Origin of the sequence: Actinoplanes utahensis, from assembly GCF_016862455.1 — a bacterium.
Lineage (GTDB): Bacteria > Actinomycetota > Actinomycetes > Mycobacteriales > Micromonosporaceae > Actinoplanes > Actinoplanes utahensis.
The window spans coordinates 1-56,730 of record NZ_BOMZ01000115.1 but is presented as its reverse complement, the minus strand read 5'-3'; the positions used below and the strand labels follow the sequence as shown (position 1 = coordinate 56,730).

Here is a 56,730-nt window from a genome sequence, read left to right as displayed (position 1 = left end):
CGGGTGCAGCGGCAGGGTGCGGCGGCCTTCGGCGGTGATCACGTCGACGGCGTCCCACGCGGCGCTGAGCAGCGGATCCAGAAAGGTGCCGGGGGTACCCCAGAACGCCCACGTCCGGTCCTGGCCGCGCTTGTGCACGGGGTCGACGACCGCCACCCGTACACCGGAAGGGGCCAGGGCGGCGAGCACCAGCGAGGCGGCGCCGCCACCTCCGACCAGGGCCAGGTCCACGTCGATCACCGGGCAAGCTTGCCACCGGGGCCCGGGCGATATGATCCGGGACCGCTCAACCATGGGGTGATCACCATGCCGAACTCGCCACGCTACGTGCTGTTTCCCGGGCGTCACCATCTGCTGACCCGTTTCCAGGCGGATTACCTGCACGGGCTGGCCGCCGGCAGCGGGGCCACGATCGTGTGGGCAGTGACGTCGGCGAACCATGACAACACCCGGCGCAATCCGGTGCCGTACCACCGCCGGGAGGCCGCGATCGAGCGGTTCAGCCTGCTCAGCGGGCTGCGGTCGCTGGTGGTGCCGGTGTTCGACGCCGCGCCCACCGACGCGTTCGCCGAGGTCACCCTGAAGAGCATCGCCGTCGCCACCGGGATCGATCTGACCCCGGCCGACACCGTGGTGGCGTGTTCGACGCCCGAGGTGGCGAAGCTGTACGAGCGGATCGGCTTCCCGATCGCGCAGGCCGAGGCGGATCCGCTGTTGCGTACCGTGCCGGAACGGCCGTGGGACGTGCTGCTGCGGCTGGCCGCCGGTGACGAGTCGTGGCGCAAGCTGGCCCACCCGGCGACCATCGACGTGTTCGAGCGGTACCGGCTGGCCGACACGGTCCGGACCGTGGTCAACGATCCCCTGGTCGGTGACGAGGGCGGCCTGACCGCGACCCGCGACTACCGGACGTACGTGGAGGCGTTCGCCGACGCCGCCGACCGCAAGTGGCAGGCGGTCCGCCGGCATGTGCGGCCGGGCCGGATCGTGGACATCGGCTGCGGCGCCGGCGCGGTCCTGGAACTGGCCGACCGGGAGCCGGGCCTGCACGAGAGCGACCTGATCGGCGTCGAGGTGGCCCGGCACCTGTTCTCCGAGTGTGTGCACAAGAAGGCCCAGGGCGTCTTCCGTAACGCGAACGTGTACTTCTACCAGCGCAACGTCCTCGGTGGCGCGATCTTCGCGGACCGGTCGGTGGACACCACGCTCACGTTCGCGCTGACGCACGAGATCTGGTCGTACGGCAGCCGGCGCGAGTCCCTGCTGCAGTTCGCCCGGCGGATCTTCGACCACACCGCGCCCGGCGGGGTGTGGATCAACAGTGACGTGTGCGGTCCCGACGACCGCCGCCGCGAGGTAATTCTGCGGCTCGAGGCCGGCGACGGCGAGAACCCCGCCGGCCCGCGGCACGATCTGGCCGGTCTCGACTCCGGTGAGATCCGGCGGTACGTGGCGAGCCTGTCCACCCGGGCCCGCCTGGACCAGTTCGCGGCCGATTTCGCGTTCCCGTTCGCTTTCGAGGATCTGGGCGACGGCGCGGTGCGGCTGGAACTGGGGGCGGCGATGGACTTCCTGACCCGCAAGGACTACGTCGACAACTGGCTGTCGGAGACGAAGGAGCAGTTCTGCGGCCTGTCCTTCGCCGAGTGGGCGGACCTGCTGGCCGAGGTGGGTTTCGAGCTGGACCCGGCGTCGGCGCCGATCCGCAACGACTGGATCGTCGACAACCGGATCGCCCCGGTCGCCTCGCTCACCGGCGCCGACGGCGCCGCGCTGGACTGGCCGACCACTCACCTGCTGGTGGTGGCCCGCCGCCCGCACAACAGCTGACCCGGGCCGGGGTCACCACTCGGCGATCAGCTGCACGGCGACGGCGCCGAGGAGGACGGCGGACAGCACCAGATAGACGATCGCGGTACGCGGTAGGCCACGGGACCGGGCGACCGCGGCGATCCCGAGCGGGGCGAAGACGAAGAACGCCGGGGCCACCACGGACAGCGGCGTGAAGAGGCGCCCGAAGACGCCGGAGCCGCTGCTGCCGTCGTCGAGGGCCGCCGACAGCGCCATCAGCCACAGGAACCCGAGGCAGGCGGTGCCCACCAGCCAGCCCGCGGTCAGCGCGACGACGATGATCGGCCCGGAGGTGCGCGGCCCCGGCGCCGGCGTGTTCGTCATGGCCGAACCATAGACGGGGATCTCACGGGCCGCCGGTCAGGATCCGGGTCATCTGCCCGGTGGTGGGCGGTGGGGCGGGCAGCGGGTGGGCCGTGGCCGGGCGCAGGCCGTCGAGCAGGAACGCGACGGCCCGCTTCCAGACGCCGGAGCCGGCGCTGGCGCGGGCGATCGGGGCCTGCGCGGCGAGGAACAGGACCAGGTCCTCGCCGGTGAAGTCGGGACGCAGCACACCGGCCCGCTGGGCGCGCTCGATGACGGCGGCCGCGGCGGCGAACGTGCGGTCGCAGACGCCCATCAACCGGCTGGCGTCCGGGAACCGGCGGGTCAGCACGTCGCCGAGCGCCGGGTCGACGGCCTGCAGCTCGCACACCCGGTACACATAACCGGCGAAGCCCGACCACGGATCGTCGCAGGCCAGGGCGGTGCGGGCGGCCTCGTCGAGGCGGGCGGCGGCGAGGTCGGCGACCACCTCGTCGATCAGCGCCTCGCGGCTGCCGAACAGGTTGTAGAGGGTGCCGTGGCTGACGCCGGCCCGGCGGGCGATCTCCTTGAGCGGCACCTGGAGGCCGCGTTCGCCGAACAGCTCGGCGGCGGCTTCGCGCAGCTTCGTCGCGTTGCGCTGGGCGTCGGCCCGCATTCCCGCCCTTCCCGTCGAGGTCCGGTGATCATGGTCGCAGCCTTCCGGCGGGCGGCAAGTTGACCCTGCGGTCAACTTGGCTGCTACCGTTCCATCATGCCTGAGGTGATCGAGGACCCCACGGAGCAGCCGGAACCGGCCACGCCCGATGCGGAGCCCGCTCAACCCGTACCCCCGCTGATTCTCATCGGCGCGGAAGACGCGCCGACCTGCACCGACGGAGTCTGCCTGTGACCACCGACATCCGCATCGACGTGTGGTCCGACGTCGTCTGCCCGTGGTGCTACATCGGCAAGCGGCGGCTGGAGACGGCCCTGTCGACGTTCGAGCACACCGGCCGCGTGTCCGTGCGCTGGCACAGCTTCCAGCTCGACCCGACCATCCCGGCCGGGCATCGCGAGCCGGTGCAGCAGATGCTCGCCAAGAAGGTCGGCGCGCCGGCCGCGCAGGTGCGGGCGATGACCGCTCAGGTCACCGACCTGGCCCGGGCCGAAGGACTCAGCTACGACCTGGACCGGGCGGTCTCGGTGAACACCCGGGACGCGCACCGGCTGGCCCACCTGGCCGCCGGGCACGGCCTCGGCACCGAGATGCACGAGCGGCTGCTGAAGGCGCACCTGTGCGACGCCGAGATCGTCGACGACCCGGACACCCTCGTCCGGCTGGGCGCCGAGGTCGGCGTGCCCGCCGAGGAGACCGCGGAGATGCTGCGCGGCACGAAGTACGCCGCCGAGGTGGACGCCGACATCCGCGACGCCCGCCGGATCGGCGTCAACGGCGTCCCGTTCTTCGTGATCAACCAGCAGTACGGCCTGTCCGGCGCCCAGGCGCCGGAGACCATCCTGAGCGCCCTGCGCAAGGTGGTGTGAGTCTGGGAAGACCGGGAGATTCCTCCGCACGGCTCACCTCTGTGGACCGCGCGGCGAGGTGCGCGGCCGATCATCGGAGAGGCACCGCCGATCAAGGGTCGCCCGTTGGGCTGAGGGGACGGACGGCGGCCGGGCCCAGCGGGCCCGGCCGCTCGCTGTCCGGCCGGCCGGATCATTCCTCCTCGGGGGTGAGGACGACCTCTGCGGAGCCGGACTGGCCGTCGGCGTCGGTGTACTCGGCGACGAAGACGGCGGTCAGGTTGTCCGCCCCGGCGTGGCCGGGGTCGACGAACGTGGTGATCGAGCCGGTGCAGCCCGCCGTCGTGGACAGCGGGTGGCCGTGCTCGTTGTGGCCCAGGATGTACGACACCTGGACGTTGGCGCAGTTCACCGGCTGATCGTCGACCACCGCGACCTCGAAGGTGACGGTGTCGCCGAACTCGAACGGCTGATCCGCGGTCGGCGTCACGAACGTGACCGTGGGCGCGACCGGGCCGACGTGCAGCAGGAACTCGGCGGACGCGGACCGGCCGGTGGCGTCGGTGACCTTCAGGGTGGCCCGGTAGTCGCCGTTGGCCGTGTACGTGTACGACGGGTTCGCCGCCCGCGAGTCCACGTCGCCGTCGGCGTCGAAGTCCCACGCGTACCGGATCGCGTCACCGTCCGGGTCGACGGTGCCGGCGCTGGAGAAGTTCACCGTGAACGGCGCCGAGCCGACCGTCGGCGAAGCACTGATCTTGACGATCGGGCTCTTGTTGTCCGGCGCGTAGTCGATCCGGGCCAGCTGCGCCTCCGGGTTCTCGGCGAAGAAGCCGTCGCCGTATTCCAGGACGTAGAGCGCGCCGTCCGGCCCGAACTCCAGGTCCATCGGGTTGTCGAAGACGATCGACGGCAGCACCGGCTCGATCGCGGTCACCTGGTGTCGGCGGTCCAGGGTGAACGCCTTGACGTAGTCGCGGGTCCACTCGTAGAACAGCGGCTTGCCGTCGAAGTCGGCCGGCCAGGCGAACGGTGAGCGGTTGCGCCGGTCGTACCGATACGCCGGTCCGCCCATCGGGCCGATGTCGCCGATGCCGAGTTCCGGGAACTGGGCGCTGGGCCCGTACGTGTAGACGACTTCGGCCTTCTCGACCGGCGGGAGGGTCCGCAGTCCGGTGTTGTTGGGTGACTCGTTGACCGGCCGCGCGCAGTCGAACGGCTGCCCGGAGGTCCCGGTGGCGAAGTCGTAGTCGACGTACGGCATGTCGGGCGCCACACAGTACGGCCACCCGTAGTTCGCGGGCTTGTCGATGGCCATCCAGCGCCCGTGCCCGGCCGGTCCGCGTTGCGGGTTCGGCTGCCGGGCGTCGGGTGAGTAGTCGGCCAGGTAGATGACGCCGGTCCGCTCGTCGACGTCGAACCGGAACGGGTTGCGCAGGCCCATCGCGTAGATCTCGGGACGGGTCTTGGCCGTACCCGGCCGGAAGAGGTTCCCGCGCGGGATCGTGTAGGTGCCGTTCGGCCGTACCGTGATCCGCAGGAGTTTGCCGCGCAGGTCGTTGGTGTTGGCGGAGCTGCGCTGGGCGTCGAACGCCGGGTTGCGGTTCGGGCGCTCGTCGATCGGGACGTACCCGGTGGAGGCGAACGGGTTGGTGTCGTCGCCGGTGGACAGGTACAGGTTGCCCTGCCGGTCGAAATCGATCTTCCCGCCGACGTGGCAGCAGATGCCCCGGTCCACCGGGACCTGGAGGATCCTCTGCTCGCTGCGCAGGTCCAGGGTGTTGCCGCGCAGCTTGAACCGGGACAGTTGCAGGTGGCCCTTGAACGGCGCGAAGTCGGCGGCGGTGCCGGTCTCCGGCGCGTTGCCCTCGTTGACCGCCGGGGTGGCCGGGTCGTCGGCCGGGGTGTTCAGGACCGGGGAGTAGTAGACGTACACCCAGTTGTTGCGCTTGAAATCGGGGTCGACCGCGATGCCCTGCACGCCCTCCTCGTCGTGCAGGTAGACCGGGATCGTGGCGGCGAGGACGTTGCGGCCGGTCCGGGGCTCGTGGATGCGGACCTGGCCCTTGCGGGCGGTGTGCAGGACCCGGTTGTCGGGCAGGACGGCCAGGGCCATCGGCTCGCCCGGGTAGTCGTCGAGGGTGACCTTCTGGAAGTCGGAGTCCGGTGGCGCGGCGGCCTGGACCGGGCTGCTCATGGTCACGACCAGGGCGGTGGCGAGGGAGGCGGCGGTCAGCAGTCGTCGCATGTCAGTACCTCAGCCCGGTCAGATACTGGTATCCCACGCGGGCGGTGTCGAGCGCCTGCTCCGGGGTGCGCGGCGGGCTGCCGGCGTCGTCACGTTCCACGATGTACTCGATGAGGCCGGCCTCCGGGGCACGGCGGAAGATCCGCTTGAAGTCGATCAGGCCGTCGCCGGGGTCGGCGAAACTACTGCTCACCGCCATGTCCTTGACGTGCACCTGCCGGATCCGGCGGCGGTTGCGCTCGATCAGGTCGACGGGGTCGGCGGCGCCGCGCCACGCCCAGTACAGGTCCACCTCGAGGTGCACCAGGCGCGGGTCGGTCTCCCCGGTGAGGATGTCGAAGCCGGTGCGGTCGCCGCCGTCCTGGCGCAGGAACTCGTTGTGGTGGTTGTGGTAGCCGAAGCTGAGCCCGGCCCGGCGGGCCAGCTCGCCGGCCTTGTTCAAGTCGGCGGCGAAGGCCCGGTAGACCGCCCCCTCGCGGATCGGCCCGTTCGGGCCGGTGCCGAAGTACGGGTGGACGATGAACCTGTTGCCGACGATCGCCGCGTCCTCGAGGGCGCGCTTCCAGGTCTCGGCATTCCACGGCTGTGGGATGCTCGCGTGCCCCGAGGTGGCCCGCAGGCCGGCGTTGTCGAGGGCGGCGCGGAACTGGGCGGCGGTCCGGCCGACGAACCCGGCGTGCTCGACGCGGGTGTAGCCGATCTCGGCGAGTTCGGCGAGGCTGCCCTCGAGGTCGACGGCGAGCTGGGTGCGCAGCGTGTAGAGCTGCACGCTGATCTGGTCGCGGGGCACCCGGTGCGGGTTGCTGCCGCCGGCCGCGGCGGGCGAGGCCAGAGCGGGCGCGCCGACGGCGGCGGCTCCCGCCGCGGCGGCGCCGAGCAGATTGCGGCGGCTCAAGGACGGTCGGGTCGATGATTCGTGCATGGATCCGCCTCCGGTTTCGGCAGTGAACACGGATGCCCATGACGCTATACAACATTCACACTTATCACTAGGCAGCCGTTTTCGTGGCCGCCGGCAAAATGGCATGCCGCTGGGCCGGGTGCGGAACACCCGGCCCGGAAAGGCGTTTTACTGATTGGTGGAGAAAGCGGCGTCGAATGCCGCCGAAGGAGCATCGAAAGCCAGTCTGCGAACGAATTGAAGAGCCTCCGGGGCACCGACCAGGCGGTCCATTCCGGCGTCCTCCCATTCGATCGAGATCGGCCCGTCGTAGCCGATCGCGTTCAGCGCCCGGAAGCAGTCCTCCCAGGGCACGTCACCGTGCCCGGTGGAGACGAAGTCCCAGCCCCGACGCAGGTCCGCCCACGGCAGATGGGAGCTGAGCCGCCCCCGCCTGCCGTCGGTCGTGCGGACCTTCGCATCCTTGCAGTCGACGTGATAGATCCGGTCCGCGAAGTCGAGGATGAAATTGACCGGATCGAGGTCCTGCCAGACGAAATGAGACGGATCCCAGTTGAGGCCGAAAGCGGCACGATGACCGATCGCCTCGAGGGCCCGGCGGGTGGTCCAGTAGTCGTACGCGATCTCGCTCGGATGCACCTCGTGGGCGAACCGGACGCCGACCTCGTCGAAGACGTCCAGAATGGGATTCCAGCGGTCGGCGAAATCGGCGTACCCCCGTTCGATCATCGACGGTGGAACCGGCGGGAACATGGCCAGGGTGTGCCAGATCGACGACCCGGTGAAACCGACGACGGTACGCACCCCGAGTCTCGCCGCGGCCCGGGCGGTGTCCTTGATCTCCTCGGCGGCCCGGCGGCGCACCCCTTCCGGTTCGCCGTCGCCCCAGATCCGCGCGGGCAGGATGTCCTGGTGCCGTTCGTCGATCGGATGGTCGCAGACCGCCTGGCCGACCAGGTGGTTGGAGATCGCGTACACCTTCAGGTTGTGTTTGGCCAGGATCTCGCGCTTGCGGTCGATGTAGCCGTCGTCGCTGAGCGCCTTGTCGACCTCGAAGTGGTCGCCCCAGCAGGCGATCTCCAGGCCGTCGTAGCCCCAGCCCGAGGCGAGCCGGCACACCTCGTCGAACGGCAGGTCGGCCCACTGGCCGGTGAAGAGCGTGATCGGTCGCGACATGTTCTCAACTTCCTCGCAGATGTTCCCGGACGTGACGCGGGATTCCGGTGCCGCGGCGAGCGGCGGAGCGGCGCGAGGGTGTCGGTCTCGGGCACTCGACACACTCGTGACGCGGTGGGCGGCGCGAGGGACCGCCCGGCATGACGACGCGGCGGCGTGGCAGCGGTGAGGTGGTGCCGGGTGGGTTTGCGCCTCCCACCCGGACGCCGTTCGCGTCCGCGTTCGTCGGGTCCACTCTAGGCCGCAACCCGGGACGGCGGAAGGTCCACCGGCCCGGGAGAGGCGTTCGTCAGGGCAGGGTCCACTGCTGGTTGGCGGCGCCCAGGCAGTCCCAGATGTGGATCTGCTGCCCGTCGTTCGACCTGGCCTCGGAGACGTCCAGGCAGCGACCGGACTGCGGGTTGCGCACGGTCCGGTCGGGTTGCGCGGCCCAGTTCTGCGCCGCACTGCCGTTGCAGGTCCACAGTTGCGCCTTGGTGCCGTTGGCGGTGGCGCCACCGGCCACGTCCAGGCACTTGCCGGACGCCGGGTTGCGCAGCGTCTGCCCGCTGACCTGCCAGGTCTGCGCGCCCGAGCCGTTGCACGTCCACAGTTGGATCTTGGTGCCGTCGGCGCTGCCGCCGTTGGCGACGTCCAGGCACTTACCGGCGAAGCCCGTCACCCGGCCCGTGCCGCCGCCGCCACCGGAGACGCCGAGGGTGAAGTCGTCGACGTCGAAAAGGCCGGTGCCGGAGCCGGTGAACGTCAGGTAGAGGTTGTGAGTGCCGGACGGCACGTTCGCCAGCGTGCCGCTGACGTCGGCGAAGGTGCTCCAGCCGCCGGTGTTGGGCACCGCCACCGAGCCGAGCAGGGGGCCGGTCGGTGACCCGGTGCGGAGCCCGATCGCGCCGCCCGCGCCGCCGGAGACGACCCGGGCCTCGACCGAGGTAACGCCGGTGAGGTCGACGCCGTTGTAGGCCGCCCAGTCACCCGGATCGACGTAGCCGAGGGTCTGGCCGTTGTTGGCGCCCGCCTTGGTGAACGCCTGCACCCCACTGGCGGAGCTGAACGACTCGGCCTGCACGGTACGGGCGCCGCCGCCGCCGAGATCCTTGATCCGGATGTTGCGGAACGACACGTCGTCGCCGTCGCCGTGGTTCTGCAGGCCGATGTGGCCGTCGAGGTCGCGGGCCGGATCGGTGTTGGTGAAGTCGTTGATCTTCACGCCGTTCAGGAGGATCTGCAGCCGCTGGCCCTCGACGAGCAGCTCGTAGGTGTTCCACTCCCCCGGCGGGTTGAGCGCCGCGTCCCGGGCGGCGGCGTTCGCGCCCTGGAAGCTGTAGACGGCGCCGGTGGTCCGGTCCGCGGCGTCGGTGGCGTCGATCTGGATCTCGTAGCCGTTGTTCACCGCCGACCAGGGGTCGCTCGACGGCGGGAAGCCGATGAACACCCCCGAGTTGTCGTCGCCGGCCATCCGCCAGTCGAGTTTCAGGGAGTAGTTCGTGTAGGACTTCGCCGAGTACCAGAGCATGCCGAGCCCGCCCACCGAGGTGAGCGTGGCGTCGGTGTTGGTGAAGCTGCCCGGCCCGGCCTGCGACCAGCCGGCGGTGGAGCCGTGGTACAGCGGGGTGTAACCGGTCTCCGGGCGGCAGTCGGCCTTGGCGCGGCCGGCGGCGTAGCGGATCCCGCCGAGCAGGTGCGTGCGGAACGCGGTGTCGGCGTACGACGCCTGGGTGTGCCCGCCGCCGGTGTAGAACGACCGGCCCCCGTCGAGGGTCTTGCACCAGGCGTGCGGGTGGTCGGCGCCCATCGTGCCGCCCGAGTACGAGCTCTCGTCGAGGGTCGCGAGCACGTGCGCGGTGCTGCGGGCGTTGGTGCGATAGTCGTACCACTCGTCGGTGCGGGTCCAGGTCTGCGGCAGGTGGGCGGTCGCCGCGTGGGCCCGGTCCTCGACCTTGACGTTCGCCTGCTGGATCGCCGGGTGCGAGGCGAACCAGGCGCCGACGAGCCGGCCGTAGAAGGGCCAGTCGTACTCGGTGTCGGCGGCCGCGTGCACACCGGCGTAGCCGCCACCACCGCGGATGTACGACTCGAAAGCGGTCTGCTGGCCGGCGTCGAGCACGTCGCCGGTGGTGTTGAGGAAGACCACCGCCTCGTACTGGGCGAGGTTGGCGCCGGTGAAGGCGGTGGCGTCCTCGGTGGCGGTCACGGTGAAGTTGTTCGCCGCGCCCAGGTCCCGGATCGCCTGGACGCCGGCGCCGATGGAGTCGTGGCGGAAACCCGCCGTCTTGGAGAAGACGAGCACGTCGTAGGCGGGGTCGGCGGCCGCCGCGGAGGTGGCGGGCGCGGTGCAGGCCAGGGTGGTCAGCACGACGGTGGCCGCGCCGAGCAGGGTACGGAGACGTCTTCGCACGGGGAATCCCCTCAGCTGGTCAGGACAGGGTCCACAGTTGGTTGGCGGCGCCGGTGCAGTCCCAGATGTGGATCTGCCGGCCGTCGTCGGGTTTGACCTCGGAGACGTCCAGGCATCGGCCGGACTGCGGGTTGCGCACCGTCCGGTCGCTCTGGGCCGCCCAGTTCTGCGCCGCGGTGCCGTTGCACGTCCACAGTTGCGCCTTGGTGCCGTTGACGGTGGCGCCACCGGCCACGTCCAGGCACTTGCCCGACGCCGGGTTGCGCCACACCTGCCCGCTGATCTGCCACGTCTGCGCGGCCGAGCCGTTGCAGGTCCACAGCTGGATCTTGGTGCCGTCGGCGGTCCCGGCCCCGTTGACGTCCAGGCACTTGCCGGCCAGCCCGACGACCCGGCCCACGGGCGCGGCGGCGGTGGTGAAGGTGAACGAGTCGACGTCGAACAGGGCGCCGGTGCCGACGCCTGCGAACGTCAGGTAGAGGCTGGTGGTGCCGGCCGGCGGGCTGGTGATCGCACCGGTGACGTGGGTGAACGTCTCCCAGCCGCCGGTCACCGGCACCGTGGCCGAGCCGAGCACCGTGCCGGTGGCCGAGCCGGCGCGGATCTGCAGGGTGCCGCCGGACCCGTTGGAGGACACCCGGGCGGTGAACGAGGTCACGTCGTTCAGCCGGTAGGTGCCGAACGAGATCCAGTCGCCGTCGTTGATGTCGCCGACGGTGCGGCCGCCCTCGGCCGGTGTCTTGGTGAAGGTGCTGACGCCGGAGGAGGTGGTGAAGTGCTCGGCCTGGCGGTGCCGCGGTTGCAGGGTGTGCTGGGTGTGGGTGGTCAGGCCACCGGCGTCGGTGTACCCGGCGTCGAACACCGCGAAGATGTTGGCCGCCGCGTCGTGCTCGCCGTCGACCGGGATGGTCAGCGTGCCGGTGCAGCCGGTGGTCGAGGTGATCTGGTGGCCGTGCTGGTCGTGGCCGAGCACGTAGGTCATCTTGACCTTGGAGCAGTCGATCGACGGGTCCTCCGGGTCGGTGACCGTCACCGTGTACGGCACGGTGTCGCCGAAGGAGAACAGCTGCCCGTCGCCGGGGGTCACGATGGTCACCGCAGGCGCCGTGTTGCCGACGCCGACCTGCACGTTGTCGCTGCCGGTCGCGCCCTGCGGGTCGGTCACGGTGAGCGTCACGTTGTACGTGCCGTTGCTGGTGTAGGTCTTGGTGGGGTTGGCGGCGGTGGAGGTGGTGCCGTCACCGAAGTTCCAGGAGTAGGAAAGCGCGCCGCCCTCCGGGTCGCTGGATCCGGCGGACGAGAACGCGACGGTCAGCGGCGCCTGCCCGGACACCTTGTCCGCGGTGGCGTTGGCGGTCGGGCTCCGGTTGCCGCCGCCCACGAAGTCGTAGCGGTACAGCGCCGAGTTCTCGTCGCCGTTGAAGTAGCCGGTGCCGTAGTCGAGCACGTACAGCGAGCCGTCCGGGCCGAAGGCCATGTCCATGACCTGCTTGCCGTTCCACGGGAACGTGGTGATCTCCCCTGCCGTGCCGTCGGCGCCGACGTGGATCGGCTTGATCCAGCCACGGCCGAGCTCACCGGCGAAGAAATGGCCCTCGAACGACTGCGGGAACTTGGTCGCCGACGTCGACGAGGCGTTGTAGCGGTAGACCGGCCCGGCCATCGGCGACTCGGAGCCGCCGCCGAACTCCGGCGGGCTGCCGGCGTCACCGGCGTACCGGATCCAGGCGGGTTTGGCCGGGGGCAGCCTGCTCTGGCCGGTGTTGCGGAACGAGTTGTTCACCGGGCCGCCCGCGCAGTCGTACTTGGCTCCCGCGGTGTTGGTGGCGAAGTTCCATTCGGCGTACGTCTCGGTGGCGGTGTTCGTTCCGGTGCAGTACGGCCAGCCGTAGTTGCCCGGCCCGGTGACCCGGTCGAACTCGACCTGCCCGCTGGGGCCGCGGCCGGAGGTGACGCCGGCGTCCGGCCCGTAGTCGCCGACGTATACGACGCCGGTGGCCTTGTCGACGCTCATCCGGAACGGGTTGCGGAAGCCCATGGCGTAGATCTCGGGCCGGGTGCCGGCGGTGCCGGGGGCGAACAGGTTCCCGGCCGGGACGGTGTACGTGCCGTTGGCGTCGACCTTGATCCGCAGGATCTTGCCGCGCAGGTCGTTGGTGTTGCCGGCGGTGCGCTGCGCGTCGAAGGCCGGGTTGCGGTCGGTGCGCTCGTCGAGCGGCGAGTACCCGTCGGACTGGAACGGGTTGCTGTCGTCGCCGGTGGAGAGGTAGAGGTTGCCGGCGGCGTCGAAGTCGATGTCGCCGCCGACGTGGCAGCAGAGTCCGCGGTCGGCGGGGACGTCGAGGACCTTGGTCTCGGCGGAGAGCTTCCAGTCGCTGGTGAGGGTGAACCGGGACAGCCGGTTGACGCCCTGCCAGGCGGACCAGTCGCTGCCGGCGCTGGGCGCGTCGCCGCCCGGGGTGGTCAGCGGCGGCGCGTAGTAGAGGTAGATGTGCCGGTTGGCCGCGAACCCGGGGTCGACGCCGACGCCCTGCAGCCCCTCCTCGTCGTGCGAGTAGACGGGGACCGTGCCGACGACGGCGGTGTTGCCGGAGCTGTCGGTGCGGCGCAGCGTGCCGTTGCGGGCGGTGTGCAGCACGGACCGGTCCGGCAGCACGGCGAGGGTCATCGGCTCGCCGACCTCGGGCTCGCCCTTGGCCAGGGTGACCTGCTGGAAGTCGGCGGCGTTGATCGGGTGGGCCCGGGCGGGGCCGGGGAATCCGGCGGCGGCCACGGTGGTCAGCAGGAGGACGGCCGCGGCGGCTGGTCGCCACCGCGGCAGGGTGCGGGATGGCATGGGGGTACGACCTCTCCGGGGTTTACCTCGGCGTAACAATCGAAACAGTAAGGACTTCATACAGAACTGTCTATACTTCCGACTGTCCGATATCGACTTTTGTCGATGAGAGCGGAAAGCTCAGCTCTGCCGGTTGACCGCCCCGTCCGCCAGGAACATCAACTGGGCGGACACCTCCGCCGGCACCGGCGCCGCCGCCAGCGCGGCCACCGCCGTGCTCAGGCGTTTCTCGATCAACCGCTCGGTACGCTCCAGCGCGCCGGTGTCGACGATGATCCGGCGCAGCTCGGCCGCGCCGTCCGCGTCCAGCCCCGGGCTGCCGAGCAGCTCCTTGATCCGCGTCGCCTGCTCCCGGGTGGCCCGGTCCCGGGCGTACGCCATCATCACCGTGCGCTTGCCCTCCCGCAGGTCGTCGAGCACCGACTTGCCGGTCACCGCCGGATCGCCGAACACGCCCAGCACGTCGTCACGCAACTGGAAGGCATCACCCAGCGGGTCACCGAAGGACGCGAACGCGGCCAGCATGTCGTCGTCGGCGCCGGCGAGCGCCGCGCCGATCTGCAACGGGCGGGTCACCGTGTACCGCGCCGACTTCATCCGGATCACGGTCAGCGCCCCCGCCGCGGTGCCCTCGCCCACCCCGGAGACCAGGTCGAGGTACTGGCCGGCGATCACCTCGGTGCGCATGCCGCAGAACACCGCGTAACCCCGGTGCACCTGCTCCCGGGACAGGCCGCAGTCCTGGAACATCTGATCCGCCCAGACCGCACAGAGGTCCCCGCCGAGCAGTGCGGTGTTGAACCCGTACCGGGCCGCGTCGCCGCGCCACGACGAGAGGGTGTGCCGGTCGGTGAACAGCTGATGCACCGACGGCTCGCCCCGGCGGCGCTCGCTGCCGTCCATGATGTCGTCGTGGATCAGCGCGAAGGCGTGGAACAGCTCCAGCGCCGCCGCCGCGGTGACGATCGCGTCGGTGTCCGCGCCGCCCGCGCCGCGCCAGCCCCAGTAGCAGAACATCGGGCGCAGCCGTTTGCCGCCGGACAGCACGAACCGGCTCAGCGTGTTCAGCAGCCCGCGCGGCGCGCCGTCCGGCCAGTCCGGGCCCTGCTGCCGCAGGAACTCCGCCAGCCGGGCGTCGAACCGGGCCCGCAACTCGGAGTCGTCCAGCGCCCGCGCGGCCGACTGCGTCACGACGCGCCCTCCACCAGGCCGGCCAGCTCCAGCAGCAGTGCCTTCACCTCGGTCGCGGCGATGTCGTCCCGCCCGGCCGCCGGATCCGAGCACAGCAGCACCGGGCCGTCGTCCGGATGGTCCGGAAGCCTGCCGTGCGAGCCGCGGACCGCCCGGGCGCCGGCGTCCAGGCCGACCACGCTCATCAGGTAGCGCATGCCGAGCTTCTTGCGGGCGAGTGCGATCCCCGCGCGCCGCTTCGCCGCCGCCGGGGCGGACGGGTCGAAGAACAGCTCGGCCGGGTCGTACCCCGGCTTGCGGTGGATCTCCACGAGCCGGGCGAAGTCGGGCGCCCGCGCGTCGTCGAGCCAGTAGTAGTAGGTGAACCAGGCGTCCGGCTCGGCCACCAGCACCAGCTCCCCGGCACGCGGATGGTCCAGGCCGTGCGAACGCTTGCCGTCGGCGTCGAGCACCCCGGCGACTCCCGGCAGCCCGGCCAGCACCTTCGCGACCCGTGGCAGGTCCCCCGGGTTCTTGACGTAGACATGCGCGATCTGGTGGTCGGCGACGGCGAACGCCCGTGACGTCCACGGATCCAGGTACTCCATGCCGTCCTGGGTGTGCACCCGCAGCAGGCCGTCGGCGCGCAGCGCGCGGTTCACGTCGACCGGGCGCCGGGCTTCGGTGATGCCGTACTCCGACAGCGCCACCACCGTCGCGCCGCGTCCGGCAGCCGCCCGCAACAGCGGGTCGAGGACGGTGTCCAGCTCGGCGGCAGCGGCCGCGGCGCGGGGATCCGACGGGCCGAAACGCTGCAGGTCGTAGTCGAGATGCGGGACGTAGACCAGGGTCAGGTCGGGGTCGTGGGCCGCCATCACCCGCTGCGCGGCCGCGCAGATCCACCGCGACGAGGCCATCCCGGCGCCCGGCCCCCAGTAGGAGAACAGCGGGAACGTGCCGAGCGCGGCGGTCAGCTCGTCGTGCAGCTCCGGCGGGTCGGTGTAGCAGTCCGGCTCCTTACGGCCGTCGGCCCGGTAGATCGGCCGCGGCGTGACGGTCCAGTCGACGTCCGCGCCCATCGCGTACCACCAGCAGATGTTCGCCACCGTGTAGCCGGGCTGCCGCCGGCGGGCCGCCTCCCAGACCTTCTCCCCGCCGACCAGCGCGTGGTGCTGACGCCACAGCAGCACCTCGCCCAGGTCCCGGAAGTACCAGCCGTTGCCGACGATCCCGTGCCCGGCCGGGGTCTCGCCGGTCAGCAGGGTCGCCTGCACCGAGCAGGTGACGGCGGGCAGCACCGGATCGAGCCGGGCCTGGAAACCGCTCTCCGCCACGGCGCGCAGCCGCGGCATGTGCGCGAGCAGCCGCGGCGTCAGCCCGACCACGTCGAGAACCACCAGCTTGGTCACGACCGTGCCTCCGCCACCCGGCTCAGCAGGTCACGGGTCCACGCCAGCTCGCCGGCGATGCCGTCGGCCAGCTCCGCCGGGCCGGCCGGGCGCCGGTCCGCGGGCAGCACGTCCCAGGTGTACGTCTCCACGTCGAGGTGGTCGCACCACGGCTCGTCCGCGCTCATCAGATCGCGCAGCACCCCCTCGATCACCGCGGTGGTGCTCGACAACGGCGGCGCCGGAGCGACGTGCAGCGGCACGTGGAAGTGCACCCGCCACGGCCCCGGAAGGTCGCCGGCCAGGGCGAGGTCCAGGTCGTCGGCCGACGGTCCGGCCGCCGAGCGGGTCTGGTGCAGGAAACGCGGTTCGGCGTACTGCCGCAGCACCGGCTCGGCGGCGACCGGATCGGCGACCTCCAGTGCGGCGCTGACCTGGACCTTCACCACCGGAAGCCCGGCGTCGGCGAGGGGGCGGAGGGCGTCCGCCGGCTCCTCCCACGCGCACGCCAGGTGTGCCAGGTCGAGGCAGACGCCGAGCCGGTCGGTGTCCACCGCGGACAGCAGCTCCGCGGCCTGTCCGGTGGTCTCCACGATGCAGCCGGGCTCCGGTTCGAAGCCGACCCGTATCGTGCGGCCGGTCCGTCCCTCGATCTCGCCCAGGCCGCTCGCGAGCCGGTCCAGCATCCGGGCCGCGGCCTCCCGCTGGTCCGGGCGCCACGGGTCGCGCCAGGCCAGCGGCAGCGTCGAGATCGACCCGCGGGCCGCGTCGTCGGGCAGCAGGTCCACCAGCACCCGGGCCAGGTCGAGGGTGTACCGCAGCCGGTCCGGAGTGGTCCAGTCCGGGTGGTAGACGTCGTATTTGACCACCGGCGCCTGGAACGCCCGGTACGGGAAGCCGTTGAGGGTCACCACCTCCAGCCCGCGCGCGTCCAGCTCGGCCCGCAGCCGCCGCCGGGCCGTGCGGTCGGCGGCCAGCGCCGCGGCGGCCGGCGCGGCGAGCCAGAGTCCCAGGCCGAGCAGGTCGGCGCCGAGCCGCTCCCGGATCGGCAGCGCGTACACGTCCAGCTGCGCCAGGATGCCGGGCAGGTCCTCGGCCGGGTGCACGTTGGTGCAGTAGCTCAGGTGCAGGGGCTGCCCACCGCTGTGCCGTACCCGCATCAGCTGCCACCTCGCAGGATGGAACTGCCCTCGAAGGTCGCCTCGCCGGCGGCCGTCTCGGACAGGTCGAGCCGCCCCGACTGGCCGTAGAACTCCACCGGATTGCGCCACAGCACCCGGTCCACGTCGTCGTCGCTGAACCCGGCGGCGAGCATCGCCTCCCCGGTGCGCAGGGTCAGCAGCGGATCGGAGCGTCCCCAGTCGGCGGCCGAGTTGACGAGCATCCGCTCCAGGCCCCGCTCCCGCAGGATCTCGACCATCCGCGACGGCGACATCTTCGTGTCCGGATAGATGGAGAAGCCCATCCAGCAGCCCGCGTCCTGCACCGCCCCGACCGTCACCTCGTTGAGGTGGTCGACGACGACCCGGCCCGGCCCGATCCCCGACGCACGAACCACCGCGAGGGTACGCTCCACGCCGCGCGCCTTGTCCCGGTGCGGCGTGTGCACCAGCGCCGGCAGCTCGTGATCGACGGCCAGCTCCAGCTGGGCGGCGAAGACCTCGTCCTCCTCCGGAGTCATCGCGTCGTAGCCGATCTCGCCGACCGCCACCACCGAGTCCTTGTCCAGGTAGCGCGGCACCAGTTTCAGCGCCTCCCGGCAGCGCGGATCGTTCGCCTCCTTCGGGTTGAGCGCGATGGTGGCGTGGTGCCGGATCCCGAACTGGGCGGCCCGGAACGGCTCCCAGCCGACGAGCGAGTCGAAATAGTCGGCGAACGAACCGGCGCCGGTACGCGGCTGCCCGAGCCAGAACGCCGGCTCGACGACGGCCCGCACACCGGCGGCGGCCATCCGCTCATAGTCGTCGGTGGTGCGGGACGTCATGTGGATGTGCGGGTCGAAGATGCGCATCGAACCTCCAGAGATCCTCAAGTGGACTGGCGCAGCAGGGCGAGGGCGTCGTCGGGAAACCGCCGGCCGGCAGCCTCCCGCTCGTCGCGCAAGCCCTCCGCCATCGCCGCCAGCTCGGCGTCCGCACGCCCGGCCAGCCCGTGCACCACGGCCAGCGGGATGCCCATGAAGACGCACTTCAGGACGGCCTGCCGCCAGGCGGCCTGATCCAGGTGCACCGCGTACGGGCCGAGCGCCGCGGCGACCAGCCGGGTGTCGTTGGTGCGGACGGCGTCGTGCAGCAACGGCGCCGCCGCGTCGCCGATCGGCAGCAGGGGCAGCGCTTTCAGGACGGCCAGCTTCTCCGCGGCGTCGCCGTGCCGGTACAGATCGTCGACGTGCCGGGCCAGGTCGCCGGCGGGCAGGGCGCCCAGCAGCAGGACGCGGGCCGCCTGGTCGGCGGTCCAGCCCGGCGCGCCGGGCAACGGGGCTCGCCCGCAGTGCCGTCCGGCGGCCGCGAACAACCGGATGATGCTCGCCGGATCGGCGCTGACGCGTGCCACGCCGTCGTCGAGCCAGCCGACACCGGGCGACGGCGCCAATGCCGTACGAAGCGTGCCGGGGTCCATGACGTCTCCCTTCAGACCAGCGCTCGCAGAAACCCGATGGAGGACGCCGCGACGCTTGGGGCGGCATGCGAGTGCCGGGGCAGCTCGACCGCCACCAGCCCGCGGTAGCCGGCCTTCTCGAGCGCGGCCAGCACCGGCGGGAAGTGGATCTCGCCGGTGCCCAGCTCGAGATGCTCGTGCACACCCCGGCGCATGTCGTCGATCTGGACGTTGACCAGATGCTCGGCCACCGACGCCACACAGTCCGGAACCGGGTCGGGCTCCAGGCAGCGGCAGTGCCCGATGTCGAGGGTGATGCCGAACCCGGCGGGCGCGCCCAGCGCGGAGTGCAGCCGCCGCCAGCCGGCGATGTCCTCGACGAGCATGCCCGGCTCCGGTTCGAAGCCGAGGACCACACCCTGCCGCTCGGCGGCGGCGTGCACCTCGGCGCAGCCGTCGACGAGCCGCTGCCACGCGGTGTCCTCGCCGACGCCGTCCGGCCGGATCCCGGCCCAGAACGAGACCGCCTCCGCGCCCAGGTCCGCGCCGATCGTCACGGCCCGGCGAAGGAAGTCGATCCGTACGTCCCGGTCGTCGTGCAGGAGGGTCGGCGCGTGCTTGCGCCACGGGTCGAGCAGATAGCGGGCGCCGGTCTCGACCACCACCGACAGTCCGAGGCGGGCCAGGCGAGCGGCGACCGCCTCGACCCGGCGGGCGGCGCCTTTCGCGTACGGGTTGAGGTGGCCGTGATCGAGGGTCAGCGCCACCCCGTCGTAGCCGAGGTCGGCCAGCACCGCCAGGGCGTCGGAGAGCCGATGGTTGCCGAACCCGTTCGTGCCATATCCGAACCGCAGCCCGCTCATGTCGCGCTCACCAGTCTGGCGAGCCGGGCCGCCATCGGAGCCAGGACGGCGGTGGCCGCACCGACGGCGGGCGTGCCGGTACGGGCGGTCAGCGCCCCCTGCAGCACCGGCAAACTGGTGATCCCGGCCGTGACGGCGTCCCGGATCCGGCTCCCGCTGGGTTCAGCGGCCGCTCGGGCCTGCGCGGCGCCGAACCGGACGGCGTACCAGGCGGCCAGCGCGGCCGGCACGAGCATCCGTGAACTCCGTCCGGCGGCGGTGGCGATCGCCGCGGTGACGGCCAGGGTACGCAGCGGCAGCGACGGCTCGGCGCCGTGCACCTCCCGGCGCGACAGCACGGTGACCGTCCAGGTGTGCGCGGCCACGGTCAGCGCGGCCGGCAGGACGGCACCCGGCCGGGTCCGCCAGTGCCCGCCGGTGCCGAGCAGCACGTCGAGCCCCCGGCACCCGGCCATCACGGCGGGACCGGCCGCGGTGTTCTTGGCGCCCAGGTCGTACGCCCAGATCGCCCCGGCCAGGCCGAGCACCACCGGAAGCTGCCGGCGGCCACCGGCGAGCGCGGCGACCGCCACTCCGGCCGCGGTCAGCCCGGCAGCGACACCGGCGGCAGCCGTGGGAGACACCCGGCCGGACGGGATCGGCCGGTGCGGGCGCTCGACGGCGTCGACGTGGCGATCGGCGAAGTCGTTGGCGGCCATCCCGGCCCAGTACAGGCACACCGACGCCGCCGCCATCGCAGCGGTGCGCGGTCCCAGTGTGCCGGCGGCTGCCGCGCCGGCGACGACGTCGCCGGGCACGGACAGCGCGGCCGGCGCGCGGGTGAGCTCGACGAGGTCGCGCCAGCCGGTCATCGTGGCGTTCCCGTGCCGAGCCGGGCGGCGAACCCGACGAGGTCCTGCCACTGTTCGGCGAATCCGTGCGGGGCCGCACCGACCGGGTCCTTGAAGAAGTAGGCGAACTCGGTCAGCGGGCCGGAGTGTCCGGCGGCATGGGCGGCGCCGGTGAGCCGGGCCAGGTCGAGGATCAGTGGAGCGGCGAGTGCCGAGTCACAACCGTGCCAGGTCAGCTCCAGGCGCATGCCGGTGCCCAGGAAACCGGCGAAGGTGACCAGGTCCCAGGCGGTCTTGAAGTCGCCGATGTCCTCGACGTACTCGATCCGGACGGCGCCCTGCGGCTGATAGCCGAGGGTCTCCCGCAGGACCCGCTGTTTGCTGGCGCTCTTGGCCGCGTTGGCGCCGGGATCGGCGAGGTTGGCGCCGTCGCCGCCGCCGAGCAGGTTGACACCCGACCAGGTGCGCACCTGCAGGTGCCGGCGGGCGAACATCGGCGCCAGCACCGACTTGAGCAGGGTCTCGCCGGTCTTGCCGTCGTGTCCGGCCCAGGGCAGGCCACGCTGGGCGGCGAGTTCGGCGAGCGCCGGCAGCCGGGCGCCGGTCGACGGGGTGAAGTCGACGTAGGAGCAGCCGGCGGTGAACGCCGCGTACGCGTAGAGGGAACTGGGTGGCAGCACCGTCGCGCCGCTCTCCAGCGCCGCGTCGAGGGCGGCGAGCGTGGCGTGCGCGGGGTGCGGATCAGGAACGGGTTCGGTGGACGACACGTTGATCACCACCACCCGGTCCAGGCCGTGCCTGTCCCGGAAGGCGGCCAGGTCGGCGGCGAGCAGCGCGGCGGTCACCGCCTGGGTCTCGCCGGCCGGCACCGGCCGGATCTCACCGTCGAGCGCGGACAGTGCCGTGTGCAGGGCGGTGACCAGGGCGGCGGGCACGACACCGGCGGCGGCCAGCTCCTCGGCCTTCTTCGTCACCGGTGTCGCCACCAGGTCGTGGCCGCCGAAGACGAGGTCACCGAAGTCGGCGAGACCGGCGGCACGGAACTCGGGAAGCTCGGTGACGCAGCCGGTGGCCGGGGCCAGCCCGGCTCGCAGCGCGTGAGCTCCGACGATGCTGGTCACCGCGACGCTGCCGCGCCCGCCGACCAGCCAGACACCCAATGTCATCGAAATCCTCCGGATTCGCCGTCGCGGCGATGGTGGATGTGAGTAGCGGAAGTCCCTCCCGGGCACGGCCGACCGGCGCGGGCCGGGGAATCCCGTCCGGTCCGCGGCCGGCGGCCGTATCGGTCGTCGACCGTCCGGACGGCGGGGCGCAACCGCGTCCGGACCCTCGCGGTACGACGGCCGGTGAGCTGAAGTTCGAGTGGCGGGTCAGGCGGCGATCTCGGTCAGGGCCGGCTCCACCTCCGACCATGTGGAGCCGAGCCCGGCGGAACGCTCCACCGCGTCGAGGACGAGTTGCACCTGCAGGGCGTCGGCGAACGACGGCGCCACCGCCTGGCCGGTGGCGATCGCCTCGATCAGGTCGCGGGCCTGGTGGGTGAAGGAGTGCTCGTAGCCGATCAGGTGGCCCGGCGGCCACCAGCCCGACATGTACGGGTGCTCCGGCTCGGTCACCAGGATGCGGGCGAACCCCTGCTCCGCCGCCGGGCGGGTGGCGTCGTAGAACTCCAGCTCGTTCATCCGCTCGAAGTCGAAGACCACCGAGCCCAGCGACCCGTTGATCTCCACCCGCAGGCCGTTCTTGCGGCCGGTCGCGAACCGGGTGGCCTCGTACGTGGCGATCGCTCCCCCGTCCAGCCGGGCCAGGAACAGCGCGGCGTCGTCGACGGTGACCGCCCCCGTGCCGGTCCGGCCGTCGCCCGTCGCCGCGCTCAGGCCGTTCGAGGCGGCCGGCAGGGGCCGCTGCTTGACGAACGTCTCGGTCATCCCGCTGACTCCGGTGATGAGCTGACCGGTGACGTACTGGGTGAGATCGATGATGTGCGCACCGATGTCACCCAGCGCGCCGGAGCCCGCCTTGTCCTTCTGCAGGCGCCAGACCAGCGGGAACTGCGGGTCGGTGATCCAGTCCTGCAGGTAGACCGCGCGGACGTGCCGGATCTCGCCGATCCTGCCGTCGGCGACGAGCCGGCGCATCAGGGCGACGGCAGGCACCCGCCGGTAGTTGAACCCGCACACCGATCGGACGCCTTCGGCTTCGGCGCGGGCCGCGGCGGCGGCCATGGCCCGTGCCTCGTCGATGGTGTTGGCCAGCGGTTTCTCGCACAGCACGTGCTTGCCGGCGGCCAGGGCCGCGATCGCGATCTCGGCGTGGCTGTCGCCGGGGGTGCAGACGTCGATGAGGTCGATGTCGTCGCGGCCGACCAGTGATCGCCAGTCGGTGGTGTGCTCCTGCCAGCCGAGCCGGGTCGCCGCTTCGGCGACCCTGCCCTGGTCCCGGCCGCAGATGGCAGCCATCCGCGCCTGCAACGGCAGGTCGAAGACGCGGTTCACGGTACGCCACGCCTGTGAGTGCGCGGCTCCCATGAACGCGTAGCCGACCATGCCGATGCGCAGGTCCGTGGTCTGCTTGGACAAGTTGGGTCTCCCCCCGTGCGATCAGAACCCGAGCTTGAGATAAGTGCCCGCGTTCTCCTTGGTGATGGTCTCCGAAGCCAGGACGATCTCCTTCGGGACCTGCAGCTCGACCAGGTCGGCCATGCCCTTGCCCTGGCCGATCAGGCGGGCCAGCGAGATGGCCGACGACGCCATCGAGGGGCTGTAGGTGACGGTCGCCTTGAGCGGCGTCTTGTCCGACTGGATGTCCTCCATGGCCTTCTTGGAGCCGGCGCCGCCGATCATCAGGAACTCGGTGCGGCCGGCCTGGTTCGCCGCCGCGAGCACGCCGATGCCCTGGTCGTCGTCGTGGTTCCAGAGGGCGTCCATCCGGGGCACGGCCTGCAGGAGCTGGCTGGCGGCCCGCTGGCCGGTGTCCACGGTGAACTCCGCGGGCACCCGGCGCTGCACCTTGAAGCCGGCAGCGCCGAGGGTGTCGGCGAAGCCCTTCGACCGCTCCTGGGTCAGTTCGAGGGAGTCGATGCCGGGGATCTCGCCGATGATCGGGCTGCTGACGCCCTTGGCCTTCATCTGGGCGATGATGTACGTGGCCGCGGCCACGCCCATGCCGTAGTTGTCGCCCTTGATCTGGGTCCGGTAAGCGCGGGCGTCGGGGAAGGCGCGGTCCAGGTTGACCACCGGGATGCCGGCCGCCATCGATTCCAGGCCGAACGCGTTGAGCTCCTTGCCGTCGTGCGGCAGCAGCACGATGACGTTGGGCTTCTGCCCGATCAGCGTGGACAGGGCGGCCCGCTGCGCGGCCGCGTCGGCGCCCGCCTCGACGGTCTTGAGTTCCACGTCGGAGTACGCGCCGGCCTGCGCCTTGGCGTTGTTGGTGATCGCCGCGATCCAGCCGTGGTCGGCCGCCGGGGCGGAGAAACCGATCACGACCTTGGTGCCGGGCGCCGCGTTGCCGGCGCTGGCGCCGCCCTCGGCCGGCTTGATCTGTGCGTCGTTCGGCTTGGCCTCGTTGCTGGTGCACGCGGTGAGGAGGGCGCCTCCGCCGAGTGCGGCCCCGCCGAGCAGCAGGCGGCGCCGCGACATGTCGCGACTGCTCTGTGTCATGGTTTCTCCTGAATATTCGGTACGGATAACCGGAAAACGGGTGCACGGAGCCCGGCGTCCGTCACGTGACGGTCGCCTGACGGATGCCGGGACTCAGGTCTTGTTGCGGTGCAGGAACCGGGTCACGGCTTTGAAGCGGAACTGCTGGACCAGGACGGCGGCGATGATGATGCCGCCCTTGACCATGTTCTGGGCCTCGGTGGACAGGCCGTTGATCGCGAAGAGGTTGGTGATCGTGGCGAAGATGATCACGCCGAGCATCGAGCCGACGATGGTGCCCCGGCCTCCACTGAGCAGCGTCCCGCCGATGATGGCGGCGGCGATCGCGTCGAGCTCGTAGAGGTTGGCCATGGCCGCCTGGGCGGAGGTGCCCTGCGAGGTGAGCATGATCGCGGCGATGCCGCAGCAGAGACCGGATAGCCCGTACAGCAGCATGGTGTGGCGTTTGACGTTGATGCCGGCGAGGCGGGCCGCCTCGACGTTGCCGCCGACCGCGATCGTGCGCCGGCCGAACGTGGTGCGGTTGAGCAACACCCAGCCGATCGTGGCGACCACGGCGAGGATGTAGACCAGCAGCGGGATGCCGAGCAGCTTGCCGGCGGCGATGCCGTTGATGAACGCGCTGTCGGAGATCTGGGTCTGCTTGTCGGAGATCTCCGCGGCCAGGCCGCGGGCCGCCACCAGCATCGCCAGGGTGGCGATGAACGGGACCAGCTTGCCGTACGAGATGAGCACCCCGTTGATCAGGCCGACCGCCACCGCCACCACGATCGCTGTGAAGATCATGCCGCCGGCGCCGTAGCTCTGGGTGGCCACCGTGGTCGCCCACACCCCGGCCAGCGCGACGATCGCGCCGACCGACAGGTCGATGCCGCCGCCGATGATGACGAAGGTCATGCCGACCGTGACCACGCCGATGACCGAGGCCAGCTGGAGAATCGACAGGATGTTGTTCCACACCCAGGTGGAGTCGCTGTAGAGCTGCGGCTGGGTGAACGCGCCGATCGCGATGAGCACCACCAGCACCCCGACGAGCACCAGGTTGCGGATGGTGTTCTCGCTGTTCTCGCCACCCCAGCCGATCCGGGGGGACTTGGCCGCGCCGGTCTGCGCCGGTTCCACCGGTGGCGACTGCGCCGGGAGGCCGGCCGCGGTTCCCGTGCCATCGCTGAGGGTCATATGGGGGTGCCTTCCATGAGCGACCCCGCCATGACGAGATCGAGAACGGTGTCTTCGTCGAGTTCGCCGGCGCTCGCCGTGCGGATCAGCCGGCCCTCCCGCATGACCAGCACGCGGTCGGCCAGGCCGAGCACCTCGGGCACCTCGCTGGAGACCAGCAGCACGCCGACGCCCTCGGCGGCCAGGCGGTGGATCACCCGGTAGAGCTCGGCCCGGGCGCCGACGTCGACGCCCCGGGTCGGCTCGTCGAGCAGCAGCAGCCGGGTGTCGCCGAGCAGCCACCGGCCGACGACCACCTTCTGCTGGTTGCCTCCGGAGAGGGTGCGCACGGGCCGGCCGACGTCACTGGGCCGCAGGTCGAGCGACCGGGCGACTCGGTCCGCTTCGTCGCGCTCGCGCCGGGCGCTGGTGAAGCCCAGGCGGGCGATCCGAGTGAAGGTGGACAGCGTCATGTTGCGGTAGATCGGCTCGCCCAGCAGCAGGGCCTGGCTCTTGCGCTCCTCCGGCGCCATGCCCAGACCGGCCCGGACGGCGGCGCCGACGTTGCCGGGCGGCAGCCTGCGACCGGCGACCGTGACGGTGCCGGTGTCGGCGCGGCGGGCGCCGTAGATGGTCTCCAGCAGCTCGGACCGGCCGGAGCCGACCAGGCCGGCGATGCCGACGATCTCGCCGGCGGCGACGGTGAGCGAGACGTCGGTGAACTCCCCGGCACGGCTGAGCCCGTCGACGGCCAGCAGTTCGGCACGCTCGGCGGGCGCCGCGACCCGCGGCGGGAACACGTACTCGATGGTGCGCCCGGTCATCCGGCTCACCAGCTCGCTGGTCGGCGTCTCGGCAGCCGACAGGTCGGCCGCGGTGGTACGGCCGTCCTTGAGGACCGTCACCCGGTCGCCGATCGTGCGGATCTCCTCGAGCCGGTGCGAGATGTAGACGACGGCGATGCCCTGGGCGGTCAGCTCCCGGATGATCCGGAACAGGTTCTCCACCTCGTCGTGGGCCAGCACCGCGCTGGGCTCGTCCATGATCAGCAGGCGCGCCTCGTGGGACAGGGCGCGGGCCATGCTGACGATCTGCTTGCCCGCCGCCTGCAACCTGTGCACGGCACGGCGGGGCGGGATCTCGCCGTGGCCGAGCCGGCCGAGGATGCCGGTGGTGCGGGCGACCATGGCCCGGCGGCGGACGAACCCGGCCACCTTCGGCTCGTGGCCGAGGAAGACGTTCTCGGCGACGGTCAGGTCCTCGACCAGGTCGAGCTCCTGGTAGATGGTGGCGATGCCGGCCTTCATGGCGGCCTGCGGGTTGCTGAAGGTGACGGGCTGCCCGAGCCATTCGACGGTGCCGGAGTCGGGGCGGTGCAGCCCGGACAGCACCTTGATCAGGGTGGACTTGCCGGCCCCGTTCTGCCCGAGCAGGCAGTGCACCTCACCGGCGCGGACCTCGAGCTGGACGCCGTCGAGGGCTCGTACGCCGGGAAAGGTCTTGACCACATCGGTCAGGCGCAGGACGACATCGCCCGGGCCGGTCATGAGGCTTGCTCGAAGGCGACGTGGCTGGCGAGGACCGCGGCGCCGGTGACGCCGGCCCGGGGCCCGAGTTCGGACAGGACGACCGGGAGGTTGCCGGTGGCGAGCGGAAGTGAGCGCCGGTAGACGGCGCTGCGGATCTCCGCCAGCAGGATGTGGCCCAATTGCGCGAGCCCTCCTCCGATGACGATCATGGACGGGTTGGCGAAGCTGACCAGCGCGGCGAGGACCGACCCGATGCGGCTGCCGCCCTCGCGGATGAGCTGGATGCAGGTGACGTCGCCTTCGGCGGCTCCGTCGGCGACGTCGCGGGCGGTCAGTGGGGCGCCGGCGGTGAGCCGCTCGGCGAGGGAGGGTGAGGCGCCGGAGCGGGCGGCGGCCAGGGCGTCGCGGGCCAGGCCGACCCCGCTGAAGAGCGCTTCGAGGCAGCCGATGTTGCCGCAGGAGCACATCGGGCCCTGCGGGTCGACCTGGATGTGGCCGATGTCGCCGGCGCAGCCGTCGGTGCCCCGGTAGACCTCGCCGTTGAGGTGGATGCCGCAGCCGATGCCCGTGCCGATCTTGATGAACAGGAAGTCGTCGACGCTGTGCGCCACTCCCCCGTGCCGCTCGCCGATCGCCATGATGTTCACGTCGTTGTCGACGACGGTCGGGCAGCCGTGCTCCCGGGTCATCAGCTCCCGGACCGGGAAGCGGTCCCAGCCCGGCATGATCGGCGGGGAGACCGGCACGCCGTCGCGGAAGCTGACCGGCCCCGGCACTCCGACACCGATGGCGTCGAGCCTGTCGTAGACGCCGTCCACCCGGGCTTTCGCCAGCAGTTCGTTGACCCGGTGCAGGATGGCTTTCGGCCCGGATCGGATGTCGGCCGCCTCGGTGTAGGCCGCGACGGTCTCCAGTCGGCCGTTGGTGACCTCGACGTCGATCGAGCTGGCGCCGAGGTCGACCGCGGCGAAGTGCAGGCGCGGGTGCAGTTCCACCAGAGTGGAGCGCCGCCCGCCGCGGGAGGCGGCCATCCCGGCTTCGGCGACGTATTCGGCGGCGACGAGGCGTTCGACCTCGGCGAGCAGCCGGGGCCGGGTCAGCTCGAGACGGTCGGCGAGCTCGGCCCGGGAGATGGGCCCCTCGTCCCGCAGCAGTTGGAGCAACCGCAGGTAAGGCGGATCGACCGTCGTGCGCACGTACAACCTCCAGGTCCACACGCCGCCGGGGTGGTGGCGTTCACATGGTGGTGATCGATGTGTTACTTGGGCCACACATTAGAAGCGATCGATGATGCTGTCCATAGCTTCGACAGGATCTGCAGAAACTTTTGTCTCGTGGGCCAAAAGAGAGGCCACTCCGTAGTGGAGTGATCCACACAACGCCGCACGGGGATCATTTGCGCCCGCCGGGCCGATCGACAGGGGCAAACTTTCGCCTCCAAGGAGAAAAGTTCGCTCGATTAAGGAGCAAGTTATGGACGGCTTCATCGACGATCATCTACTGTTTCCGCCACAACACGCTCGTGTTGCGGGCATGTCACCTCACCCCCTCCACGCCGGAGCCTCTCCCGGCGCCGGCTCGGCGTGCCCACCTGTCGCACCCCTAGGAGTGACCGGATGGCCCCACTGCGTCAATGTTTGTCACGCCTCGCCCTCGCCGGCCTCCTGGCCGCGGTGACCGTCGGTGTGCCGGCCACGGCCGCGCGGGCGGCGCTCGATGCCGACGAGCCCGGCGTGACCCTGCGCGTCTTCGACGTGCAGACACCGCTGAACAAGCTGTGCACGCTCAAGCCCGCGCAGACCCCGAACATCGACAAGCTGATGCCGGCGATCAACTGGTCGTCCGCCGCCGACTTCGGCATCGAGAACTTCTTCGTCGCCCAGGTGCGGGCCAACCTGACCGTCCCGGCCGCCGGCGCGTACACCTTCCGCCTCACCAGCGACGACGGCTCCCGCCTCGCCATCGACGACACCCTGGTCGTCGACCACGACGGTGCGCACGGCAGCACCCCGAAGGAGGGCGCCGCCACCCTGACCGCGGGCGTCCACCGGCTGCACATCGACTACTTCGAACGCGACGGCGGCCAGCAGCTGACCCTGGAGTGGAAGCGGCCCGGCGCCACCGCCTTCGAGGTGGTGCCCACCTCGGCGCTGAGCACCGAAGCCGGCGTGGTGCGGGTGACCGCCCCCGGCCGCAAGGAGTGCGAGCAGGCCGGCGACTCCCCCGGCGACGGGCTGCCGCTGACCGGCGTGCACCCCAACTACAACCTGGTCGACCTGCGTACGGCCGGGTTCGAACCCAAGGTCACCGGAATGGACTGGCTCCCGGACGGGCGGCTGGCCGTACTGACGTGGGGTGGCGCCGACGACTCGGGCACCTCCGCCGACGGCGAGGTCCACCTGCTCGGCACCGCCGGCCGCAAGAAGATCGCCGGCGGGCTCAAGGAGCCGATGGGCCTCAAGGTCGTCGACGGGACCGTGTACGTGTCCGAGAAGTCCCGGCTGACCCGGCTCGTCGACACGAACGGTGACGAGGTCGCCGACCAGCTCCAGACGGTGGCCACCTGGCCGTACGGCGGGAACTTCCACGAGTTCGCGTTCGGTCTGCTCTACGACGCGCCGCACTTCTATCTGAATCTGTCCGTGTCGATCAACTACGGCGGCAACACCACCGATCCGCAGCCCGCGCCGAACCGGGGCACCACCGTCAAGGTCAACAAGGACACCGGGGCGGTCTCGTACGTCGCCGGCGGTCTCCGCACCCCGCACGGCATCGGCTGGGGACCGGAGAACGGCCTGTTCGTCACCGACAACCAGGGTGGTTGGCTGCCGTCGTCGAAGCTGGTGCACATCAAGCAGGACCGGTTCTTCAACCACTACACGAATCCGGCCGGCCCGTTCGACGCGAAACCGGTGACGCCGCCGGTGCTGTGGATGCCGCAGAACGAGATCGCCAACTCCCCCAGCACGCCGGTCCTGCTGAAGGACGGTGTGTTCGCAGGGCAGATGCTGATCGGTGACGTCACCTACGGCGGCCTGCAGCGTGCCTACCTGGAGAAGGTCAACGGCGAGTACCAGGGCGCCCTGTTCCGGCTCACCCAGGGCCTGGAGGCCGGGGTGTCCGAGGTGATCCTCGGGCCGGACGGCGCCGTCTACGCGGGTGGGCTCGGCGCGGGCGGCAACTGGGGCCAGACCGGCAAGCTGACGTACGGCCTGCAGAAGCTCGTCCCGAACGGGAAGAACGCCTTCGACATGCTCGCCATGCGGGCCAGGGCCGGCGGCTTCGAGATCGAGTACACCCAGCCGCTCTCCGCCGCGACGGCCGCCTCGCTCGCCTCGAAGTACACCGTCAAGCAGTGGCGTTACCGGGCCACCGGCGGGTACGGCGGCCCGAAGATCGACGAGCAGACCCTGTCGGTGACGTCCGCGACCGTGTCGGCGGATCGCAGGAAGGTCACCCTCGCCATCGCCGGTCTCAAGCCCGGGCACGTCGTACACCTGCGCTCGCCGCGGCCGTTCGCCGGCGAGACCGGTGAGACGCTGTGGAGCACCGAGGCGTGGTACACCCTCAACAACCTGGTCGGCTCCGCGCCGCCGGTGGTGACCACCTACCAGGCCGAGGAGGCGGGCAACCGCGGCGGCGCGGGGCTGGCCACCGACCACGCCGGATACACCGGCGCGGGCTTCGTGGCCGGCTTCGGCAACCCCGGCGCGACGAGCACCTTCACCGTGAACGTCCCCACCGCCGGGACCTACGACGTGGCGTTGCGGTACGCCAACGGCCCGGACCCGTTCACCGGCACCAAGAAGATCAGCGTGTACGCCAACGGCGTCAAGCTGCGCCAGACCAGTCTCGCCGGCACCGGCACGTGGGCGACGTGGGCACAGCAGACCGAGAGCGTGCCGCTGAACGCCGGCGGCAACACCATCACCTACCGGTACGACACCGGCGACGACGGCCACGTCAACCTCGACGCGATCACCATCGGCGGCGGTGGCAACGGCGGCGCCGGCCCGATCACCGGTATCGCCGGCAAGTGCCTCGACGTCGACAACGCGGCAACCGCGGACGGCACCAGGATCCAGCTGTGGACCTGCAACGGATCGGCCGCCCAGCAGTGGAGCCGGGTGGAAAGCACCTTCCGTGCCCTCGGCAAGTGCCTGGACGTGTCCGGCGGGGGCACCGCGAACGGCACCACGGTGCAGCTGTGGACCTGTAACGGCAGCGCCGCGCAGACATGGCAGCCCCAGCCCGGCGGCTCGTTGCTGAACCCGCAGTCCGGCAAGGTTCTCGACGCCGCCGGCGCGGCCACCGCGGACGGCACGCAGATCCACATCTGGGAGTACGTCGGAGGCGCCAACCAGCACTGGACCATCGGCGCGGCCTGAGAACCCGGGGCCGGCCGCCCGGCGCTCCGGGCGGCCAGCCCCGACTCTTAGGTCTACTTTCGGTTTCTACCGACAATAGATGAACCATATAAGTCTTTACTTTCATCGATGTCGTCCATAGATTCAGGTCAACACGTAAAAGCTGAGGTCACCGGACCGGCGACACGACAACGCCCCACATGCGCGGCGTCCTGACACCCCTTCTTCTCCCGAGCTCCTCGGGGGCTTCGTCGTGTCCTGGAACCGGAAGGAACGGAGACGCATGGACGAAACCACCGCTCCCACCAGACCGCTGTTCTCCCGGCGATCACTCATCGTCGCCGGGGCGATGGGCGCCGCGGTGCCCGCCATCGCCGGCGCGGCGGCCCTGCCCGGCGAGCCGGCCCGGGCCGCCCTCGGCACCGTCAGACGGGTGACGCTCTACGCCGAGGCGCTGCCCGGCGGCCTCTACGGGTACGGACTGGAGCGCGGGAAAGCCACCGTGCCCGGCCCGGTGCTGGAGATCTACGAAGGCGACACCCTCGAGATCACCCTGGTCAACACCACGAACCAGCGCCTGTCCATCCACGCGCACGGGGTCGACTACAGCACCGGCTCCGACGGCAGCCCGCTGCACGCCTCGTTCAACGCCCCCGGCGAGACCCGCACCTACGTGTGGCGCTCGCGGGAGATGTTCGCGGCAGCCGGCCGCCGGTTCATGCCGGGCAGCGCCGGCTACTGGCACTATCACGACCACGCGATGGGCACCGACCACGGCACCGGCGGGGTCGCCAAGGGCCTGTACGGCGCGCTGATCGTGCGGCGGCGCGGCGACATCCTGCCGGACAGGCAGTTCACCGTGGTCTTCCACGACATGACGATCAACAACAGGATGGCGCCGAACACCCCGATGTTCGAGGCGAATCTCGGCCAGCGGGTGGAATGGCTCGCCATCGGCCACGGCAACCTCTTCCACACCTTTCATCTGCACGCCCACCGCTGGGTGGACAACCGCACCGGAATGCTGGAGAGCATCAGCGATCCCAGCCCGACGATCGACAACAAGGACCTCAACCCCGGCAGTTCCTTCGGGTTCCAGGTGCTGGCCGGGGAGGGCGTCGGCCCGGGCGCGTGGATGTACCACTGCCACGTCCAGAACCACTCCGACGGCGGCATGTCCGGCCTCTTCCTGGTACGCAACGCCGACGGCAGCATGCCACCCGGCGCCGAGGAGGCCATCCACCGGTTCCGGGGCCACACGCACACCCCGGCCACATCGCAGAGCCACGGCGACCATCAAGGGGCCGGCCAATGACGACGACCGATCCGATCCGGCGGGCGCTCACCACCGCGTCAGCCGTCCTCATGCTCCTCACCGGAGCGTCACCCGCCATCGCGTCCACCCTGCGGGAGCCACCCACCGGCACGGCGGCGCCACAACAGTCGGTGCTGGTCTTCCACGGCGCCGCCGCGGCACAGGACGACCCGGTCGCCAAGGCCGCCACCACCATCGGAGCACTCGCCGGCGCGGCGGGGCTCACCGCCACCACATCCACCGACCCGGCCGTGTTCACCACGGCTGAGCTGGCGAAGCACCAGGCCGTGGTGTTCCTGTCGGCGGCCGGCACCACGCTGAGCCGGGACCAGGAGAGCGCGCTCACGGCGTACATCAAAGGGGGTGGAGGTTTCGTCGGCATCGCCGACGCCGCGAAGGCGCAACTGGACTCGACCTGGTTCACCGGACTGATCGGCACCCGCCCCGCCGGCGCCGTCCCGGCCGCCGAGCCGGTCGGCAAGGTCACCGCGAGCGGCGAGAACGCGCCGAACGAGACCAAGGAGAAGCTCACCGACGGCGACAACAACACCAAGTGGCTGGTACGCACCACGACCGGCTGGGTGACCTACGAGCTGGCCGCCACCAAACCCATCACCGGGTACGCGCTGACCTCCGCCAACGACTTCCCCGGCCGGGACCCGAAGGACTGGACGCTCAAGGCTTCCGCCGACGGCGAGACCTGGACCGACGTCGACCGCCGTACCGGGCAGAGCTTCCCGGACCGCTTCCAGACGCGCCGGTTCGACCTGGCCGCGCCGCAGAACCACCGCTTCTTCCGGCTGGAGATCACCGCCAATGCCGGGGAGCCGCTCATCCAGCTCGCCGACCTGCGGCTGTTCACCGCCGACGCCGTCGCTCCCCCGCCGCCGGGCGTCAACCGGGCCGTGGTCGACGTGCTGGACACCCGGCACCCGGCCACCGCCGGCCTCCCGCGCACGATCACCCGGTCGGACCGCTGGTACAACTGGGACCCGAACCCCCTGGGCGCCGTGCACACCCTGGCCCAGGTCGAGGAACGCCACTACGACCCGGGCACCGGCGCCAACGGGGCGTTCCACCCGATGTCCTGGTGCCGCGACTACGACGGCGGCCGGTCCTTCTACACCGGCATGGGTCACACCGCCGGCAGCTACGACGAGGACGCGTTCCGCAAGCACCTGTCCGGCGCCCTGAAGTGGACCGCCGGCCTGGTGCGCGGCGACTGCCAGGCCACCATCGCCGCCAACTACCGGACCGAACGGCTGACCGCGGCGAACCAGACCGGGCAGCTGGACCAGATCGGCGAGCCGCACGGGCTGACCATCGCCGGCGACGGCACCGTCTTCTACGTCGGCAAGGCCGCCTGCCCGAGCGGGCCGGTCGTCAGCTGGGACGACCCGAAGGTGGGCCTGGGCTGCGGCACCATCCACTCCTGGGATCCACGCACCAAGCGGGTCAAGCTGCTGACGACACTGCCGGTGATGGGCAACCGGGGCAGCGGCTCCGAGCTGGTCAAGAACGAGGAGGGTCTGCTCGGCATCGTGCCGGACCCGAAGTTCGCCGAGAACGGCTGGCTCTACGTCTACTGGATGCCGCACGACTCGATCGACCGGGCCAAGCGGGTCGGTGACCGGACCGTCAGCCGGTTCACCTACGACCACCGGACGCAGACCGTCGACCAGGGCACCCGCAAGGACCTGCTGAAGTTCCCGGTGCAGATCCACAGCTGCTGCCACGCCGGCGGCGGCATGGCCTTCGACAAGCAGGGCAACCTCTACATCGGCTCCGGCGACAACAACTCGTCCGAGGGCTCGCAGGGCTACTCCGGCAACAACTGGACCCAGGAGTACGCCGGGATCTCCTTCCAGGACGCACGGCGTACCTCCGGCAACACCGACGACCTGGCCGGCAAGATCATCCGGATTCACCCGGAGCCGGACGGCACGTACACCATCCCGCCGGGCAACCTGTTCCCGCCGGGCACCGACAAGGCCCGCCCGGAGATCTACGTGATGGGCGTCCGCAACATCGCCCGCCTGCAGATCGACCCCGAGACGAACTGGCTGACCGCCGGCTGGGTCGGCCCCGACGCCGCCGCCCCCAACCCGGAGCTGGGCCCCGCCAAGTACGAGACGGCCACCATCATCACCTCCGCCGGCAACCAGGGCTGGCCGTACTGCATGGGCAACCGGCAGCCGTACCGCGACCGCAGCAGCACCGATGCCACCCAGCTCACCGGCTGGTACGACTGCGGCAACCTGAAGAACACCTCGCCGCGCAACACCGGCCTGACCGACATCCCACCGGCCCGCGACAACATGATCTGGTACGCGCCCGGCGGTGGCGGCCCGGTCTTCCCGCCCCGCGCCGACGGCAGCGGCGTCCCCACCTACAACGCCGCCGACGCCGTCTACACCCAGCCGTACCTGCGCGGCGGCGGCCAGGCGGTGATGTCCGGCCCGACCTACCACCACGACCTGGCCGACCCGGCCAGCACGGTGAAGTGGCCGGCGTACTGGGACGACAAGTGGTTCATCGGCGACCAGTCGAACGCCGCGAACCGGGTGGCGATCACCGTCGACCCGGCCGGGGTTCCGCAGCAGAAGCCGCCACTGTTCGGCGAGACGCTGCGCGCCATCCTGCCCGGCGGCAACGCCGACAACCGGCTGATGAGCTGGATGGACGCCAAGTTCGGCCCGGACGGCGCGCTGTACCTGCTCGACTACGGCGGCGGCTTCTTCAGCCTGCACCCGGCACAGAAGCTGCTGCGCGTGGTCTACACCGGAGGAGCGCCGACCCCGGCGCCGCAGGCGGCGGCGGTCGCGGTGCAGAACAAGGCGCTGACGTACGCCTTCACCGGCTCCCGCTCCGGCGGTGTCGGCCACCTGTGGGAGTTCGGCGACGGCGCCGGCTCCACGCTCGCCGACCCGCGGCACGTGTACGCCGAACCCGGCGCCTACACCGTCCGGCACACCGTGACGTACGCCGACGGCGAGAAGGCCACCGTCACCACCACCGTCGAGGCCGGATGTGCCGTACCGGACAGCCGGGCCACGGTGTTCCTGGCCGACACCGACACCGGCGTGCCGAACAAGACGATCGGCGGCGGCTGCACGATCAACGACCTGATCGACGACGAGAGCACCTGGAGCGACCACGACGGTTTCGTCCGGCACGTCGACGCGGTGGTCCGTAAGCTGCGTGTCCTCACCGCCCGGCAGGCCGGCACGCTCACCCGCGCGGCGGCGGCCTCACCGGTCGGGCGGCCCGGCCACACCGGGTACGAGCCGCTGTTCGACGGCACCGCGGCGTCCCTGAAGGACTGGATCCAGGCGCCGACCGGATCGTTCGCCATCCAGCCGGACGGATCACTGCGCCCCTCCGGCGGCCTGGGCATGCTCTGGCACACCAGGGAGGTCGCGGACTTCTCGCTGCGGCTGCAGTTCCGCGACGTCGCGCCCGGCACGGGCCGCGGCAACAGTGGGGTGTTCACCCGGTTCCCGGATCCGCGGATCCCCCTCGACCAGCGGCCGCCGGGCAGCTGCGGCACCGTCGGCTCGGCGCGCACCTCGCCGGCCTGGGTGGCCATCTACTGCGGGCACGAGGTGCAGATCTACGACGGGGAGACGGGTGAGCCGCAGAAGACCGGCTCGATCTACAACTTCGACCCGGTCGCCGTGCCCGAAGCCCGGGCCACGCCGAAGAACGTGTGGAACGACTACGAGATCCGCGTCGTCGGGCAGCACTACACGATCATCCGCGACGGCGTGGTCATCAACGAGTTCGACAACACGCCCGGCAAGACCTCGTCGCGGGCCTCCGACCCGTCCACCGACCTGCGGCAGTACCTGCGCGGGCACCTCGGGCTGCAGAACCACGGCGACAACGATCTCGTCGAGTTCCGCAACATCCGGGTACGCGACCTCTGAGCCCCGGCGGGACCGGTCACCGGCCGGTCCCGCCACCGCCGAAAGGTGTCACCTCTTGCGAACGTCCCTACGCCTGCGCACCGGCGCGGCCCTGATCGGCCTGCTCCTCGCGGTGCTGACGATCTCCGTGCCGACCGCGGCGGCCGCCGCCGAGACCCTGACCTGGACCGCCGACGACGACATCACCCGCTATCGCAGCGCGCCGGCGACCGCCGTGGCCGGGGCGACCACCATCGTGTTCGAGAACAGCGCGGCCACCGGCAACACCACCGGCATGCCGCACACGCTGACCTTCGACACCAGCACCGAGGGTTACAACCACGACGTCACCCTCAACATCCTGGCCGGCCCGTTCGACGTGAACAACGGCAGGCACACCGCCACCGTCACCCTGACGCCCGGCCGGTACCGCTACTTCTGCACCATCCCCGGGCACAGCACGATGGTGGGCGAGCTCACCGTCACCGGCGGAGGCGGCGGCGAGGACACCACGGCGCCGGCCGTGACCGGCACGGTCACCGGCGACCGCGACGCCGCAGGCGATTACACCGGCTCGGCGACCGTCACCGTGGCCGCCACCGACGGCGGGTCCGGCGTGAAGACCGTCGAATACCAGGTCGACGACACCAGCTGGCAGCCGTACACGGCACCGGTCGTGGTCAGCGCGCTCGGTGACCACGCGGTCCAGTTCCGGGCCACCGACAACGCCGGCAACGTCTCCACCACCGGCTCGGTGTCGTTCCGGGTCGTGGCCGCGCCCGGCGACACCACCGCGCCGACGGTGACCACCGCCCTCACCGGCGAACGGAACGCCACCGGCGACTACCTCGGCCGGGCCACCGCCACGATCACCGCCACCGACACGGGCTCCGGCGTCGACCGGATCGAGTACCAGCTCGACGGCGGCGCCTGGACCGCCTACACGGCGCCGCTGGTGGTGGGCACCGCCGGCATGCACATGCTGCACTCGCGGGCCACCGACAAGGCAGGCAACACGTCGGCCGTGCAGATGACCCACTTCACCGTCGCCGAACGGCCCGCCGAGGACACCACGCCACCGACCGTCACCGCCGCCGTGACAGGCGAGAAGGACGACAACGGCGACTACCTCGGTACGGCGACCGTCACGGTCACCGCCACCGACACCGGCTCCGGCCTCGACACCGTGCAATACCGGCTCGACTCCGGCGGCTGGACGGCATACACCACGCCGGTGGCGGTGAGCACCCCCGGCCCGCACACCGTCGGCTACCGGGCCACCGACAAGGCCGGCAACAGCGCCGCCGAGCAGCAGGTCACCTTCACCATCGCCGGGCAGGACGGCGACGCCTGCCCCGACTCCGACACCCGGACCACCGTGATCATCGCCGGAGTCGACACCGGGGTGCCGAGCGCCGACACCGGCAACGGATGCACCGTCAACGACCTGATCGCCGAACGCGCCGCATACCCCACCCACGCCGCCTTCGTCCGGCACGCCGAAGCCGTCACCGCGGCCCTCGTCACCGCGGGCAGACTCACCGCCCGCCAGGCCGGCGCCATCGTCCGCGCCGCCGCACGCTCGGACATCGGCGCATGACCACCACCATCCTCGCCACCGGGAGCGCCACCATGCGACGTACCACCGCCCTCGCCACCCTCACCGCCGCCGTCGTCGCCGGAACCCTGATCGCCCTGCCGTCGGGCGCCCACGCCGGCCTGGTGACACACTGCGTCGGCACCGGCGGCGCCGTCACCGTCCCCAACGACCTGTACGTCCCCGCCGGCGAGTCGTGCGCGCTGACCGGCACCGTCGTCACCGGCAACATCACCGTCGCCGCCGGCGCCAACCTGGTCATCGACGGCGGCCGCGCCGAGGGCACGGTCCGGGTCTCCGCCGACGGCTACCTCGACGCCCGCGGCACCACCATCGGCGGCGCCGTGGTCCTGGCCGCCGGCGGCTACGGCGTCTACCTCAAGGACAGCGGCAGCGGGGCCGTCACCGTACGCCCGAAAGGCACGGCCACCGTCGACAGCTTCCTGTTCACCGAGAACGCGCGGATCGTCGGCACCGTCAACGCCCAGGGCGGCGAGGTACGCCTCGGCGACGGCACCCAGGTCACCGGCAGCCTCACCAGCTCCGGCACCCACTACACCGACCTGCACGACTCGTTCGTCGACGGCACGCTGTCGGTGCTCAACGCCGGCACCGGCGCGGTCGTCTGCGGCAGCGCCGTCCGCGGCAGGTCCACCTTCGCCGGCAACCTCGGCGGCGTGCAGCTCGGCCCGGACGGCGTCCTGGACAGCTGCGCCTCCGGCAGCTACTTCGGCGGCGACGTCAGCGTCACCGACACCACCGGCGGAGTGACGCTCGACGACAACATCATCCACGGAGCGTTGACCGCCCACACCAACGATCCCGCAGCCGTCATCGCCTCCAACAACCGCATTCGCGGCGGCGTGATCGGCGCTCCCACCAGCGCCGCCGCACGCCAGTCCCGGGCCGCGGCCGCGGCCCGGGAGGACACGACCCGCGATCGCGCCGACGCACGCCACACCGCAGCCGTCCAGGAAGCCGACGCCGCAGGCGCCGCCAACCTGTAAGCCGGCTCATCTCGCACCCGTGGCCGGGCGTGTCCGGCCACGGGTGCGGGCCTCACCACAGCGTGCGCCTGGCCCGCCCCGCACGGCGCGCGGTACTCCCCCTCGGAACAGTCGTGAGCCTCGGCGTTCCCCTCTGACGGCAAGGCGGCGGAACCGGTGCAGCGGCGGCGAAACGGCGCCGGGGCCGTTCAGGGCGTACGGCAGGTCGTGAGTTTCACCCGGGGGTACCAGCAACCGGGAGGGCCGGCGGCAGGGTCACCGTGATGTCCATGCCGCCGCCGGACCGCGGGACGCTGAAGAGTTCGCCGTCGTGGGCGGTGACGACGGCGCCGACGATGGACAGGCCGAGCCCGGCCCCGCGAGTCCCGTTGGCGGCGCCACGGACGAACGGCTCGAACAACCGTTGATGTTCCTCCGGGGTGACCCGTGGGCCCGTGTTGACCACCCGCAGGAACGCGTACCCCTCGGCGATGCCGCAGGTGACCGTGACGTGCCCGCCGTCGTGGTTGTAACGCAACGCGTTGTCCAGGAGGTTGCCCGCCATCCGTTCCAGCAGCACCGGCTCGCCGCAGGCCGGCGCCCGCCGCAGGTCGGCCTCCAGGATGACGGCCACATCGGCGGCCCGGCCGGCGGAGGCGGCGACCGCTGCGGCGGCGACGGTGGCCAGGTCGACCGGCTCCCGGCGCAGCGGACCGGCGTGGCTGCGGGCCAGGATCAGCAGACCGTCGAGGGTGCGCCGGCTGGTGTCGACGGCGGCGGCGATGTCACCGGCCATCGCGACGAGCTCGGCCCGGTCGGGTTCGCCGTCGAGGGTGACGTCAATGGCGGTACGCATGGTGGTGAGCGGGGTGCGCAGCTCGTGTGCGGCGTTGGCGACGAACAGGCGCTGGCTGCCGAGGACCCGATCCCGTTCCGCGACGGCGTCCTGGATGCGGTCCAGCATGCTGTTGATGGTGATGGCGAGCGCGGCGAGCTCGTCGGCGGGCCGGCCGACCGGAACCCGTTCGGACAGGTTCTCCGTGGAGAGCCGGTTCGCGGTGTCGGCGATCGTCCGGATCGGACGCAGGATCCTCCCTGCCACCAGCCAGCCGATCAGCCCGGCCACCACGGCCATCACCAGAAGCGCCGGCACGGCCAGGGCCAGCAGCCGGGCTACCGCGTCCTCGATGAGCAGCCGCATACTGCGAAAGAACAGCAGGTAGGTCAGCACGGTCAGCATCAGCCCGGCGGCGAGCACCAGCGCGGTGTAGAGCAAAGTGAGCCGGCTGCGGGCAGTCAAGCCACGGATCACGAAGTGATCCGGTACCCGGAGCCGGTCACGGTGCCGATCAGCGGCGGGTCGCCGAGCTTGCGGCGCAGGGTGCTGACGGTGATTCGTACGGCGTTGGTGAACGGGTCGGTGTGCTCGTCCCACACTTTGTCCAGCAGCGTTTCCGCACTGACCACCGCGCCGTCGGCGGCGAGCAGCCGCTCCAGCACCCCGAACTCCTTCGGGGTCAGCGCCAGCGGCCGGCCGTCGCGTTCGGCGATACGCCGCGACGAGTCGAGCGTGATCCCGCCCGCCCTCAGCACCGGAGGACGGGCCGGGGTGCTGCGCCGGGCCAGCGCGCCCACCCGGGCGACCAGCTCGGCGAAGGCGAACGGCTTACCCAGGTAGTCGTCGGCGCCCAGGGACAGCCCATCGACCCGGTCGGACACCGCCCCGGAGGCGGTGAGCATCAGCACCCGGGAGGTGCCACGTTCAGCCAGCAGGCGGCACACGGTGTCGCCGTGCACCACCGGCAGGTCCCGGTCGAGGACCACCACGTCGTACGGCGCGACATCGGCCTTGTCCAGGGCCTGCCGCCCGTCGTGGGCCACGTCGACGGCGCAGCCGTGCTTGCGCAGCCCGGCCGCGATGTACCTGGCCAGTGGTTGTTCGTCCTCGACCAGCAGCACCCGCATCCGTCCAGTATCCCCAGCGGCGCCTATGGGCGGCATATGGCCCAGCGATACGCCGACGATAGGCGCTCCTCGGTAGACATGCTCCATCCGATCTCCGATCAGGAAGGACTGTGATCATGGATTCAGCGCCCGGGATCGATCGTCGAAATCTGGTCAGATGGGGCGGGCTGGCGGCCGCCGGTGTGCCACTGGCGGCCGGGCTGGGCCACGCCGGAGCCGCCGGCGCGGCACCGTCGCCCTCCTGGCGGGACCGGCTCCCGCCGGACACCCTGCCCGGCGGCGCCTACGACCGGTGGCTGACCCGGATGGCCTCCGAGACCGGCTTCTCCGGGGTGGTGCTGCTCGCGCACCGGGGCCGTACGGTGCTGTCCCGCAGTTTCGGCATGGCCGACCGGGAGCGGGGGATCCACAATCATGAGGGCATCGCGTTCACCCTCAGTTCGGCGGGCAAGCCGTTCAACGCGATCGCCGTGCTGCAACTGGCGCAGCAGGGCAGGGTGAAGCTCGGAGACCCGATCGGCACCTATCTGACCGGCTTCGACCCGGAGATCGCCGAGAAGGTGACCGTGCACCATGTGCTCTCCGGCACTTCCGGGCTGAACACTCCGACCGAGGACATCGAGCGCGTCTTCGGCAGTCGGCAGGAGGTGCATGAGTACTACGAGCAGTGGGCCCGGCGGTCGAGGCCGGTGGCGCCGCCCGGCACTCCGTCGCAGCACGCCGGCGCCGAGGTCGCCATCCCGGCGCTGATCGTGGAGGCGGTGAGCGGCAAGACGTACTGGGATTATGTGGAGGAGAACATCTTCCGGCGCTGCGGGATGACCGGCTCCGGATTCTTCACCCGGCCACAGTGGCTCACCGACCGGCATCTCGCCCACCCGTACATGACCGTGGCCGGCGGTGAGGTCGACGCGATCCGCAACCTGGACCGGGGCAGCTCGCGCGAGCACACGGAGGGACGGAACCCGGGGCGCGCCTTCATCGACGCGCCCGGCGACGGCGGTTTCGCCACCGCGCCGGACCTGGTGCGATTCGCGCGGGCGCTGCGCGACGGCACGCTGCTGGAGCGGCCTTGGGCGGAGGTGCTCACCGCGGCGAAGACGCCGCACGGAGCGGCGTCCTTCGGGTCGTACGGAATCCCGGTGCGCATCGTCAACGGTCAATGGGTGTTCGGCAGGGCCGGCGCCAACCCCGGGGTCGGCGCCTGCTGGACCATCTACCCGGACAGCGGCTGGTCCGGCGTCATCCTCGGCAACGCCGACCGCGGGTCACTCCTGGAGGCGACCCAGCAGGAGATGCGGGCCGTCACCGGGGCCGCCCCCGGCGGCGGATCGGGCGGTTGAGACAGTCTGCGAGTTCGCACGGCCGACCACGGCCGGCTTTACGCATCTCCCGATCAGAAAGGATGACGTCGTGATGGAGGATGCCCCGTTGCCGGAGGGAGGCGGGCGGAAGCGTCGGCGGCTCCGTCGACTGGGTGTGACGCCTACCCGTTGCGGGGCAAAGCCGTCGGGTCGATGCCCACAGTGCCGGAGGTGGTGGCCGCGTTCCCGGACCGGGAGCTCCTCATCGACATCAAGAACGGCGAGCCCGCCGAGGGCGAACGTCTGGCCGAATACTTGACCACCCTGCCCGCCGAGCGGTTGAGGACCATCAGCGTGTACGGCGGCGACGCCCCTGTCGACGCGCTCGCAGCACGACTGCCGCAGATTCGGGTCACCTCACGGAAAATCATGGAGAACTGCCTGGTCGACTATCTGGCCGGCGGCTGGACCGGACGGGTGCCCGACGCCTGCCAGAACACCGAGCTGCACCTGCCGCAACGGTACGGCCGTTGGCTCTGGGGATGGCCGAACCTGTTCGTTGACCGGATGCGCGAAGCCGGCACCCGCGTGATCCTTGTTGCCGGGGACGGCCCGTGGTCGGAGGGCTTCGACGAGCCCGACGATCTCCGCGCCGTGCCGGAGCACTGGTCCGGCTGGATCTGGACCAATCGCACCGATGTGGTCGCGCCCTTGATCTCCGGGGTTCGGCGGACAGGGGTGCCGGCACTACCCACCCACCCCGCAGTGCCTCAACGATGATCGTTACCGTGGACTAGGTGATTCAACCCGCGGACGGTCACGTACACACCGAATTCTCCTGGGACGCTCCTGAAGGATCCATGGAACGGACGTGCGCCCGTGCGGTGCAGCTCGGTCTCCCGGCCGTCGCGTTCACCGAACACGTCGACTACTCCCGGTGGACGGTCGACGAGGCGGTTCTGGAGCACTCGCCGCTGCGCCGCCAGCTGACCGGCCCCGACGGCGTGTTGGTCCCGCCCGAGTTGGACCAGGAGCGTTACCTCGCCTCGGTTCAGCGGTGCCGCGAGATGTTCCCGTCGCTGCGCGTCATCAGCGGCGTCGAGCTGGGCGAACCCCATTGGAACGCCGTGCCGGTCGCGAAACTGCTCGGCACAGGCCACTACGAACGAGTGCTCGGCTCGCTGCATGCGCTGCCCGTCGACGGCCACCTCGTCGAGGCGAACGCGCTCTACCGGCAGCGTCCCGCCGTCGAGGTGATGCGGCTCTACCTCGCCGAGATCGCCAAGCTGATCGCCCATACGGATGCTTTCGCGGTCCTCGCCCACCTGGACTACGCGATCCGCGGCTGGCCTGCCGAGGCCGGGCCGTTCGACCTGCATGCCTTCGAGGACGAGTTCCGGCACGCGCTGCGCGCCCTCGCCGTCACCGACCGGACGCTGGAGGTCAACACCCGCATCCCGATGGCTTCGGAGATCGTCCGCTGGTGGCGTGACGAGGGCGGCAAGGTGGTCACCTTCGGGAGCGACGCTCACGTCCCGGACGCCGTCGGCACCGGCCTGTCCGCAGCCGTCGACATGGTCGAGGCACACGGTTTCCGGCCGGGCCGTCATCCGTACGACCGGTGGACCCTCCCTGGGTGACCGGCGCACCACCCTGGAGCCGGTCTCCGCCGACACGGTCGCGGGGGTCTGACCCGCGAGCCGGCCGGCGTCCTCAGCGGCGCCGGCCGGCCCTGGTCACGAGGCGTTCGTCGCGGCCTTCCGCGCCGTGTCCCCGGCTTCCTGCGCCGACGACCGGGCCTGCTCCGTCGTCGCCTGCGCGGCCTCTCGGGCGGTGCCCTTGACCTCCTCGACGGCGTGCTGGACGGTGCCGGAGAGGTCGTCCTTCAGACCGGCGGCGAAGTCCTTGACCGCCCCGGTCAGGTCACCGCCGCCTTCCTTGAGCTGCTGACCGGCGCGGCGTTCCGCGTCGGTCACCGGGATGAGGCCGGCGGCGAGCAGCCCGACCCCGAAGGCGATGACGCCGGCGGCGAGCGGGTTGCCCTGCGTACGGTCGGCGGCGGCCCGCGGGACGTCCCGGATCGCGCCGGCCGCATCGCGGGCCTTCCCGCCGGCCACATCGCCGAGATGCGCCGCCTGGCCGCTGAGGTGCGACGCCTTCTCCTGCACACCGCCCACCGCCGACTCGCGAACCTGTTCAGCGCTGCCCATCACCCTCTCCCGCACCGTGTTCCAGCGTCGCTGGGCCACTTTGCCGGGGCTGGCCTTCTCGGCCAGCATGTCGACGTCGCGAGTCAGCGACGCCCGGGTGTTCTCGATGTCCCGCTTCAGCCGTTCGGGTTCTTCAGCCATCGCGCATCCTCCTTGAGCGTGTCGACGGTGCGGTGCGGGACCGGATCCACGGTCTTCAGGCGCTTGCGGCCCGTGACGAACAGGGCCGCGCCGGCGATCGCCCAGGCGGCGGCCACGATCAAGGCTGCCCAGCCGGCGTCCATGATGTTGGCGAGGCCGAACACGGCGGCGAAGCTGAGCAGAACGACGGCCAGATAGGCGGCGAACCCGGCGGCGCCGAGCATGCCGGCGGCCCGTCCGGCCTTGGCCGCCTCCTGCTTCAGCTCGGCCTTCGCGAGCTCCACCTCCTGGCGGAACAGCTGCGACAGGTCGTCGCTGATGTTGCCGATCAGCTCGCCGAGCGACGTCTGCGCGACCCGGTCGCTCTGGTCGTGCGGTGAATGTACGGTCACGGCCGCGGCTCCCGATGCTGCAGGCGGGTGAACTCGTCGAGCACCGACGCCGTACCGGCGCCGTTGGCAGCGTGGCCGGCTTCCGGGGCCGGGAAGGTCGCCCGCACGGCTGCGGGGGTGTGCACCGGGCGCGGCGCGGCGGCCTCGGGAACCGGCGACCCGGCGTGCGCCTCGGCATTGGCGACGCTCTTGCCCAGCCGGCCGACCACGAAGCCGGCCGCCAGGGCGGTCGCCAGGAACGCTCCGGGACGGCGCCGGGCGAAGTCCTGCACCTCCTGCAACACGCCCTCGGGGCCGTGCCGGTCCAGGTAGTCGGCGAACTGACGGCCGCCGTCGGCGACCCGGGCGACCACGGTGGCGGCCGGGGAGTCCTGCCGGTCGCCCCGCATCTCGTCGAGATGGTCGGCGGTCTCCCGGATGGTGCTGATCAGCTTGTCGCTCTGGGCACGGGCCTGCTCGCCGACCTTGTCGCGTACCTCCGCCGTGATCGTGCGGACCTGGTCGCGTGCTTCGGCGCCGACCCGCTGCGCCTGCTCCGCGGCGGTGCCCGCCACATCCGCCGCGGCCTGCTGAGCGGCTTCCTTCCCCTGGCCTGCCACCTGTCTGGCCTTGGCGGCGGTCGCGCCGCCCGTCGCATTGCTCATGACGCCTCCTGCCGAGAATCGGATGATCACCGGTATCCCCTCGGTAGGAGGCTCTAATCCGATTTGACAGCTTTTCTCCAGATTGCCGTCCGGCGCCGCTCAGCGCCGGGTGTGCTGCCGTCCGGCGTCGGCGCTGGTACGGGTACTCGTGCCGCTGAGCCGGCGGGCGGAGTTGACGAGGCCGACCATGCTGAACGCCTGCGGAGTGTTGCCGAGATGCCGGCCGGTCGACGGGTCGTACTCCTCGGCGAGCAGGCCGACGTCGTTACGCAGATCCAGCAGCCGCTGGAACAGCCTCTCGGCCTCACTCTGGCGCCCGATGCCGGCCAGCGCGTCGACGAGCCAGAAACTGCACGCCAGGAAGGCGCCCTCGGTGCCGGGCAGCCCGTCGACACCCTCCTCCTCGGGCCGGTAACGCAGCACGAACCCGTCCTCGCACAGTTCCCGCTGCACGGCCTCCACGGTGCCGACCACCCGCGGATCGGCGGCCGGCAGGAACCCGACCCGGGGAATGAGCAGCAGAGCCGCGTCCAGCTGAGCCGACCCGTACGCCTGGGTGAAGGTGTTGCGGCCGGTGTCGAAGCCCTTGGCGCACACCTCGGCGTGGATGGCGTCGCGGACACCACGCCACCGGTCGGCCGGACCGTCCATGCCGTGCTGTTCCACGGCACGGACCGCACAGTCGAAGCCGGTCCACGCCAGGACCTTGGAATGCACGAAGTGCCGGCGCGGGCCCCGCACCTCCCAGAGGCTGTTGTCGGGCCGGCTCCAGCTGCCCTCCAGATGGTCGAGCAGGGCGCGTTGCAGGTCCCAGGCGGTGTCGGTGGCGGCGATACCCGACTCACGGGCCAGGTGCAGGCTCTCCAGCACCTCACCCCACACGTCCAGCTGCAACTGGTCGGCGGCGGCGTTGCCGACCCGGACCGGGCGGGCCCCCTCGTAGCCGGACAGCCAGTCCAGCTCGTACTCCGGCAGGCGACGGGTTCCGTCGAGCCCGTACATGATCTGCAGGTCGGCGGGATCGCCGGCGACGGCCCGCAGCAGCCACTCCCGCCACGCCTTCGCCTCGGCGACATAGCCGGTGCCCAGCAGCGCCTGCAGGGTGAAGGTGGCGTCACGCAGCCAGCAGTACCGGTAGTCCCAGTTGCGCGGGCCACCCCACTGCTCCGGCAGGGAGGTGGTCGCGGCGGCGAGGATCCCGCCGGTGGGAGCGTAGGTGAGAGCTTTGAGCGTCAGCAGGGCCCGGCGTACGGGCTGCTGCCACCGCCCGTCGTAGTCGCACCGGCCGATCCACTCCTGCCAGAAGCGTTCCGTGTCGGCGAGCGCCCGTTCCGCGTCGACCGGCTGCGGGCGCGGCAGATGGGACAGCTGATAGGTCAGCACGAACGGGATCCGCTGCCCGGCCGAGACCGTGAACTCGGCGACCGTCGACCGGTTCTCGCCCTGCACCGGCACGTCGGTGCGCAGCCACACCGCGTCCGGGCCGGCGATCGCGCCCAGGTCGGGGCCGTGCCGCCGCACCCACGGCACGATCTTGCCGTAGTCGAAGCGCAGCGTCAGGTCCATGCGCATCGGCACCGTGCCGGACAGGCCCTCGACGATCCGGACGACGTCGGCGGCACGTCCCCGCGGCGGCATGAGATCGATGACCCGGACCACGCCGTCCGGCGTCTCCCATTCGGTCTCCAGAACGAGGGTGTCGTCACGGTAACGGCGGCGGGTCGCCGGTCCGCCGGTGGCCGGCGCGATCCGCCAGCGCCCGGCCGACTCGTCATGCAGCAGGGCGGCGAAGCAGGCGGGCGAGTCGAACCGTGGCAGACACAGCCAGTCGATCGATCCGTCTCGGCCGACCAGCGCCGCCGTCTGCAGATCGCCGATGATCGCGTAATCCTCGATACGTCCCGGCACCGTCGTTCCCCCCGTCGTGTACGCCGACGAGACCGATGCCGCCGGCGCTGGGCGGCTTACCCGTCTGCCACGCCGGCTAAGCTTGTCGTTCAACCAGTTCGGCGGGGCTTGGTGCCCTTCTTGCCAGCGACAATCCGACCAGCGTCTTGACCGGCCCGTCGGTGCACAGCAGCGCCTCAGTCAGCTCGAACAAGGCGTCCGCCCGTCGGGTCATGCATCGGTAGAGACGCTCACGGAACTCCGCCAACGCATCGATCGCTTCTGCTCGGTCAGCCACGATTGCCACAACGATCATCGATGGGCGCGGACACGGCTCCGCGGCCTCAGCATGCCGAAGCGTCACCTAGCCAGGCGCCGGAGGACGCTGGGGCACAGTCGGTCGGGTGCAGCCGGTCCCAGACCTGCGCCTTCACCTGGCCATAGAGACGGGTGTCGGTGACCGTGAGCGCGTGCTCGACGTCCCAGGTAGCAGGGTCACCAAAGACGAACTCCCCGCCGTGTCTGGTCGGGCGACCACCCAGTGGCCGATAGACGCGCGGCGGGGTCGGACGGCGCAGCACCCGATCGGAGCGCATCCGACCGAGGATCTCCACCGGCAGGTCCCGTAACAGCCAGGCGATACGCGGGGCCGCGTAGCCGGCGTCGAGCACGATCAGGATGTCGCGGTCTCCCGGCCGCCACTGGCCAGCATCAACAAGTCGGTCGACGAGCTGCTGCACCTGCGCACACGTGATCGCCGTGACGTCCGCGCCGGGCGGCAGCCGGATCGCGTCCAGCAGAGCGGTCCAGGAGGTCCGGCCGTTCTCCAGTGCGGCGATGATCGAGTACGGCCAGCCCGGGATCATCCGGTGTTCGTCCTTGCCGCGGCCGTAGGTGTGGCAGAACGAGCGCTGCGGGCTGCAGTCGCCGTCCGGGCGCAGCCATGGCGAGACGTCCACCGCGAGCACCAGGCGGCCGTCCGCCGCCCGCGGGCAACGGCAACCCGGCCAACTGCCGGCGCAGCGACTCGACGTCGATGCGCCCCGCGTTGAGCGCGTCGTACATGGCGCCGTGGCCACGCCCGGTGCTCCGGAGCCAGTGACAACCCGACCAGTGTCTTGACCGGCCCGTCGGTGCACAACAGGGCGTCCGTCAGCTCGAACAACGCGTCGGCCCGCTTGGTCATGCATCGGTACAGCTGCTCACGGAACCCCGCCAATACATCGATCGCTTCCGCCCTGCCCGTCACGACCGCCACAACGAGCGTCGATAGAGGCTAGATGCGCCCATCCTCGCCGGATGACGCTCCGTCACCGTCGGCCAGTCCGGAGTCGGGCACTACGAACGCGCTCAACTGCCGAGATGAGCGCATCCCTCACAAAGCTGCTATGAGTCATGGCTGTTTGCCTTCATCAGCCGTACGGACAGCGGGACATTTGATAAACCTGGCATGCATCACCACGCTGAAGCGCGGCGGCTGCAAAAATGTCCGCTAGGTGCACGCCACCAGGCAACCCCTCGGATGTTGGTACAGGATTACCGGGACAAGCCCATACTTCGTCATCCCAGCCGAGGACGGCGAAAGAGACCCAAAACATGCAGGAGGACGCTATGGCGACCGATCCGCGTATCGACAACGAGATCGCCGCCGTTCGTAGTGAGATCTACAGCGCTAACACGCAGGCGTCTATCGTACTGGCTACTATCGCCCTCGCCGTCGGCCCGCTCGCCGCCAATGCCAAGAGCCTGTTCCGTCCAACCTGGCCGATCACGACCTTGGCGATAGTAGGCGGTGTTGCCGCTTTCGCGGCGGTGTGGCTCTTGTTGAATGTCGTCCTGCCACGCCTGGACGCATCCGGTCGCGGCAGTTTCCTGCACTGGGCGCAGTTCGATCACGACGGCCTGCGTGATGCGCTCAACGAAGACTATCAACTCGGCGAACTGCTGGTACTCTCGCGGATCGCTACAGCGAAGTACCGGTCTCTCCATCAAGCAGGTTACCTACTAAGAATCGCATTGGTGATTCTAGCGATAGCGGCTCTTGCGAGCCTGGCTCGCTGAATCGCCAGCTCGGATGAGGAGTCAGCCTGATCCAACCAGAACCACAAATTCCACTCATCTTGCCCGAGTGTAGAAGTGCCAGTCACATGCTGTTCTGCCGCGGAGCGTACGCCTGACGCCCGTGCGGTATTGATCATCTAGTCTCGATCAATGCATGCTTCCACGAGGAACCCCGCGTGGGTGTTCCAGCCCCTGGTGGGGGTCGGTCCGCTGCGGTTCGGTATGAGCCGCGTGGAGGCGGAGACTGCCGTCGGGTTCGACGCCTGGGAGTGGGATGGTGGGGTTCATTTCGATGATCTCCTGCTGACCACTTACTTCACGTCCGGCGGCCTCCTGGCGGGTGTGCGGGTTACGCTGCACCTACACGTTCTTCGAGCAATGCCAGCACCGCATGGCCTGCGCCCGCTGCGACTTCTACACACCGAAAGCGTCGTCAAAAGGCCAGCTACTCGAGGCCAAAGACAACCTTCAGCGCATGCTGGCCAGCATCCCTCTCACCGACGACGAACGCGCCGCCGTCGACGACGGCCAGGCCGCCCTCGACCAACTGCTCGAGCGGCTCGTCGACGTTCCCACACCGGCCGGTTCCACCCCACGACAGATCGGAGCGCCTGCCACGGCCACCTTGCTCCCGATCCTCGCCATCACGAAGAGCCATCACGGTGAGTAGACGCGAGCTGGAAAGGCGTCGCGATCTGCCAGCTCGCTCTTCTGCCGATGAGAGGGCGTCGTGTTTCTCCGAGATAAGGCGCTACACCTCGGCGTCCGGGCAATCCTCGATGCCCTTGGAAACGGGTCTCCACAGCCCATCATCTTGACGCGAACTCAGCCGATCTGCCTCATGAGCCGCGCGAGTCAGCTGCTTGGAGGTTCGCGGAACAGCAGCCAAAAACACCGCGCCAACATGGCGACAGAACATCGGGCCGTGGTCCAGCGGCTGCACAGGCTCGCTCGCGAGGACCGCCAGGTCATTCAACCTCCAGCCCAGCAAACCGGCCACTGCCTGGAGTTGCGGCAGCTGATGCCATGCCCCTCCCAACATGCCCGCGATCGTGCTCCTCGACAGCCCGACGAACGGCACTTCCCGCGCGCCAAAACCGCGATTCGCCATGAGTCCGCGCAGTACGGCCGGAAAGGGGTCCGGATCGGCGAGGTCGCGTGCCGGGCGGGGCTCGGCCGCTGAGCGCTCGTCCGGCATAGCGTGGAGGAATTCGCCGAGAGCCGTCAGTTGCATATGGTTGCAGTACGTCACTCGGTAGGCGAATTCCCGCAAGACCTTCTGGTCACGCTCCGGTGGCAGGAGGTGGCCAGGCACCGGATGCCCCGCAACTACCAGGACATCCGCCACGGGCAGGTCAAGGTCGAGGGCAAACTCCTCCAGCCATGGCACGCCATAGTCCCTGCCGTTCTGCAGCAGACCGCGAAGAACCGTGGCCCTTGTCATGACAATCAATGTATATCGTTGTACTTCGCCGGAGAGCTCGCACTCTCATGCCGCGATCCGCGCGGTCGAGCTCACCGACGGTCAGGGTGCGCAAACTGGCTCGACGACCCCTGCTGCGGCTGGCTACCGTCGCGCGATGAGAAATCCGGGCCGGTATCGCTACGTCGGTCCAGCAGAACTCCAGGACGAACGTCCATCCATGGAGGCGGTCAATGTCGGCTCCCGCGCTGTTCTTGATCGCTGGCTGGCCGGGCGGACTCGAGCCGAGTTGGACGAGCCGTTCACATTCGTCGTTGCGCTCGACGGCTCGCTCAGGGTCGCCCCGCGTCGCAGCGAGCATGTTGCCCTCGCAACTGGCCGCGACGTGCTTGCCGCGGGCGAGATAACGTTCGTCGGCGCAGCCGGCGCGCGGCACGTGCTTGAGGTAACCAACCAATCGACCGGCTACTGTCCCGATCCGGACTGCTGGACGGCAGTCGGCACAGCGCTCGATCGCCTAGGTCTCAAGCACCCCGGGGACTTCACCACCAAGCTCGTCTTCCGGCGATGTCCGTCCTGCGGCGAGCGCAACATCGTCCGCGACAGCGACTTCACCTGTGCTCTGTGTGACGGCGCCCTGCCGACGTATTGGAACTTCGCCCCCTGATCTACAGAGCTCACCGACATCCGCTTCTGCCTCAGTGCGGCTGCATAATCGCGGGCAGACAACGCGGATTCGCGAGAAAGCTGGTCCGCCATAGCCGGACAGACTTGACAAATTAGATTCCATAGAACCCGCCGGTGGATCGTGGAACGGTCACTGTCCTGGCTGATGCGCGCCCGCCGCAACGCCCGCGACTGCGAACGCCTCCCCGAACACTCCGAAGCCCACATCACCTGGGCAAACATCACCCTGATGACCCGCCGGATCGCCCGCGTAGAGGGTCGGCGGGCCGCGCTACCCAAGCTCATTGCCGCCTGATCAGCACGATGCTCAGAGACCACGATCCGCAGGTCGATCCATCGGCGCGAAGAGCCGGTCGAGCTGGCGATCGATCAGCTCGATCGCCCGTTCCGCGCTCAACTGCCCGAGCAACATTTGGCCCTGCAGTCCGGTCGTTCCTGCCAACAGGAAGTCCGCTTCGTCCCGCCGTCCCTCTGGCAGGAGCATGGCAATCAGATCCTCCAGCTCTGGCGGCGCGTCGCGGATCCGATCGCGTAGTGCATCCTCCGTCATGAACCGAACGAAGTAGGCCATGTGCACCAGGTGCCGCTGTCGGCGGCTCTCGTCCAGCGGGAGGAATTCGAGCAGGACACTGCGCAGCACGTCGCGGGGTTCCGGCTCCGGGCCTAGTGCGGCGACGCGTTCCCGGGCCTCGGCCTCACCGTCGCGGTTGAGTAGCTCGAGAGCGCCCAGCAACAGGTCCTCGCGGGTGCCGAAGTAGTACTGCAACTGCCGGGCGGGCACTCCCGCCTCCGCCGCGACGCGGCGGATCGTCGCGTCTTCGAGTCCTCCGGATGCGGCCAGCCGCCATACCGCAGCAGCGATGTGGCGGCGCCGCGCCTCATGGTCGACCTGGCGAGGCATTCAAAGCTCCCATCAATCTGGTACGGTCGCACCACTAAGATATGGTGCAACCGTACCAATATAGGGGAGGGCCTTGTCATGAGGACAACGACGCTGGTCATCGGCATGATTCTGCTGGTCTACGGAGCTCAAGGCGCAGTCCGCCAACTCGTGGACCATGACAACGCCGGCCTGCTCGGCTGGCTACCCGGCGGCTTCGGGGCTCGACTGGCCGGCCATATTGTCCTAGTGGTCGCCGGTCTGCTCCTTGCCAGCTGGGGCGGACGCCGCCCCAGCCACTGAACGCCCGTTGCCCCGAAGTGGTTGTCCGATCTCAATGATCATGGCAGTGGCACAAGGGCGCTGATCAGCGAGACACCGGTTTCTGTTGAGACATGATCGCTGCTGTTCGTCTCAAAAATGATTCCAGTTCTTGGAGCGATTCTGTCCGTCGCAAAAATCCTGGCGGGGCCAGGATGTCTGAGCTGCTTAATGACATTTCGGGTGAGACGGTTTTGCTGGGATTCTCAATGTACTTGCGGGTTTTGAGGTATCGCCCGCCGTCGTTCGCCGAGGAAGGGATAGCCGATCCGGCTGTCGCTTACGGTGCCTGGATCTTGATCTGCCGGTGCAGTCCCGTGGAGTCGTAGCGACCTGGGCCGGTAGGCGGCGGGCTCGGCGCCTACCGACGATTCAACGGGTCTTGTCAGAGGGGGCCCCTACGATGTGCCGATGACGCGATTCGTGCAGCAGCCCGATTACGAGGGTGCGGAGTTCATTGACCTGTCCATGGCCGGCGCGACCTTCCGGGAGGTGGATCTCAGCGGCGCCCGGATGCGTGGTGTCGTGCTGTTCAACGCCGACATCGACGGGGCGATCAACGGGCTGCGCGTCAACGGCGTGGAGGTGATGCCGTTGATCGAGGCCGAGCTGGATCGCCTGCACCCCGAACGGCTGCGACTGCGGCCGACCACACCTGAGACGATGCGCGACGCGGTGGACGTCATCGAGGAGCTGTGGCGCGCGACGGTCCAACGCGCGAGCGCGCTGCCGGACGAGGCCGTCTACAGATCAGTGAACAACGAGTGGTCACTGGCCCAAACCCTGCGCCACACGATCTTCGTCGTGGACGCCTGGTATGGCCACGCGACGGCCCTTCGCCCGAGCCCGTTCCATCCGATCGGCGTACCCGCATCGTTCACCACCGACGGCGCCGAGTTCGGCATCGACGAGTCGGCCGCGCCCACCCTCGACGAGATCCTCGCCGTGCGCGCCGAGCGGATCGCCGATCTGCGCACATATCTGGCGCAGGTCACACAGGAGGAGCTGGACCGGGTGCGCGGGCCGAACACCGCGATCGGCTGCCCGCCGCCCGCCGAACGTACGGCGGTTAAGTGCCTGCAAGTCATCTTCAGCGACCAGTGGGCGCACGTGCAGTTCGCCAACCGCGACCTGGCCATCCTGGAACAGGAGTATGCGTGATGCTCCGCGAGGTCCAAGAACCACAAGCGTCTAGCATGACGCGAAGTTGTCCGATCTCAAGGATCATGGCGGTCGCAAGCGTTCTGGACCGCCCCGGGGTGACAAGTCGGGTGAGAATCCCAGGTTGCGGCTAGTCTCGACGTTGCTTCATGCTTGTGGATCTTCGTCCGGAGTCTTGGTGATCATGGCGGCCTGGTGACTGTTTGACCTGCGTGGTGACAGGTTGGCTGCGACGCCCGCGCCGCGACTCTCGTTATTGGTGACGCCTTCTGGGCTTCTCCGGCCTTGACGAAGGTGGTGTGCGAGAAGGGCGATGACATCCGAGTGGATGATCAGTTCGATGCGTTCGGAGCTGGGCTGTAGCGGGTCTCCATATGGGTCTTCTTCAAGGTTTCAAGCCGGGCCTGCCAGGCGAGTTGCATGGGTGAGCGGCTGAAGCGGTTGAATTGCGGTGCGGTGTCGCGCAGGGCTTGACGGTAGGCGCGATCGGCTATGGATGGTCCGTGCTGGTGCGCGAACTGGCGGTGGTGCCGGTTGGCGGCGTGCCGCGCAACACCTGTTGGCCAGCCCCAAGCAGAACGACCTGGGCCGAAGACCATGTTGCCCTCACCGCGATCATGGGGATCGGCCGGGAGAAGGAATGCTCGCTGGCTGGGCGATCAGGCAGCCGGTTTCTCATCGAGGAGTGGGGCTAGCCGGAGATCGGCGTGTATTTCGCCGACTGTCCCTCGGCAGGCCACGACATGATCGCGTTCGGCTACCGGGAATGCGGTTCCGAAGGTGAGCCGCGTGTCGTCCACGTCGAACAGGAGGTCGACTACCGGATCACCGTGCTCGCGCCAGATTTCGTCAGCTTCATCCAAGCGCTGCGACCGGAAAGTGACTACGACTATGGCTGAGGGGCCAGCCGGCCGGGGCGATTCGGCCCCCCGATGGTCGGCAGTCACCGCTGGGTGAACCGGTGGGCAGCTCAGCGATGTGAGGAATGTTTGCTGGGCTCGGAGGCGAACAGTTCGGCCGGGTGGTGGCCTGCCCGAACGTGTGCCGGCCCTCGGCCAGCACGCCAACCAGCCGGTAGCAGGTCGCCCGGGACGGAACCGGCACCACGCCTTCGCTGTGCCGGTCGGTGAGTAGCCGTTCGACTCGGCGCAGCACCCGTGACCGTGTGCCGGTCGACAAGGACTCCTGCTCGGCCAGCACCTCGGCCAGGACGGCGACGAACCGTCCGTCGGTCCTACCCTCCAGCGAATGTTGCCGGGCGGCTCCACGATCAACCAACCCCCACAGGCCCTGTGCGCGTCAGCACGTGCGAATGCCGTGGGAGAACAGCACCAAGGCGACACCACCGCGATCGTCTTGCAGACGGACCGTGGTGCCGGCCAACGCCACCACCTGCTGATCCCGCCCGTCGAACCGGACTCGGTCCCCGACCCGCAGCAAGCCTCGCGGACCGCCGGTCATCGCCCGGCCTCGGCTCGACAGACCAGCGTGTGATCGCTCAACGGCCGGGACAAATCCGCCGTGAGCAGCCCTTGCCACAGCAGATGGAACACCACCGGTAGCACCGCGATCGGGTCGCCGATCTCCGCGGCCTGCGCCACGAGCGGTGCCGGGCTCCAGAACGCCGACCGTACCGCTTCCGGCGTCGCCGGTCGCAGCCGTAACGGCCATGCCGATACCCCGCCAACCAGCGCAGATTCACGACCGGAACCGGATCGATCTCACCGACCAGCCGGTATCTCCAGCCGACCGACTCACACGCCCGCCGCGTCGCGGTGAACGCCACCGCGGATCGCTCCTCGACCCGATCAGCCGGACGGCAATCGATCACCAGCCCGCCGCCGTCCGCGAGCCTGGCGAAGAAGTCCGGCGCATGCGTACGCGTCCGGCCAGTGCTGACATCTCGCCAGTGCAGCCAGAACGGCTGCGAAGCGAACGTCCGAACCTGAGGATCGAAATCGAGCAGGATCGCGTGATCACGTTCCAGCCACGACTCGAAGCCGACCAGCCGGTTCGTGGACGCCGCCCAATAGAGACCGGGAAAGTGGCGCTGGCCTCGCCGTTCTGCTTCACCGCCACGTCACCGATCTCTTCATGTGGTTGAGCGACTACCCCGAGGACCAGGCCGACCGCAACGCGGTGGCATCGGTAGAGCGAGACATCGGCTGGGTCACCGGCCAGGTTCCCGGAAGCCAGCACGCGCCAAGGCCCGCCGCGAGTTCTGGCGACGAGACGCTCAAGCGCGTCATCGGCTTACTAGTGGATTCCACTTGGTGGCTCGACACCTGTTCCGACGAGGATGTCGACGAGTGGGTGGCCGGAAACCTCCAGGAGAATACCGCCTACTTCCTCGCTGGTATGCCCGACGAGCAGCGCAGCCGTTTCCTCGAAGTTATCGAGGAACTTGCGGTCACGGAGCGGCACGAGGGCCGCCGGTACGAGATGCGGTTCTTCCCGTTCGCGATGGGCCTTGTCGAGACGGAGCCCATCGAGGCGAAGCCGCTCCGTCCTGGCTACGGACCGTGATGAGGTTGGCGGTGGTGCGCACGGTCAGCGGCAGAACAGTACGCCGCCGCACGCGGATGAGATTTGCCAGATCCAGGCTCCGTAAGCTCAGCGTCTGATACCAGCAGACGTAGTCCAACCAGAAAGGTCCAAGGATGTCGACAACGTCGGGTGGCACGCCCGGCTCGGACCTTGCCGCTGAGCTCGCCGCGTTAGACAACAACGTTTACGGGTTTATACACAACGCCTTGGACCTGGGGTCGCTTGCGCGCTCATTCGCGCAGCAGAGCTGGGCTTCGCGCAGGTCGGCATGGGACGAGTATGAGATCACCTGTTCGTGGTGCCAACTGAACCTCTTCACCTCCGGCGGGATGCCGAAGTTCGCCGGCGTGGTGGAGCCCACCCGCGTCGATGAGCTGGCTGACATGCTCCGCTCATTCGACGTCGACTATGAGATTGAGCTGTATGGCGTCAAGGGCGAACTCATCCGTACACTTCTGCCTTAAGCACGACAACCGATTCGCTGCGGTTCAGCGCGCACTCACATCGGCAGAAGCGGATT

General features: G+C 70.3%; 50 protein-coding genes and 4 pseudogenes (1 of these 54 only partly in view). 22 read left to right on the top strand and 32 right to left on the bottom strand.

The window, feature by feature from the left end; genetic code table 11:
* Positions 1 to 294 carry the 5' end (the start) of a lycopene cyclase family protein gene (locus tag Aut01nite_RS41045; RefSeq protein WP_043529717.1) on the bottom strand. 933 nt of this gene lie to the left of the window's left edge, so 294 of the gene's 1,227 nt are visible here — the first part of the coding sequence; its start codon is at positions 292 to 294; its stop codon lies off the left edge, out of view.
* Between the two features lie 12 nt (positions 295 to 306).
* Here Aut01nite_RS41045 and Aut01nite_RS41040 point away from each other — a divergent pair, with 12 nt between their 5' ends.
* Entirely contained in the window at positions 307 to 1,830 is a 1,524-nt protein-coding gene (locus tag Aut01nite_RS41040; protein ID WP_043529763.1) for a class I SAM-dependent methyltransferase, read from the top strand.
* Between the two features lie 12 nt (positions 1,831 to 1,842).
* Here Aut01nite_RS41040 and Aut01nite_RS41035 read toward each other — a convergent pair whose 3' ends face one another.
* The gene (locus Aut01nite_RS41035) at positions 1,843 to 2,175 is read right to left on the bottom strand and encodes a hypothetical protein (RefSeq protein ID WP_043529719.1); all 333 of its coding nucleotides are present in this window, start codon (positions 2,173 to 2,175) and stop codon (positions 1,843 to 1,845) included.
* 22 nt (positions 2,176 to 2,197) lie between these two features.
* On the bottom strand, positions 2,198 to 2,812 hold the full coding sequence (locus Aut01nite_RS41030; RefSeq protein ID WP_043529722.1) for a TetR/AcrR family transcriptional regulator: 615 nt from the start codon (positions 2,810 to 2,812) through the stop codon (positions 2,198 to 2,200).
* A 96-nt stretch (positions 2,813 to 2,908) separates the two neighbouring features.
* On the opposite strand from Aut01nite_RS41030, the gene Aut01nite_RS41025 reads away from it, so the two are divergent.
* Together Aut01nite_RS41025 and Aut01nite_RS41020 are read left to right on the top strand one after the other, a co-directional pair.
* Positions 2,909 to 3,046, top strand: coding sequence for a hypothetical protein (locus tag Aut01nite_RS41025; RefSeq protein ID WP_161790714.1), 138 nt, complete (start codon positions 2,909 to 2,911; stop codon positions 3,044 to 3,046).
* Positions 3,043 to 3,681 (top strand): DsbA family oxidoreductase, encoded by a 639-nt coding sequence (locus Aut01nite_RS41020; protein ID WP_236643007.1) that lies wholly within the window; start codon positions 3,043 to 3,045, stop codon positions 3,679 to 3,681. Before Aut01nite_RS41025 ends, Aut01nite_RS41020 begins: the two co-directional genes overlap by 4 nt.
* 172 nt (positions 3,682 to 3,853) lie before the next feature.
* Here the strand turns inward: Aut01nite_RS41020 and Aut01nite_RS41015 are convergent, their stop codons facing one another.
* The 18 genes from Aut01nite_RS41015 to Aut01nite_RS40930 form a co-directional block, all read right to left on the bottom strand.
* Positions 3,854 to 5,908, bottom strand: coding sequence for a PQQ-dependent sugar dehydrogenase (locus tag Aut01nite_RS41015; RefSeq protein WP_043529723.1), 2,055 nt, complete (start codon positions 5,906 to 5,908; stop codon positions 3,854 to 3,856).
* Between the two features lies 1 nt (position 5,909).
* A complete protein-coding gene (locus Aut01nite_RS41010; RefSeq protein WP_236643008.1) occupies positions 5,910 to 6,803 on the bottom strand; it encodes a sugar phosphate isomerase/epimerase family protein in 894 nt (297 codons plus the stop codon).
* A gap of 174 nt (positions 6,804 to 6,977) precedes the next feature.
* Positions 6,978 to 7,985 (bottom strand): sugar phosphate isomerase/epimerase family protein, encoded by a 1,008-nt coding sequence (locus Aut01nite_RS41005; RefSeq protein WP_043529727.1) that lies wholly within the window; start codon positions 7,983 to 7,985, stop codon positions 6,978 to 6,980.
* Between the two features lie 289 nt (positions 7,986 to 8,274).
* A complete protein-coding gene (locus Aut01nite_RS41000) occupies positions 8,275 to 10,377 on the bottom strand; it encodes a ThuA domain-containing protein (RefSeq protein WP_043529729.1) in 2,103 nt (700 codons plus the stop codon).
* Positions 10,378 to 10,396: 19 nt separating this feature from the next.
* Entirely contained in the window at positions 10,397 to 13,213 is a 2,817-nt protein-coding gene (locus Aut01nite_RS40995) for a PQQ-dependent sugar dehydrogenase (RefSeq protein WP_043529731.1), read from the bottom strand.
* A 120-nt stretch (positions 13,214 to 13,333) separates the two neighbouring features.
* Positions 13,334 to 14,404 carry a polyprenyl synthetase family protein gene (locus Aut01nite_RS40990; RefSeq protein ID WP_043529733.1) on the bottom strand — a complete coding sequence of 357 codons (1,071 nt, stop codon included), beginning with the start codon at positions 14,402 to 14,404 and terminating at the stop codon, positions 13,334 to 13,336.
* Complete coding sequence (locus Aut01nite_RS40985) at positions 14,401 to 15,792, bottom strand: alkaline phosphatase family protein (protein ID WP_043529735.1); 1,392 nt, start codon at positions 15,790 to 15,792, stop codon at positions 14,401 to 14,403. The genes Aut01nite_RS40990 and Aut01nite_RS40985 overlap by 4 nt, the downstream gene beginning before the upstream one ends.
* Complete coding sequence (gene eboE, locus Aut01nite_RS40980; protein WP_043529737.1) at positions 15,789 to 16,931, bottom strand: metabolite traffic protein EboE; 1,143 nt, start codon at positions 16,929 to 16,931, stop codon at positions 15,789 to 15,791. Before eboE ends, Aut01nite_RS40985 begins: the two co-directional genes overlap by 4 nt.
* Positions 16,931 to 17,782, bottom strand: a complete 852-nt coding sequence (locus Aut01nite_RS40975; RefSeq protein ID WP_043529739.1) for a TatD family hydrolase — start codon at positions 17,780 to 17,782, stop codon at positions 16,931 to 16,933. The genes eboE and Aut01nite_RS40975 overlap by 1 nt, the downstream gene beginning before the upstream one ends.
* 17 nt (positions 17,783 to 17,799) lie before the next feature.
* On the bottom strand, positions 17,800 to 18,390 hold the full coding sequence (locus Aut01nite_RS40970; protein ID WP_043529741.1) for an EboA domain-containing protein: 591 nt from the start codon (positions 18,388 to 18,390) through the stop codon (positions 17,800 to 17,802).
* Between the two features lie 11 nt (positions 18,391 to 18,401).
* Positions 18,402 to 19,232, bottom strand: coding sequence for a sugar phosphate isomerase/epimerase family protein (locus Aut01nite_RS40965; protein WP_043529743.1), 831 nt, complete (start codon positions 19,230 to 19,232; stop codon positions 18,402 to 18,404).
* Entirely contained in the window at positions 19,229 to 20,083 is an 855-nt protein-coding gene (locus Aut01nite_RS40960; protein ID WP_043529745.1) for an SCO3242 family prenyltransferase, read from the bottom strand. Before Aut01nite_RS40960 ends, Aut01nite_RS40965 begins: the two co-directional genes overlap by 4 nt.
* Entirely contained in the window at positions 20,080 to 21,228 is a 1,149-nt protein-coding gene (locus tag Aut01nite_RS40955; protein ID WP_043529747.1) for an inositol-3-phosphate synthase, read from the bottom strand. Before Aut01nite_RS40955 ends, Aut01nite_RS40960 begins: the two co-directional genes overlap by 4 nt.
* Positions 21,229 to 21,435: 207 nt before the next feature.
* Complete coding sequence (locus Aut01nite_RS40950; RefSeq protein ID WP_152628960.1) at positions 21,436 to 22,611, bottom strand: Gfo/Idh/MocA family protein; 1,176 nt, start codon at positions 22,609 to 22,611, stop codon at positions 21,436 to 21,438.
* Between the two features lie 54 nt (positions 22,612 to 22,665).
* Positions 22,666 to 23,727, bottom strand: a complete 1,062-nt coding sequence (locus tag Aut01nite_RS40945; RefSeq protein WP_043529750.1) for a substrate-binding domain-containing protein — start codon at positions 23,725 to 23,727, stop codon at positions 22,666 to 22,668.
* A gap of 93 nt (positions 23,728 to 23,820) precedes the next feature.
* Entirely contained in the window at positions 23,821 to 24,906 is a 1,086-nt protein-coding gene (locus Aut01nite_RS40940) for an ABC transporter permease (protein ID WP_043529752.1), read from the bottom strand.
* Positions 24,903 to 26,432 (bottom strand): sugar ABC transporter ATP-binding protein, encoded by a 1,530-nt coding sequence (locus Aut01nite_RS40935; protein ID WP_043529755.1) that lies wholly within the window; start codon positions 26,430 to 26,432, stop codon positions 24,903 to 24,905. The genes Aut01nite_RS40940 and Aut01nite_RS40935 overlap by 4 nt, the downstream gene beginning before the upstream one ends.
* Positions 26,429 to 27,610: an ROK family transcriptional regulator gene (locus tag Aut01nite_RS40930; protein WP_373871573.1), complete on the bottom strand. Its 1,182-nt coding sequence runs from the start codon at positions 27,608 to 27,610 to the stop codon at positions 26,429 to 26,431. The genes Aut01nite_RS40935 and Aut01nite_RS40930 overlap by 4 nt, the downstream gene beginning before the upstream one ends.
* Positions 27,611 to 28,030: 420 nt before the next feature.
* Between Aut01nite_RS40930 and Aut01nite_RS40925 the strand changes: the two genes are divergently transcribed.
* From Aut01nite_RS40925 to Aut01nite_RS40905, 6 genes and pseudogenes are all read left to right on the top strand, one after another.
* Entirely contained in the window at positions 28,031 to 30,802 is a 2,772-nt protein-coding gene (locus Aut01nite_RS40925) for a ricin-type beta-trefoil lectin domain protein (RefSeq protein ID WP_083999653.1), read from the top strand.
* Positions 30,803 to 31,064: 262 nt separating this feature from the next.
* Complete coding sequence (locus tag Aut01nite_RS40920) at positions 31,065 to 32,096, top strand: multicopper oxidase domain-containing protein (protein ID WP_052164267.1); 1,032 nt, start codon at positions 31,065 to 31,067, stop codon at positions 32,094 to 32,096.
* Entirely contained in the window at positions 32,093 to 36,025 is a 3,933-nt protein-coding gene (locus tag Aut01nite_RS40915) for a ThuA domain-containing protein (RefSeq protein WP_052164268.1), read from the top strand. Before Aut01nite_RS40920 ends, Aut01nite_RS40915 begins: the two co-directional genes overlap by 4 nt.
* 112 nt (positions 36,026 to 36,137) lie before the next feature.
* Positions 36,138 to 36,476, top strand: a pseudogene (locus Aut01nite_RS45110) (cupredoxin domain-containing protein); the annotation flags it as partial.
* Positions 36,468 to 37,394, top strand: a pseudogene (locus Aut01nite_RS45105) (OmpL47-type beta-barrel domain-containing protein); the annotation flags it as partial. The pseudogenes Aut01nite_RS45110 and Aut01nite_RS45105, both read left to right, overlap by 9 nt.
* 206 nt (positions 37,395 to 37,600) lie before the next feature.
* Positions 37,601 to 38,608: a hypothetical protein gene (locus Aut01nite_RS40905; protein WP_052164377.1), complete on the top strand. Its 1,008-nt coding sequence runs from the start codon at positions 37,601 to 37,603 to the stop codon at positions 38,606 to 38,608.
* Positions 38,609 to 38,822: 214 nt separating this feature from the next.
* Here the strand turns inward: Aut01nite_RS40905 and Aut01nite_RS40900 are convergent, their stop codons facing one another.
* Together Aut01nite_RS40900 and Aut01nite_RS40895 are read right to left on the bottom strand one after the other, a co-directional pair.
* Positions 38,823 to 39,887 carry a sensor histidine kinase gene (locus tag Aut01nite_RS40900; protein WP_239124639.1) on the bottom strand — a complete coding sequence of 355 codons (1,065 nt, stop codon included), beginning with the start codon at positions 39,885 to 39,887 and terminating at the stop codon, positions 38,823 to 38,825.
* A gap of 8 nt (positions 39,888 to 39,895) precedes the next feature.
* The gene (locus tag Aut01nite_RS40895; protein ID WP_043530558.1) at positions 39,896 to 40,552 is read right to left on the bottom strand and encodes a response regulator transcription factor; all 657 of its coding nucleotides are present in this window, start codon (positions 40,550 to 40,552) and stop codon (positions 39,896 to 39,898) included.
* Positions 40,553 to 40,668: 116 nt separating this feature from the next.
* Here Aut01nite_RS40895 and Aut01nite_RS40890 point away from each other — a divergent pair, with 116 nt between their 5' ends.
* The 3 genes from Aut01nite_RS40890 to Aut01nite_RS40880 all read left to right on the top strand — a co-directional run bounded on the left by Aut01nite_RS40890 (position 40,669) and on the right by Aut01nite_RS40880 (position 43,496).
* Positions 40,669 to 41,895 carry a serine hydrolase domain-containing protein gene (locus tag Aut01nite_RS40890; RefSeq protein WP_043530578.1) on the top strand — a complete coding sequence of 409 codons (1,227 nt, stop codon included), beginning with the start codon at positions 40,669 to 40,671 and terminating at the stop codon, positions 41,893 to 41,895.
* 192 nt (positions 41,896 to 42,087) lie between these two features.
* Positions 42,088 to 42,636, top strand: a complete 549-nt coding sequence (locus Aut01nite_RS40885) for a PI-PLC domain-containing protein (RefSeq protein WP_152629002.1) — start codon at positions 42,088 to 42,090, stop codon at positions 42,634 to 42,636.
* Between the two features lie 17 nt (positions 42,637 to 42,653).
* Positions 42,654 to 43,496, top strand: coding sequence for a PHP domain-containing protein (locus Aut01nite_RS40880; protein ID WP_043530561.1), 843 nt, complete (start codon positions 42,654 to 42,656; stop codon positions 43,494 to 43,496).
* 96 nt (positions 43,497 to 43,592) lie between these two features.
* Here the strand turns inward: Aut01nite_RS40880 and Aut01nite_RS40875 are convergent, their stop codons facing one another.
* The 6 genes and pseudogenes from Aut01nite_RS40875 to Aut01nite_RS40850 form a co-directional block, all read right to left on the bottom strand.
* A complete protein-coding gene (locus Aut01nite_RS40875; protein ID WP_043530563.1) occupies positions 43,593 to 44,207 on the bottom strand; it encodes a DUF3618 domain-containing protein in 615 nt (204 codons plus the stop codon).
* Entirely contained in the window at positions 44,183 to 44,599 is a 417-nt protein-coding gene (locus Aut01nite_RS40870) for a phage holin family protein (protein ID WP_043530565.1), read from the bottom strand. The genes Aut01nite_RS40875 and Aut01nite_RS40870 overlap by 25 nt, the downstream gene beginning before the upstream one ends.
* On the bottom strand, positions 44,596 to 45,243 hold the full coding sequence (locus Aut01nite_RS40865; protein WP_043530567.1) for a hypothetical protein: 648 nt from the start codon (positions 45,241 to 45,243) through the stop codon (positions 44,596 to 44,598). Before Aut01nite_RS40865 ends, Aut01nite_RS40870 begins: the two co-directional genes overlap by 4 nt.
* Positions 45,244 to 45,342: 99 nt before the next feature.
* The gene (locus Aut01nite_RS40860; RefSeq protein ID WP_204037920.1) at positions 45,343 to 47,151 is read right to left on the bottom strand and encodes a glycoside hydrolase family 15 protein; all 1,809 of its coding nucleotides are present in this window, start codon (positions 47,149 to 47,151) and stop codon (positions 45,343 to 45,345) included.
* Between the two features lie 76 nt (positions 47,152 to 47,227).
* The gene (locus Aut01nite_RS40855) at positions 47,228 to 47,446 is read right to left on the bottom strand and encodes a hypothetical protein (RefSeq protein WP_152629003.1); all 219 of its coding nucleotides are present in this window, start codon (positions 47,444 to 47,446) and stop codon (positions 47,228 to 47,230) included.
* 85 nt (positions 47,447 to 47,531) lie between these two features.
* Positions 47,532 to 48,388 (bottom strand): annotated as a pseudogene (locus Aut01nite_RS40850) (transposase); the annotation flags it as partial.
* 353 nt (positions 48,389 to 48,741) lie between these two features.
* Between Aut01nite_RS40850 and Aut01nite_RS40845 the strand changes: the two are divergent.
* Positions 48,742 to 49,191, top strand: a complete 450-nt coding sequence (locus Aut01nite_RS40845) for a Pycsar system effector family protein (protein WP_152629004.1) — start codon at positions 48,742 to 48,744, stop codon at positions 49,189 to 49,191.
* Positions 49,192 to 49,666: 475 nt separating this feature from the next.
* A complete protein-coding gene (locus Aut01nite_RS40840) occupies positions 49,667 to 49,861 on the top strand; it encodes a hypothetical protein (protein ID WP_052164355.1) in 195 nt (64 codons plus the stop codon).
* Positions 49,862 to 49,942: 81 nt separating this feature from the next.
* Here Aut01nite_RS40840 and Aut01nite_RS40835 read toward each other — a convergent pair whose 3' ends face one another.
* The gene (locus tag Aut01nite_RS40835; protein ID WP_043530570.1) at positions 49,943 to 50,635 is read right to left on the bottom strand and encodes a hypothetical protein; all 693 of its coding nucleotides are present in this window, start codon (positions 50,633 to 50,635) and stop codon (positions 49,943 to 49,945) included.
* A gap of 136 nt (positions 50,636 to 50,771) precedes the next feature.
* Between Aut01nite_RS40835 and Aut01nite_RS40830 the strand changes: the two genes are divergently transcribed.
* Together Aut01nite_RS40830 and Aut01nite_RS40825 are read left to right on the top strand one after the other, a co-directional pair.
* Positions 50,772 to 51,281 (top strand): hypothetical protein, encoded by a 510-nt coding sequence (locus Aut01nite_RS40830; RefSeq protein ID WP_043530572.1) that lies wholly within the window; start codon positions 50,772 to 50,774, stop codon positions 51,279 to 51,281.
* A gap of 129 nt (positions 51,282 to 51,410) precedes the next feature.
* Positions 51,411 to 51,546, top strand: a pseudogene (locus Aut01nite_RS40825) (IS5-like element IS4811 family transposase); the annotation flags it as partial.
* Between the two features lie 62 nt (positions 51,547 to 51,608).
* Here the strand turns inward: Aut01nite_RS40825 and Aut01nite_RS40820 are convergent.
* Positions 51,609 to 52,202 carry a TetR/AcrR family transcriptional regulator gene (locus tag Aut01nite_RS40820; protein WP_043530574.1) on the bottom strand — a complete coding sequence of 198 codons (594 nt, stop codon included), beginning with the start codon at positions 52,200 to 52,202 and terminating at the stop codon, positions 51,609 to 51,611.
* 78 nt (positions 52,203 to 52,280) lie between these two features.
* On the opposite strand from Aut01nite_RS40820, the gene Aut01nite_RS40815 reads away from it, so the two are divergent.
* The 4 genes from Aut01nite_RS40815 (at position 52,281) to Aut01nite_RS44680 (ending at position 54,562) form a co-directional block, all read left to right on the top strand.
* Entirely contained in the window at positions 52,281 to 52,484 is a 204-nt protein-coding gene (locus tag Aut01nite_RS40815; protein ID WP_083999753.1) for a hypothetical protein, read from the top strand.
* Between the two features lie 429 nt (positions 52,485 to 52,913).
* A complete protein-coding gene (locus Aut01nite_RS40810; protein ID WP_043530586.1) occupies positions 52,914 to 53,663 on the top strand; it encodes a DinB family protein in 750 nt (249 codons plus the stop codon).
* A 503-nt stretch (positions 53,664 to 54,166) separates the two neighbouring features.
* Positions 54,167 to 54,358, top strand: coding sequence for a hypothetical protein (locus Aut01nite_RS44685; RefSeq protein ID WP_201775607.1), 192 nt, complete (start codon positions 54,167 to 54,169; stop codon positions 54,356 to 54,358).
* 12 nt (positions 54,359 to 54,370) lie between these two features.
* Positions 54,371 to 54,562 (top strand): hypothetical protein, encoded by a 192-nt coding sequence (locus Aut01nite_RS44680; protein ID WP_201775608.1) that lies wholly within the window; start codon positions 54,371 to 54,373, stop codon positions 54,560 to 54,562.
* Positions 54,563 to 55,161: 599 nt separating this feature from the next.
* Here Aut01nite_RS44680 and Aut01nite_RS40795 read toward each other — a convergent pair.
* Positions 55,162 to 55,671: a TnsA-like heteromeric transposase endonuclease subunit gene (locus tag Aut01nite_RS40795; protein ID WP_236643063.1), complete on the bottom strand. Its 510-nt coding sequence runs from the start codon at positions 55,669 to 55,671 to the stop codon at positions 55,162 to 55,164.
* Between the two features lie 92 nt (positions 55,672 to 55,763).
* Between Aut01nite_RS40795 and Aut01nite_RS40790 the strand changes: the two genes are divergently transcribed.
* Positions 55,764 to 56,189: a hypothetical protein gene (locus tag Aut01nite_RS40790; protein ID WP_152629005.1), complete on the top strand. Its 426-nt coding sequence runs from the start codon at positions 55,764 to 55,766 to the stop codon at positions 56,187 to 56,189.
* Between the two features lie 134 nt (positions 56,190 to 56,323).
* Positions 56,324 to 56,674, top strand: a complete 351-nt coding sequence (locus Aut01nite_RS40785; RefSeq protein WP_043530576.1) for a hypothetical protein — start codon at positions 56,324 to 56,326, stop codon at positions 56,672 to 56,674.
* Positions 56,675 to 56,730: the final 56 nt, after the last annotated feature.

Coding starts and splice junctions, on each gene's coding strand:
- Aut01nite_RS40950 (WP_152628960.1), bottom strand. CDS start 22,611: ATGGTCGGCTACGCGTTCATGGGAGCCGCGCACTCACAGGCGTGGCGT.
- Aut01nite_RS40835 (WP_043530570.1), bottom strand. CDS start 50,635: ATGACAAGGGCCACGGTTCTTCGCGGTCTGCTGCAGAACGGCAGGGAC.
- Aut01nite_RS40815 (WP_083999753.1), top strand. CDS start 52,281: ATGAGGACAACGACGCTGGTCATCGGCATGATTCTGCTGGTCTACGGA.
- Aut01nite_RS40965 (WP_043529743.1), bottom strand. CDS start 19,232: ATGAGCGGGCTGCGGTTCGGATATGGCACGAACGGGTTCGGCAACCAT.
- Aut01nite_RS40865 (WP_043530567.1), bottom strand. CDS start 45,243: ATGAGCAATGCGACGGGCGGCGCGACCGCCGCCAAGGCCAGACAGGTG.
- Aut01nite_RS40995 (WP_043529731.1), bottom strand. CDS start 13,213: ATGCCATCCCGCACCCTGCCGCGGTGGCGACCAGCCGCCGCGGCCGTC.
- Aut01nite_RS41035 (WP_043529719.1), bottom strand. CDS start 2,175: ATGACGAACACGCCGGCGCCGGGGCCGCGCACCTCCGGGCCGATCATC.
- Aut01nite_RS40845 (WP_152629004.1), top strand. CDS start 48,742: ATGGCGACCGATCCGCGTATCGACAACGAGATCGCCGCCGTTCGTAGT.
- Aut01nite_RS40975 (WP_043529739.1), bottom strand. CDS start 17,782: ATGCGCATCTTCGACCCGCACATCCACATGACGTCCCGCACCACCGAC.
- Aut01nite_RS40945 (WP_043529750.1), bottom strand. CDS start 23,727: ATGACACAGAGCAGTCGCGACATGTCGCGGCGCCGCCTGCTGCTCGGC.
- Aut01nite_RS41005 (WP_043529727.1), bottom strand. CDS start 7,985: ATGTCGCGACCGATCACGCTCTTCACCGGCCAGTGGGCCGACCTGCCG.
- Aut01nite_RS40895 (WP_043530558.1), bottom strand. CDS start 40,552: ATGCGGGTGCTGCTGGTCGAGGACGAACAACCACTGGCCAGGTACATC.
- Aut01nite_RS40855 (WP_152629003.1), bottom strand. CDS start 47,446: ATGATCGTTGTGGCAATCGTGGCTGACCGAGCAGAAGCGATCGATGCG.
- Aut01nite_RS40820 (WP_043530574.1), bottom strand. CDS start 52,202: ATGCCTCGCCAGGTCGACCATGAGGCGCGGCGCCGCCACATCGCTGCT.
- Aut01nite_RS41030 (WP_043529722.1), bottom strand. CDS start 2,812: ATGCGGGCCGACGCCCAGCGCAACGCGACGAAGCTGCGCGAAGCCGCC.
- eboE (WP_043529737.1), bottom strand. CDS start 16,931: ATGCGGGTACGGCACAGCGGTGGGCAGCCCCTGCACCTGAGCTACTGC.
- Aut01nite_RS40970 (WP_043529741.1), bottom strand. CDS start 18,390: ATGGACCCCGGCACGCTTCGTACGGCATTGGCGCCGTCGCCCGGTGTC.
- Aut01nite_RS40940 (WP_043529752.1), bottom strand. CDS start 24,906: ATGACCCTCAGCGATGGCACGGGAACCGCGGCCGGCCTCCCGGCGCAG.
- Aut01nite_RS41015 (WP_043529723.1), bottom strand. CDS start 5,908: ATGCGACGACTGCTGACCGCCGCCTCCCTCGCCACCGCCCTGGTCGTG.
- Aut01nite_RS40960 (WP_043529745.1), bottom strand. CDS start 20,083: ATGACCGGCTGGCGCGACCTCGTCGAGCTCACCCGCGCGCCGGCCGCG.
- Aut01nite_RS40955 (WP_043529747.1), bottom strand. CDS start 21,228: ATGACATTGGGTGTCTGGCTGGTCGGCGGGCGCGGCAGCGTCGCGGTG.
- Aut01nite_RS40830 (WP_043530572.1), top strand. CDS start 50,772: ATGAGAAATCCGGGCCGGTATCGCTACGTCGGTCCAGCAGAACTCCAG.
- Aut01nite_RS40915 (WP_052164268.1), top strand. CDS start 32,093: ATGACGACGACCGATCCGATCCGGCGGGCGCTCACCACCGCGTCAGCC.
- Aut01nite_RS40920 (WP_052164267.1), top strand. CDS start 31,065: ATGGACGAAACCACCGCTCCCACCAGACCGCTGTTCTCCCGGCGATCA.
- Aut01nite_RS40925 (WP_083999653.1), top strand. CDS start 28,031: ATGGCCCCACTGCGTCAATGTTTGTCACGCCTCGCCCTCGCCGGCCTC.
- Aut01nite_RS40875 (WP_043530563.1), bottom strand. CDS start 44,207: ATGGCTGAAGAACCCGAACGGCTGAAGCGGGACATCGAGAACACCCGG.
- Aut01nite_RS40890 (WP_043530578.1), top strand. CDS start 40,669: ATGGATTCAGCGCCCGGGATCGATCGTCGAAATCTGGTCAGATGGGGC.
- Aut01nite_RS40785 (WP_043530576.1), top strand. CDS start 56,324: ATGTCGACAACGTCGGGTGGCACGCCCGGCTCGGACCTTGCCGCTGAG.
- Aut01nite_RS40810 (WP_043530586.1), top strand. CDS start 52,914: ATGACGCGATTCGTGCAGCAGCCCGATTACGAGGGTGCGGAGTTCATT.
- Aut01nite_RS40905 (WP_052164377.1), top strand. CDS start 37,601: ATGACCACCACCATCCTCGCCACCGGGAGCGCCACCATGCGACGTACC.
- Aut01nite_RS40840 (WP_052164355.1), top strand. CDS start 49,667: ATGCTGGCCAGCATCCCTCTCACCGACGACGAACGCGCCGCCGTCGAC.
- Aut01nite_RS40935 (WP_043529755.1), bottom strand. CDS start 26,432: ATGACCGGCCCGGGCGATGTCGTCCTGCGCCTGACCGATGTGGTCAAG.
- Aut01nite_RS41025 (WP_161790714.1), top strand. CDS start 2,909: ATGCCTGAGGTGATCGAGGACCCCACGGAGCAGCCGGAACCGGCCACG.
- Aut01nite_RS41040 (WP_043529763.1), top strand. CDS start 307: ATGCCGAACTCGCCACGCTACGTGCTGTTTCCCGGGCGTCACCATCTG.